Source organism: Streptomyces sp. URMC 124, from assembly GCF_051386455.1.
GTDB lineage: Bacteria > Actinomycetota > Actinomycetes > Streptomycetales > Streptomycetaceae > Streptomyces.
Genome location: NZ_JBPQTS010000053.1, coordinates 1 through 40650, shown reverse-complemented (window position 1 = coordinate 40650; position 40650 = coordinate 1). Strand labels below are relative to the sequence as shown.

The 40650-nt window shown below is 71.9% G+C and carries 35 protein-coding genes and 1 pseudogene; 7 read left to right on the top strand and 29 right to left on the bottom strand.

Annotation, left to right across the window (positions count from 1 at the left end; translation table 11 throughout):
* Both ACSNOG_RS14040 and ACSNOG_RS14035 read right to left on the bottom strand, forming a co-directional pair.
* Positions 1-299 (bottom strand): annotated as a pseudogene (locus ACSNOG_RS14040) (hypothetical protein); the annotation flags it as partial.
* 1057 nt (positions 300-1356) lie between these two features.
* Complete coding sequence (locus ACSNOG_RS14035; protein ID WP_436752960.1) at positions 1357-2748, bottom strand: transcriptional regulator; 1392 nt, start codon at positions 2746-2748, stop codon at positions 1357-1359.
* Positions 2749-3071: 323 nt separating this feature from the next.
* On the opposite strand from ACSNOG_RS14035, the gene ACSNOG_RS14030 reads away from it, so the two are divergent.
* The gene (locus ACSNOG_RS14030) at positions 3072-3746 is read left to right on the top strand and encodes a bifunctional DNA primase/polymerase (protein WP_168095905.1); all 675 of its coding nucleotides are present in this window, start codon (positions 3072-3074) and stop codon (positions 3744-3746) included.
* Positions 3747-3773: 27 nt separating this feature from the next.
* On the opposite strand, the gene ACSNOG_RS14025 is transcribed toward ACSNOG_RS14030, so the two are convergent.
* From ACSNOG_RS14025 to ACSNOG_RS13975, 11 genes are all read right to left on the bottom strand, one after another.
* A complete protein-coding gene (locus tag ACSNOG_RS14025; RefSeq protein WP_436752959.1) occupies positions 3774-5237 on the bottom strand; it encodes an FAD-dependent monooxygenase in 1464 nt (487 codons plus the stop codon).
* A 133-nt stretch (positions 5238-5370) separates the two neighbouring features.
* The gene (locus tag ACSNOG_RS14020) at positions 5371-8301 is read right to left on the bottom strand and encodes a BTAD domain-containing putative transcriptional regulator (protein ID WP_436752958.1); all 2931 of its coding nucleotides are present in this window, start codon (positions 8299-8301) and stop codon (positions 5371-5373) included.
* Positions 8302-8390: 89 nt separating this feature from the next.
* Positions 8391-8897, bottom strand: a complete 507-nt coding sequence (locus ACSNOG_RS14015) for a pilus assembly protein TadG-related protein (RefSeq protein WP_436752957.1) — start codon at positions 8895-8897, stop codon at positions 8391-8393.
* The gene (locus ACSNOG_RS14010) at positions 8894-9313 is read right to left on the bottom strand and encodes a TadE/TadG family type IV pilus assembly protein (RefSeq protein ID WP_436752962.1); all 420 of its coding nucleotides are present in this window, start codon (positions 9311-9313) and stop codon (positions 8894-8896) included. Before ACSNOG_RS14010 ends, ACSNOG_RS14015 begins: the two co-directional genes overlap by 4 nt.
* A 5-nt stretch (positions 9314-9318) precedes the next feature.
* Positions 9319-9696, bottom strand: a complete 378-nt coding sequence (locus ACSNOG_RS14005; protein WP_436752956.1) for a TadE family protein — start codon at positions 9694-9696, stop codon at positions 9319-9321.
* Between the two features lie 156 nt (positions 9697-9852).
* Entirely contained in the window at positions 9853-10110 is a 258-nt protein-coding gene (locus ACSNOG_RS14000; protein WP_168096215.1) for a hypothetical protein, read from the bottom strand.
* Positions 10111-10149: 39 nt separating this feature from the next.
* Positions 10150-11070, bottom strand: a complete 921-nt coding sequence (locus ACSNOG_RS13995; protein WP_436752961.1) for a type II secretion system F family protein — start codon at positions 11068-11070, stop codon at positions 10150-10152.
* 10 nt (positions 11071-11080) lie between these two features.
* The gene (locus ACSNOG_RS13990) at positions 11081-12037 is read right to left on the bottom strand and encodes a type II secretion system F family protein (RefSeq protein WP_436752955.1); all 957 of its coding nucleotides are present in this window, start codon (positions 12035-12037) and stop codon (positions 11081-11083) included.
* A 42-nt stretch (positions 12038-12079) separates the two neighbouring features.
* Complete coding sequence (locus tag ACSNOG_RS13985) at positions 12080-13438, bottom strand: CpaF family protein (RefSeq protein ID WP_436752954.1); 1359 nt, start codon at positions 13436-13438, stop codon at positions 12080-12082.
* Positions 13384-14232: a hypothetical protein gene (locus tag ACSNOG_RS13980; protein ID WP_436752953.1), complete on the bottom strand. Its 849-nt coding sequence runs from the start codon at positions 14230-14232 to the stop codon at positions 13384-13386. Before ACSNOG_RS13980 ends, ACSNOG_RS13985 begins: the two co-directional genes overlap by 55 nt.
* 42 nt (positions 14233-14274) lie before the next feature.
* Complete coding sequence (locus ACSNOG_RS13975; protein WP_436752952.1) at positions 14275-14970, bottom strand: hypothetical protein; 696 nt, start codon at positions 14968-14970, stop codon at positions 14275-14277.
* 390 nt (positions 14971-15360) lie between these two features.
* Here ACSNOG_RS13975 and ACSNOG_RS13970 point away from each other — a divergent pair, with 390 nt between their 5' ends.
* Positions 15361-16041 carry a hypothetical protein gene (locus ACSNOG_RS13970; RefSeq protein WP_436752951.1) on the top strand — a complete coding sequence of 227 codons (681 nt, stop codon included), beginning with the start codon at positions 15361-15363 and terminating at the stop codon, positions 16039-16041.
* A complete protein-coding gene (locus tag ACSNOG_RS13965) occupies positions 16029-17084 on the top strand; it encodes a hypothetical protein (protein ID WP_436752950.1) in 1056 nt (351 codons plus the stop codon). The genes ACSNOG_RS13970 and ACSNOG_RS13965 overlap by 13 nt, the downstream gene beginning before the upstream one ends.
* Before the next feature lie 79 nt (positions 17085-17163).
* On the opposite strand, the gene ACSNOG_RS13960 is transcribed toward ACSNOG_RS13965, so the two are convergent.
* The 3 genes from ACSNOG_RS13960 to ACSNOG_RS13950 are packed head-to-tail and all read right to left on the bottom strand — an operon-like array spanning position 17164 to position 19702.
* Complete coding sequence (locus tag ACSNOG_RS13960) at positions 17164-17943, bottom strand: hypothetical protein (protein WP_436752949.1); 780 nt, start codon at positions 17941-17943, stop codon at positions 17164-17166.
* On the bottom strand, positions 17940-19460 hold the full coding sequence (locus ACSNOG_RS13955) for a C2 family cysteine protease (RefSeq protein WP_436752948.1): 1521 nt from the start codon (positions 19458-19460) through the stop codon (positions 17940-17942). Before ACSNOG_RS13955 ends, ACSNOG_RS13960 begins: the two co-directional genes overlap by 4 nt.
* A complete protein-coding gene (locus ACSNOG_RS13950) occupies positions 19460-19702 on the bottom strand; it encodes a hypothetical protein (protein WP_436752947.1) in 243 nt (80 codons plus the stop codon). Before ACSNOG_RS13950 ends, ACSNOG_RS13955 begins: the two co-directional genes overlap by 1 nt.
* 295 nt (positions 19703-19997) lie before the next feature.
* Here ACSNOG_RS13950 and ACSNOG_RS13945 point away from each other — a divergent pair, with 295 nt between their 5' ends.
* Positions 19998-20666 carry a hypothetical protein gene (locus tag ACSNOG_RS13945; protein ID WP_436752946.1) on the top strand — a complete coding sequence of 223 codons (669 nt, stop codon included), beginning with the start codon at positions 19998-20000 and terminating at the stop codon, positions 20664-20666.
* Between the two features lie 13 nt (positions 20667-20679).
* On the opposite strand, the gene ACSNOG_RS13940 is transcribed toward ACSNOG_RS13945, so the two are convergent.
* The 4 genes from ACSNOG_RS13940 to ACSNOG_RS13925 form a co-directional block, all read right to left on the bottom strand.
* Positions 20680-21306, bottom strand: coding sequence for a hypothetical protein (locus ACSNOG_RS13940; protein WP_436752945.1), 627 nt, complete (start codon positions 21304-21306; stop codon positions 20680-20682).
* A 34-nt stretch (positions 21307-21340) separates the two neighbouring features.
* Positions 21341-22780, bottom strand: coding sequence for a PE-PGRS family protein (locus ACSNOG_RS13935; protein ID WP_436752944.1), 1440 nt, complete (start codon positions 22778-22780; stop codon positions 21341-21343).
* A 154-nt stretch (positions 22781-22934) separates the two neighbouring features.
* Positions 22935-23762: a hypothetical protein gene (locus ACSNOG_RS13930; protein WP_436752943.1), complete on the bottom strand. Its 828-nt coding sequence runs from the start codon at positions 23760-23762 to the stop codon at positions 22935-22937.
* A 37-nt stretch (positions 23763-23799) separates the two neighbouring features.
* Positions 23800-24060 carry a hypothetical protein gene (locus tag ACSNOG_RS13925; RefSeq protein ID WP_436752942.1) on the bottom strand — a complete coding sequence of 87 codons (261 nt, stop codon included), beginning with the start codon at positions 24058-24060 and terminating at the stop codon, positions 23800-23802.
* A gap of 214 nt (positions 24061-24274) precedes the next feature.
* On the opposite strand from ACSNOG_RS13925, the gene ACSNOG_RS13920 reads away from it, so the two are divergent.
* On the top strand, positions 24275-24547 hold the full coding sequence (locus ACSNOG_RS13920) for a WXG100 family type VII secretion target (protein ID WP_436752941.1): 273 nt from the start codon (positions 24275-24277) through the stop codon (positions 24545-24547).
* A 121-nt stretch (positions 24548-24668) separates the two neighbouring features.
* Here ACSNOG_RS13920 and ACSNOG_RS13915 read toward each other — a convergent pair whose 3' ends face one another.
* From ACSNOG_RS13915 to ACSNOG_RS13905, 3 genes are all read right to left on the bottom strand, one after another.
* Positions 24669-29129: an FtsK/SpoIIIE domain-containing protein gene (locus tag ACSNOG_RS13915; RefSeq protein ID WP_436752940.1), complete on the bottom strand. Its 4461-nt coding sequence runs from the start codon at positions 29127-29129 to the stop codon at positions 24669-24671.
* Positions 29130-29241: 112 nt separating this feature from the next.
* Positions 29242-30108 (bottom strand): alpha/beta fold hydrolase, encoded by an 867-nt coding sequence (locus ACSNOG_RS13910; RefSeq protein WP_436752939.1) that lies wholly within the window; start codon positions 30106-30108, stop codon positions 29242-29244.
* A 554-nt stretch (positions 30109-30662) separates the two neighbouring features.
* Positions 30663-31355, bottom strand: coding sequence for a metal-dependent transcriptional regulator (locus tag ACSNOG_RS13905; RefSeq protein WP_030369085.1), 693 nt, complete (start codon positions 31353-31355; stop codon positions 30663-30665).
* Between the two features lie 195 nt (positions 31356-31550).
* Here ACSNOG_RS13905 and ACSNOG_RS13900 point away from each other — a divergent pair, with 195 nt between their 5' ends.
* Complete coding sequence (locus tag ACSNOG_RS13900) at positions 31551-32309, top strand: SIS domain-containing protein (protein WP_436752938.1); 759 nt, start codon at positions 31551-31553, stop codon at positions 32307-32309.
* Between the two features lie 195 nt (positions 32310-32504).
* Here ACSNOG_RS13900 and ACSNOG_RS13895 read toward each other — a convergent pair whose 3' ends face one another.
* Positions 32505-33884 carry a PAS domain-containing protein gene (locus ACSNOG_RS13895; RefSeq protein WP_436752937.1) on the bottom strand — a complete coding sequence of 460 codons (1380 nt, stop codon included), beginning with the start codon at positions 33882-33884 and terminating at the stop codon, positions 32505-32507.
* 436 nt (positions 33885-34320) lie between these two features.
* Complete coding sequence (pdxH, locus tag ACSNOG_RS13890) at positions 34321-35031, bottom strand: pyridoxamine 5'-phosphate oxidase (RefSeq protein WP_436752936.1); 711 nt, start codon at positions 35029-35031, stop codon at positions 34321-34323.
* 362 nt (positions 35032-35393) lie between these two features.
* On the opposite strand from pdxH, the gene ACSNOG_RS13885 reads away from it, so the two are divergent.
* Positions 35394-36512, top strand: a complete 1119-nt coding sequence (locus ACSNOG_RS13885; protein ID WP_436752935.1) for a citrate synthase 2 — start codon at positions 35394-35396, stop codon at positions 36510-36512.
* Between the two features lie 104 nt (positions 36513-36616).
* Here ACSNOG_RS13885 and ACSNOG_RS13880 read toward each other — a convergent pair whose 3' ends face one another.
* From ACSNOG_RS13880 to ACSNOG_RS13865, 4 genes are all read right to left on the bottom strand, one after another.
* Positions 36617-37279 (bottom strand): TetR/AcrR family transcriptional regulator, encoded by a 663-nt coding sequence (locus tag ACSNOG_RS13880; RefSeq protein WP_436752934.1) that lies wholly within the window; start codon positions 37277-37279, stop codon positions 36617-36619.
* On the bottom strand, positions 37267-37995 hold the full coding sequence (locus ACSNOG_RS13875) for an enoyl-CoA hydratase family protein (RefSeq protein ID WP_436752933.1): 729 nt from the start codon (positions 37993-37995) through the stop codon (positions 37267-37269). Before ACSNOG_RS13875 ends, ACSNOG_RS13880 begins: the two co-directional genes overlap by 13 nt.
* A gap of 14 nt (positions 37996-38009) precedes the next feature.
* Complete coding sequence (locus ACSNOG_RS13870) at positions 38010-39167, bottom strand: acyl-CoA dehydrogenase family protein (RefSeq protein ID WP_436752932.1); 1158 nt, start codon at positions 39165-39167, stop codon at positions 38010-38012.
* The coding region (locus ACSNOG_RS13865) for a biotin/lipoyl-containing protein (RefSeq protein WP_436752931.1) at positions 39164-40650 on the bottom strand (1487 nt) is incomplete at its 5' end. The genes ACSNOG_RS13870 and ACSNOG_RS13865, both read right to left, overlap by 4 nt.

Sequence of the window (40650 nt, the reverse complement as noted above, 5' to 3'; positions counted from 1 at the left end):
GCCGCGCCCGGCCCGCCGGCTGCGCCCGCCACGGGGCCGCGGCCGGCCTGCCGGGCGGCGGCGGAACTGGCAGCGGCGTCGGCGGACGCGCGGAAGAGCCCGTCGAACTCGGAGGGGGGCGGGCGCTCCCCCTGCACGGCCGGGCCGCCGCCGAGGCCGAGGGGCGGCGGCGGAACGGGGCCGCCGGAGGAAGGGGAGGAAACCCCACCAGGAGAAGCGTTTCCGCGGACGGGCGGCAGGTACTGGGTCGCGGCCGCGGAGTCCCCGACCGGGGAGGCGTTTCCACCGACCGGCGGCATGTACTGGGTCGCTGCAGCGGCCGCGTCCCCACCGGAGGGCCCGGCCCCCGGGACGGGCGGCAGGTATTGCGTCGCCGCGGCAGAATCCCCGCCCGAAGACGCGCTCCGGCCGGCAGGCGCGTTCCCGCCGACCGGCGGCATGTACTGGGTCGCCGCGGCAGCCGCGTCCCCACCGGAGGACCCGGCTCCCGGGACGGGCGGCAGGTACTGCGTCGCCGCAGCGGAATCCCCGCCGGGGGAAGCGCTCCCGCCGGCAGGCGCGTTCCCGCCGACCGGCGGCATGTACTGGGTCGCTGCAGCGGCCGCGTCCCCGCCGGAAGGCGCAGCCCCCGGCACCGGCGGAAGGTACTGCGTCGCCGCGGCGGAATCCCCACCCGGGGAAGCGTTTCCGCCGACCGGCGGCAAGTACTGCGTGGCCGCCCCGGCCGCATCCCCGCCCGGGGAAGCGCTCCCCCCGACCGGCGGCAAGTACTGCGTGGCCGCAGCCGAGTCGGAAGCCGGCGACAAGTACTGGGGTGCGGAATCCGCGGGCTGCCCGCCCGGTGCGCCCGCCGGCGCGGCGCTCCCGCGGCTCGCAGCACCCCCCTGCGCGTACGGAGCCGGCGGCTGCGGCGCTCCCGGAAGTGGCCCGGCGGCGACCGGCGGCAAGTACTGGGTGGCTTCGGAGCCGGGGTCGGGGGCGGCCGGGGCGGGCCCGGTGCCCAGGACCGGCGGAAGGTACTGCGTGGCTTCGGAGTCACCGGGGCGCGGAGAGGCGCCTGGAGAGGTGCCCGGAGGCCTACCCGTGGACGCACCCGACGACCCGCCCGAAGGCGTACCCGGCGGCATCTCCGGCGGCAGGGGAGCGCGCTGCGCGTCGGGCCCCCACGGCTCGCCCCAGGGTCGGCCCGGGGCCGGCTGAGGCGCGTTGCCCTGTCCGCTCTGCGTCACCGGGACTCCTCAAGCTGTACGGCAACTTATCGATAGCGCGGCCACGCTACCGGGTCGCCGCACGGCGGGGCCATGCGGCCGTCCCCTGCCCGGTAAGGGGCAGGGGACGGTCGTCCCGGCGGTCCCCCTAGGCCGCCTGCACCTCCAGCCGGGCCCCGAATTCCCGTACCACCGGCTCTTCCCGGTACGGCGCGAGCCGCTGCTGGAAGTCGTCCAGGTACTCCGCGCCACGGTTCGACCTCAGCGTGCCCAAGAGGTCCAGCGCCCGCACCCCGGTGGCACACGCCTCGTCGACGTCGCGCTGCTGGACCTGCGCCGTGGCCAGCAGCAGCATGCCGATGGCGCGCCTGCGCACCCGTCCCTCCGCGTGCCCGGCGATGGCGTCCTCCGCGTGCCGCCGGGCCTGTTCGGCCTGCCCGAGGTCCCGGTGGCAGTGGGCGAGTTCGTCGGCCAGGTAGGCGTGGTCGAAGTGCCGGATCCAGGTGGGGTCGTCGCCGGAGTCCGGCGAGGGGTCCCCGGCCTGTTCGAGCCGGGCCATGGCCTTGGCCGCGACGTTCTGGCACGACCGCGCGTCGCCGAGGAGGGCGTGCCCGCGCGCCTCGGCCGCGTAGAACATGGCCTCGGCCCGCGGCGTGACGTGCCCCCGCGCCCCTTCCTGCGCCGCTTTCGCCAACTGGGCGATTTCCCTCGGGTTCCCCAGCGAAGCCGCCAGGTGACTCATGCTGGCGGCCAGGACGTACCCCCCGTACCCACGGTCCCCCGCAGCCTGGGCGAGGCGCAGCGCCTGGATGTAGTACCGCTGGGCGAGCCCGGGCTGGCCGGTGTCGACGGCCATGTAGCCGGCGAGTTCGGTCAACCGCGCTACCGAGGCGAAGAGTTCGCGCCCCACGGACTCGCGGTAGGAGCCGGCGAGCAGCCCGGAGACGACGCTGTTGAGGTAGTGCACGACGACGGGCCGCACGTGCCCGCTGCCGTACCGGTGGTCGAGTTCGACCAGGGCCTCCGTGGTGGCGCGCACGGCGTCGACGTCGGACGGTCCCACGCGCGCCCCGGCGTTGCGGGCGACCTGGGGGTCGGCGCCGGTGATGAGCCAGTCACGGCTCGGCTCGACGAGCGCCGAGGAGGCGACGGACGTCCCGCTGAGGAAGTCCCGCCGGCCGACGTCGCTGCGCCACAGCTCACACACCTGCTCGATCGCGCCGAGCACGGTGGGCGAGAACTGCAGGCCGACGCCGGAGGCGAGGTTCTTGCCGTTCGCCATGCCGATCTCGTCGATGGTGACGGTGCGGCCGAGCTTGCGGCCCAGCGCCTCGGCGATGATGGCGGGGGCCCGTCCCCTCGGCTGCTGGCCGCGCAGCCAGCGCGCTACGGAAGTCTTGTCGTAGCGCAGGTCGAGCCCGTGCTCGGCGCCGCACATATTGACCCGCCGGGCGAGGCCGGCGTTGGAACAGGCGGCTTCTTGGATGAGCGCCTGCAGCCGTTCGTTCGGCTGCCGCGCCACGAGTGGCCGTGCGGCCATGCTGTACCCCCTGAAACTGCTAAGCGTTCGCGGCGTTGCCCGCCGCGGCATGCGGAGAAGCTGAGACAGCTGACTGCGTCTTCCCCTGTGATCTTTGCCCCCTGAATGTCCGGAGAATGCGGACTTAACGGTAATGACAGCAAAGGCGGCATTGGCCAGACAATGACGGTCTCGCCCTGTCGCCGCAGAGGTGGCTACCCAGCCTCGGCGGCCAACCCGCGTCTGCGCCCCCGTACATGCATCCGTGCGCCCCACGTGCATGTCCTGGCACCGCCCACAAGCGTGAGCCTGAGCCGTAACCCCTCGTGACGAGGGGAGTTGTGATGGGCGTGGAAGAGACCATCGCAGTAGGAGCCCCGCACATCCCCCAACAGCGCAGCGAGCAACTGCTGGACGCCGCTGTCAGGTATGCGGAGGAGCGGCACTGGGACGTATTCGGCGGCACGTGGCTGCAGGTGGAGGAGGGGCGGGAGCACTGCTCGTGCGGTGATCCCGGCTGCCCCGCCCCCGGCGCGCACCCGGACCGTCCGGACTGGGCGAACCAGGCCACCGGCAGCGCCGTGGCCGTCCGCCGCATGTGGCAGAAGCAGCCCGCCGCTTCCGTCCTGCTGCCGACGGGCCGCACGTTCGACGCGCTGGACGTTCCGGAGACCGCAGGCTGCCTGGCGCTGGCGCGGATGGAGCGGATGGACATCCAGCTGGGGCCGGTGATGTGCACGCCGTTCCGCCGGATGCAGTTCTTCGTCCTGCCCGGCGGTGCGCTGAAGGTCGCGGACCTCGCCCGGAAGCTGGGCTGGCACCCCACGTCGCTGGATCTCATCGCCCGCGGCGAGGGGGATTACGTGGTCGCGCCGCCCACCCGCATGGGCACGCGCGGTTCGGTGCAGTGGGCGCGCCAGCCCACGGCCGCCAACCGCTGGCTGCCGGACGCGGAGGAGCTGGTGAGCGCCCTGGCCTACGCGTGCGGGCGGGATGCGGCGGACGCCCGCCGCAGGTGAAGCGCGCGGCGGCGGGCGCGCGCGGGGTCAGACGTGGTCGGCGGCCTCCGCCACGTATCCGTCGGGCCGTACGAGGAGCGTCGTGGGGCGGGCGTCGGCACGGGTGACCGTGGTGACGCCCGCCTTCTCGTGGGGCGGTGCGCCCCCGCCGCGCGGCAGGACGCGGACGTACGTCCCGGCGCGCAGCGCCTCGTACAGGCGGGAGGGCTCGCCCGGGCGCTCCACCAGCGGCAGGTCCGGGGCGCGGCGCCCGGCCAGCGGGTGCGCGCCGGGCGGGGCGGGGTAGCCGATGCCGATGCCGGAGATCATGAGCGCGCCCCGGTCGGTGGCGAAGGGCAGGGCGGCCGCGGTCAGGGCGACGGCGTCGCGCAGGCCGCGGGCGACGGGCGAGGCGAGCAGCACGCCCCGCACGATGGCGCCGCTGAGGCGCAGCACCAGCTTGCCCACGGGGTGGCGCTCGTCGTGATAGCTGTCCAGCAGGGAGTCGGGGGCCGTCCCCTTGAGGACGGCGGCGAGCTTCCAGCCGAGATTGGCCGCGTCCTGGAGCCCGGCGTTCATGCCGAGCCCGCCGGCGGGCGAGTGGACGTGGGCGGCGTCCCCGGCGAGGAAGACGCGGCCCTCGCGGTAGCGCGGCACCTGCCGTTCGTCGCTGTGGAAGCGCGAGGTCCAGCGCGCGTCGTGCATGCCGAAGTCGGTGCCGAAGGCGGTGCGGGTGACGGCCTTGAGCTCGTCGAAGTCGACGGGGGCGCTGGAGGGCAGGTCGGAGCCGCGCCGCCAGGCGATGGCCCGGTAGTAGCCGTCACCGAAGGGCACGAGGAAGGCGAAGCCGTCGCCGCGGCTGTTGAAGGCGGGCAGCCCCTCGGGCGCGGTCGCAAGCCGTACGTCGGCGAGCATGACGGAGCGCAGCACGGACTGCCCCGGGAAGGGCATCCCGATCGCCTTGCGCACGGCACTGCGGACCCCGTCGGCCCCGACGACGTAGGCGGCCCGGAGCGTTTCGGTGCCGCCGCCGGAGGTGCCGCCCTCGGTGCGGACGTCCAGGTCGACGCCCTCGCCGTCCTGCCGCAGCCCGACGACCTCGGCCCCGCGCCGCAGCACGGCCCCGGCCTTGAGGGCGCGCTCCTCCAGCACCCGCTCCGTCTCGTACTGCGGCGTCATCAGCACGCCCGGGAACCGGCTGGGCAGCCGGGACAGGTCGATCTTCCCGCGCCCGAAGATCCTCAGGTTGTCGATGAAGGGCCCGGTGGCCAGCAGCGGCTCGGCGATCCCACGGGCGTCGAAGGCCTCCAGCGTGCGCGCGTGCACGGCGAAGGCCCGCGTCAGATTGGACTCCTGCGCCCTCTTCTCCACCACCGTCACCCGCACACCGGCGGCGGCCAGGTCCCCGGCGAGCAGCAGCCCGGTGGGGCCTGCGCCGACGACGATGACGTCGGCGGGGGCGGAGTGGGAGGCGGAGGCGGAGGCGTTCCGGGGGGAGAGCGGGGAGGACATCACGGCTCCTCGGATGGCTCGTAGGGCATGTGGCCGTACTGCCAGTGCACACCCGCGCCCGCAATATGTCAACGCTTGTTGAATTAATGTGGAGGGCGAGGCCGGGAGCAGTCCACTGCTCCCGGCCTCGTCATCAGTTGGCCTGCGCCCCGCGCCAAGTCGGCAGCAGCTCGTCCAGCAGGGCTTCCGTGCGCGGTGGCAGGCCGCGGGCCGCGCCACCCAGTGCGGAGTTCCGGGCGATGAGGGAGTCCGCCGTCTCGGCCAGCAGTGCCATGTCCCCCGAGGCGTGTACCGCACGGAGCAGCTGGTTCCACAGCCGCTCGTCCGCGGGCGCCGTCTCCAGCGCCCCGTTGACGGCCTCGACGGCGGCCTCCACCCGCCCGGCTTCCAGGTGGTGCGCGGACAGGGCGAGCGCGACGCCGGCGACGAGCAACGGCAGCTGCGCCTCGACGATCTCGTGCTCCAGCCAGCCGTACCGGCCGGCGGGCCGGTCCGCGAGCAGCGGCCCGCGGGCGAGCCCCAGGGCGTCGGTCAGCAGGCGCTCCCGGACGGCCGGGCGCTGCGCTCCCTTGCCCTCCGTGGCCTCGTGGTGGAGCGTGCGCAGCACGTCGAGGTCCGACACCACCGACGGTGCCAGCGTCAGCCTGCCCGCCGCGTCGGTGCGGAGCCGGGGCGCGCCGTCCGCTTCCGTCCCCAGCCAGTCCCGCAGCCGGGCGATGAGCGCGTCGCGCACGTCGGTGGTGACGCCGCGGGGCCACAGGCCGGAGGCGAGGACACGCGGGTGCACGCCTTCGCGGTGCAGCAGGAGCATGGCCAGGGCCTCGTGCAGGAGGGGGCTGCGCTCGTCGTCGGGCGCCTCGAGCCCGATGACCTCGTAGGAGCCCACCAGGCGGGCATACACCGCGGGCCTGCCGGCCTCGGTGATATCGACCAGGAAGGGGCTGTCCGCGGGGTCCGGGTCGGGCTCGGGGCCGCCGTCGGCCGTGATGGCCCCGAAGAGCTCGACAACCGCCTCGACCTGCGACTCCGGCAGCTTCTGGGCGTCGAGCTCCAGGCCCAGGAGGGGGGCGAGCAGCCGTCCGGCAGGGGTGATCTCCAACTCCCACGAAACGCCCTGCAGGCCCGTTCCCTCGATGCCGACGAGGTAGCCGATGCCGAGCCGGTCGGAGCCGGCCGCGAGCTCGGCCAGGGCGGCGGCCTCCGCCTCGTCCGGCTCGGCGGCCACGATCACCAGATGGGGCGCCCACTGCGCGTGCCGGGTCCGTCCCGTGCGGCCGGTCAGTACCGAGTCGTGGCCGGCCGTGCTCAGTGCGGCACGGCGCTGCCGGGTCTCGGCCCGCATGGCCTCGAGGAGGGCGTCGACGCCGTCGAGCACGCGGATGCGGGCCGGGGCCAGAGCGCGCAGGTCCTGGTCGAAGCCGACGAGGGTGAGGGTGAGCCGGTCCGACCAGCCGTTGGTGGCGAGTTCGGCGGCCACGGAGGCGAGGACGGCGGCGCGGTCGGCCGCGGCGCCGGTCAAGGACACGATGCCCGGAACAGCCTCCAGGTTCAGCAGCAGTCTGGCGCCGTCGACGGTGCCCAGGCTGGCGAGCCCGGGGTACGGGGCGACGGTGTCCTCGGCGGCGTCCGCGGGAAGGGCGATCTCGGAGCGCGTCACGCTCCACATGGCCGTTCCGGTGCCTTCTCGCCAGGGGGCGGGAGGTTCGCCGGAGTCCTGCGCGAGCTGCAGGTGGAGTTCCGTGTCCGTGAGCCAGGCGGCGTAGACGGCCGGCAGCTGCCGCGAACCGGCGGAGAGGATGGCCGACAGCGAACGCAGCCCCCGGTCGAGGTCGCGCACCGCCGCCGGGTCCGCCCCGACCATCAGCGCGTCCCGGGCGTTCGCGGCGGCACCGGTCGGCGCGGCACCGGAACGGCGGCCGGCCACGGTGGCCGCCGCCTGCCACAGCTCCGTACGGCGGCGGCGCCCCAGGGCGGCGAGCAGGCCCGCAGCAAGCAGGGGCGCTGCGACGAGGGCCTCGGCGAGGCCGAACGACTCCGGACCACCGGCTACGGGGACGGCCGTGGAGGCGCCGGGAGCGGGCTCGGCGGGGTTCTCGGCCGGCGTCCCCGCAGGCTGCTCGGCGTTGATGTCCCGCGCGGGCTGCTGGTGTCCGGCCTGCCGGTCCTCCGCGTGGGGGCCCGTCCGGTCGTAGTCCCGGATCTCCTGGCCGATCCGCTCGGGCACCCGGGGCGCTTCGTCCGGCATTTCGACGAGGTCGCCTCCATGCGCGTCCGCCGGCATCTCCATGATCCAGCCGGGACGGATCAGGCTGGCCTCGGTGAGCTGCTCGCCGTCAGGCTGCACCCGGTCCTTGTTCAGCTCGTAGATCTCCTTGTACCGGCGGCCGTCGTCCAGGTGGCGCTCAGCGATCTCCCACAAGGAGTCGTGGTGGCGGCCTTCGGGCGGCTGGACGCGGTAGAACTTCGTCCCCTTGTGCAGTTCGTCGCCCGTGTCACCGGAGGGCGCAGGACGGGCCCTGTCCGCGGTGCCGCCCCGCTCGCCGTCCGCCCGGGCGCCGACGTGCTGGTCCTGCCCGCCGCCCGGGGTCTGTTCCGCCGCCGCCACCGCCGGCCGGTGGTTGCCGCCGTCCAGGTTGTTCCCCAGCTGGGACAGGCCGGGGGTGAGGCTCGCGCTGGTCGCACCCACCAGCAGCAGGGCCGCCACGAGCTGGCGGGCGAGGAGCTGGCTCGGGCCGGCGCCGGGCACCCGCGGGGGCAGTCCGACCCCGGAGAGCTCCGCCTTCACCTCGACGAGGACGCACGCCGCGAACTGGGCCCAGGCCAGCCAGACGAGGGCCGTCAGCACCTTGATGAAGAGGTCCGCCGTGATCTCCCGCCGGAAGACGTCGGCGGAGGGCACGGAGTGCGGCAGCGGCCAGCCGACGAAGTGCGCGAGCGCGCCGGGCACTCCGACGACGAGCGCCGCGAGAGCCACGAACGCGAGGAACGCCTTGACGAAGTCGCCCGCGGTGCGGCGGTGCCGGGGCAGGCCCGGTCGGGGGGTCCTGGTGGTGTTGCGCGCCATGGCTCTCTGCTCCCGTGGACGACTGTGGCGGCTGGCTGAGGGACTGTTGGGGATGGGGACAGGGACTGCTGGGCGGCGCGTGGCAGAGGTCAGCCGGCGTGAGACTCGGCCTTCGAAGTGCCGTGCACGGTGAGGTCGCCCTGGTAGAACAGGCCGGTCAGCACCGGCCGGTACGTCAGCCGGACCTCGACCTCGACTTGCCGGGAGTCGCTGGCGTCCGTGCAGTGCGATGCCGCGACGTCGGGCCCGGACATCCCGGCCTCGGCCATGTACGTACGCGCCCTGGCCGTGCAGTTCTCGTAGTTGATGGGCGCGGCGCCCCCGCCGTCGCGCAGGGCCGACACGTCGATGTCCTGTGCGGCGTAACGGGCGGCCTGCTCGGCGATGTCGGCCGCGCGCTCCCGCTGGGAGATGGACATCCCCCCGTCGACGACGAAGGCGGCGAGGGCCAGGAAGAGCAGCGCGAAGACCAGCACCGCCGCGGCACCGGACCCGCGGTCGCCGAACCGTTCCGGGCCGCCGGGGCCTCCTCCCCCGCACCGGCGAGGGCCGGCGCACCGCCGGGTCGGACCGTTCCACCGCTTCGGGGCCGTCATGCCGCCCTCCGGTACGGGTCGATGGGCGAACTGGAGTGCCCGGTCATCGTCTTGCCGATGTCCAGACCGAGCATGGCCAGTCCGCGGACCTCGCAGCTCACCTCGACGGTGAAGAAGCCCCCGGGCCGGAAATCCGACGTCATGCGGACGGTCACCGGCCCGGAGCACACGTCCTCCAGATCGGCCTCGGCCGCCTTGCGGGCCTCGTTCATCGCCACCGGATAGGCGTGCTGGATCGATCCGGCACGGGCGGCGTCCCGGGCCGCCCCGTCCACCGCGCCGCGCCCGTCGACCATCTGCCCGAAGGCGACGAGTACCAGGATGAAAAGGATCATCACCGGAGCGAGGATGACGACCTCGATGGTCGACAGGCCCGCGTCGCCCCGTCCGGAGCCGGCCGCGCTCCGCCGCTGCACCGCTCTCACCCCCGGTCCTCCACGAAACGCTCGACCGGGCCCTGCGACTGCGCGTGCACGGTGAGCCGCATGCCCGGAAAGATGGTCGGGACGCCCGCCTCGACCTCGACGCCCACGGTGCCCGGCCCGGGCTGCACCGCCGTGACCTCGGGGTCGACGAGCAGGCTGGGACCGAGCTGCCGAATGTACGAACGGGCCTGCGCGCCGGCCTTCCCGCGCCAGCCGCCGGGGTTCTCGTCCGCCTCGGCGCGGGCCTTGCGGGCACCCGCCTGAGCGGCGGCCTGGGCGACGTGGTCGGCCCAGAAGTACAGGGCGAACTGCACCGTCGCGAAGATCATGAAGAACAGGACGGGGGTGAGCAGCACGAACTCGATGGCGGTCATGCCACGGTCGCTCGTACGGGCACGGCTGTCCGTACGGCCGCGCCTCTCCGTACGAGCGCAGCCGTGCGTACGACGACGGCCGCTGCCGGCGTCACCTCGTACGGCTTCCACACGACGGCGCACAGCGCGCCGCACGGCCCCCCGTCGTCCCATGTCTCACTTACTCGTGCAGGTCTTGTCGGCGTCGGCGCCCTCGATGCAGTGGCTGACCTTGTCGGCACCGCCCTTGAGTGCCTTGCTGATGACGGCGGCGACCACCCCGACGATGGCGACGACCACCGCGGAGATGATCACCCACTCGACGGCCGACGCGCCGCGGTCCGTCTCGGCGGAGCGCGCCTTGGCCACGCGGCCCTGCAGGAAGACGACGAGGAAGTCCACAGCCGGGTGGCTGATGCGGAGTCCGGATTTCACTTAGGTGTCCTTTCGGAGAGAGGAAGGGGCGGCGGCAGGTCATCCCTGCTGGAAGACCCGCATCGCCGCCGGGAAGATCAGGAAGACCAGGAAGCCGGCGCAGAGGAGCAGCTGGGCGACGAGCATCGACTGCGACTTCTCGCCCGCGCTTCCTTCGATCTCGGCCATTTCCCGGTGCCGCATCGTTTCTGCGCGGGAGCCGAGCGACTCGCGCACCTTCGCGCCGTCGTCGGCCACCAATGCCAGCGACGCGGACAGGTCCTTCAGTTCGTCGATGCCGAGTTCCTCGCCGAGGTCACCGAGCGCCTGCCACTGGCTCAGCCCGGTGATGCGGGCGTCGGCCAGCGCGTTGCGCACCCGCCGGATCGCCCAGCCGTCGCTCACCTCTGCGGCCGCCATCAGCGCCTCGGGCAGGCCGCGGCCTCCCGCGAGGTTCATGGCGACCAGGTCCAGATAGGCGCCGACGACCCGGCGCAGATCACGGCGCTTCCCGGCCGCGTCGCGCCGGACCTCCAGGTCCGGCAGCATGAAGAACACCGCCGCGAACACCAGCGCCAGCCAGACGGGGATCACCGGCCCGCTGCCGAAGCCCAGTGTCCAGACGACCACGAAGACGAACGGGCCGAAGACCAGGCCCGCCGCCGCCAGGAGGATCTTCGTCGCCAGGAACGCCTCCCAGCCGCGGTCCAGGACCGCCAGGTCGGCGCGGAGCGAGCGCTGCTCCCAGCCCTGTTGCCGGTAGAACTCCGCAACCCGCAGTCCCACCCGGGCCCGCAGCGAGTCGAACCGTCCGGCCTCCTCGTGGGCTGCCCCGTGGTCGGCGGCCAGGGCGGCCGCACCCCGGGCCCGCAGCGCGTCGATCTGCGCCACCTGCGACAGGGTGCTGCGCCTGCCGGGCACCAAGGCCCGTATCAGCACGAAGACCCCGAGGCCGAGGACCGCTCCGACGAGCACGGGCATGGTCAACGCGTCATTCACGCGGGCCCACCTCCTCCTCGGCCGAGCGCGGCCGTACGAACTGCACCGGCGGCTCGTCGCGGACGAGGAAGCGGTCGGGCGTCTCGATGCGCGACAGCTTCCGCAGCCACCAGAAGCCCAGGCCGAACAGGCCGCACACACAGGCCAGGACGAGCTGACCCAGCGGCGAACCGTAAGGGGAGACGAACTCCCGGTTGAAGACGGACAGACCGAGCACGAAGGCCACCGACACCCCGACCACGATCTGCACGCTGCGCCGCGTCGACGCGCGCTGCGCCATCACCCGCCGACGCATGTCCACCTCTTCGCGGGCGGACTTCGCCAGGGCCCCGAGCACTTCGCGCAGCCCCGGCCCGCGCAGCCGTGCGTTGAGGATGAGGGCGGCGACGACGATGTCGGCCGAAGCGTCGTCGATCTCGTCCGCGAGCATCTGGAGCGCGTCGGGCAGGGGCGTGCGGGCGCGCAGCCGGTCCACCAGCGCGTCCAGGTGGGGGCGCAGCGCCGGGGCAGCGCCGCGGGCGGACGCGGGGATGGCCTGCTCCAGGCCGACGGCGCCCGCGATGGTGTCGCGCAGCGACTCGGTCCACGAGGCGAGTGCCTCGATGCGGCGCATGGCGAGACGCTCCTCACCGGCCCCGCCGAAGAGGCGGTCCCAGACGAAGACGAGCAGGCCCGCGGCGGCACCCGCGACCAGCCAGCGGGTCAGCAGCAGGACGGCCAGTCCCACGGCGACGGCCAGCGATCCGCGGCGGCCGGCGAACCGGGCCAGCTCGGCGAGACGATCCTGCGCCCTGGCCTTCTCGTGGGCGGGCTTCGCCGGCAGCCCCCGCACCGCAACGATCAGCAGCGCGAGCCCGCCGCCGGCGACGACACCGCAGAGCAGCGCGTACAGCACGGGCAAGGAGAAGAAGCCCCCCGCGCCCCCCGGGGCCGGGAGGCCCGAAGCCACGTGCGAAACCGCTTCCGAAGCCGGTGAGGTGATGCCCACGCGCTACCTCCAGTGCCCGGTCGGCCGGTATCCCTGCGCGACCAGTTCGTCGAGACAAGCGATGGGTGCGTGCGGCAGCACCCGGCCGTCCGGCCCCTCCGCGAACACCTCGCTGGAGAGCACCCGCCCGTCGACGCCGTTGACCTCCCGCACGGAAGTGACCACGCGGCTCAGGCGCCCACCGTCCTGGTACAGATTGCGACGCTCCACGAAGACGACGAAGTTGACGGCGCCCGCGATCAGCATCTGGCTCGCCTCGATGGGAAGCCTCTCGGCGGCCTGGAGTGCGTACGTCGAGATGCGGTTGAAGACCTCGCTGGAGCTGTTGGCGTGGATCGTGGAGAGCGAACCGTCGTTGCCCTGGGACATCGCGTTGAGCATCGTCACGATCTCGTCACCGAGCACCTCGCCGACGATCACCCGGGAGGGGTTCATGCGGAGGGACCGCCGCACCAGCTCCGCCATGGAGATGGAACCGAGACCCTCGGAGTTGGGGAGCCGCTCCTCGAACGCGACCACGTTGGGGTGCAGCTCGGGGAACTGGTCCAGACCGAGCTCCAGCGCCCGCTCGACGGTGATCAGGCGCTCGTGCGCCGGTATCTCGTTGGCGAGGGCGCGCAGCAGGGTCGTCTTTCCCGCATTCGTCGCCCCGGCGATCATGATGTTCTTACGGGCCCGGACCGCGCAGGTCAGGAAGTCACCGAGCTCCGGGGTGAGGGTGCCGTTCCCCACGAGATCGGTCAGGAACACCTTGCCCAGGCGGGCCCGGCGGATCGACAGTGCCGGCCTGCGCGTGACGTCCATGACGGCCGAGAGCCGGGAGCCGTCCGGAAGCCGCAGGTCGAGCTGGGGGTTCGCGGAATCGAACGGACGTGACGACAGGCCGGAGTAGGCGCCCAGGATCTGAATGAGCTCGATCAGCTCCTCATCACTCTCGGCGACCGGCTCCCCCCGCTGTTCCCGTCCGTCGGCGTAGCCGACGAAGACCTGGTCACAGCCGTTGATGTCGATGTTCTCGACGTCCGGGTCGTCCAGCAGGGGCTGCAGGCGCCCGACGCCGAAGAGGGCCGCGTGCACGGCGTTCGCGTACTGCTCCTCGGTCACCGCGTCCAGCGGGGTACGGCCGGCGCTGATCTCGGCGCGCGCGTACTCCTCCAGGATCTGCGCGATGACCGCGCGGGCGTACTGCCGCTCGTCCTCGCCCGACATCGGGGCCAGGCCCGAGGCCTGGTCGAGGCGGCGCTGCTCGGCGATGCGGTCGCCGGCCTCCTGCCGGAACTGCTTGACCAGGTGGTGGTTGACGGAGCTCACCGCAGACCACTCGTCCCGTCCGGCATGCGGGTGCCGGCCCCGGTCGCCCATGCGGCCCCGAACTGCTGATGGAGATCGGCGGCCACCTTGCGCACCGAGCGCACCAGCAGCGACTTCGCCGCGCTGCCGCGCCTGCGCCCGACCAGCTGCTCGGCGCCCGCGGGATCGTGCGCGACCACGCCGACGACCCTGGCCACCGACTGGGAGGCGACGAGCATGTCGTTCATCTGACCCGCGATCTTGGCCCCGTCCCTCGCGCCCACGACGAGCACCACCCCGATGAGGGGCGTGACGATGTGGGCGGTACCGCGCTGGGAACCGTGCAACCTGGCGGAGAGCGCGGCCGCCCGGTCCCGTACGCGAGCGAGCTGCTCGGGCTCCGTGCGGGACACCAGGAGGACGAGCGAGGCCTGGGCGAAGAGGCCCGTGACCACCGGGTCCACACCGATGCGGCCGCAGTCGGCGATCACGTCTGCGGCACCGTGCTGGGAGCCCGCGAGCCCGGCGAAGGCACTGCCCAGGACGGGCCACACCCCGGCGAGGCCGACGGACTGCTCGGCGTTCCCGAGACCGACGAGCACCTCCAGGCCGCCGGAGACGGGCTGGGCGTGGTCCCAGACCTGCTCGGCGACGAGCCCGCGGCGCGCCGTCGCCGCCAGGGACAGCATCCCGGTGTTCGGGTCGAGCGGGCCGCCGTGCGCCGCCGCGCACCGGTACACCAGGTCACCGCCTGCGGGGTCGGCCTCCGCGAGCAGGGCGCGCCGGGGCCAGACCGCGGCGAGGGCAACGGCGGTGGTGGTCACGCCTGGAGAGCCTTTGTCGGCGGCTATGGCAATGAGGGCCATCTGTTGTCTACGTCTCCGCCGTATCCGCTGTGATCGATGACATCAACTTGCGCTCGCTGTGCTCGCCGGCACCTTGACGACCGCAACCTGGCCGGCTGCCGCGGCCTGGGTCAGCGCGGCGCTCTCCGCTTCGGTCACGATGACGGTGACGGGCAGGCCACCACCGCCGAATCCGTCCTTGGCGCCGGAGGGTACGGACTGGACCTTGGCCGTCCGGGCCAGGAGGTTGCCGTTCCCGCCCGGGCTCGCGGAGCCGGAAGCTCCCGAGGAGCCGGAGGAACCGGAGCCGGAGGAACCGCCGGAACCGGAAGCTCCGGAAGACTTGTCTCCCGAGCTCTTCTGCGCGTCGGATCCAACCCGGTACACGGAGACCGTGTCACCTTCCGCGAGCCCCTGCGGGTACTGCCCCTCCTTGAGCGAAAGGCCGACGACGACCTTTCCTTCGGCGAGCCCTTCCTTGCCGGTCAGCATCGAACCGACAAGCAGCGTGCCGGGGACGATATCCGTGACGGCCCGGTACTTGGTCAGCAGATTCCGGTCGCTCCAGCGCACGTACTTGATGGCCGAGTCCTCGGCCACCATGACGGGCTCGATGACATCACGGGTATCCGGAATCTTTTTCCCCGCGGTAACCCGCTGCTTGACCTTCACGACCTCAATGCGTTCACCGGCGCGCATTACCAGCACGGTGGCTCCGAGAGCCCCCACGAGAATCAGCAGAACCGCGAGTGCGGCCAATGCGGGCTTACGCTCCCGCGGCGCAGAAGGAAGCCTCTCCCCCACGGCGGCGCCGGCTCCCTTGAGACCCGCAGTCGCACGCTCCTGGACCTTCACGTCCAATGCCCCCGCAACTTTTGTCCGGATTAACGCTCTTGATCCACCGACACCCCATGTGGACCGGCACACCCCGGACAGGCGCTTCCTCATGGTCGACGGGGTGTCAGCTGTCACGGCACGGTATCAGCCGCCCATAACCACCTCAAGGCGCACCGGTCGCCGCTGCCGCACCAGGCCAACCCTTATCGCCGGGAACTGAAGTCACATGGTTGCCGTCTTGTGCCACGTGCATCCATGCCATCATCACCTAAGCACGCCGAATGGACCGGAACGCCCTGGGAGATGGGGAAGTTGACTATCCACGCACGAAGCCGGGCCGGTATCGCCTTTGTCACAGCAGCCGCCGCACTCGCCCTGACCGCGTGCGGCAGCGACGCGAAGCCCAAGGATGACGGCAAGATCGACGGCGCGGAGAGCGCGCCCGCGGCCTCCTCCGCATCTCCGGGCAAGGGTGCGCCTTCGGCGGGTGCGGGCGGGGGCGGAGCGGAGCGACCCAAGATCGCTTTGCCTGGGGACGTGCATAACGTCTTCGAGGGCGGCAAGACAGGGGATGCGCAGAAGGACGCGATCCTGGCGGACAACGAGCAGCGCATCAACTCGGTTGACGAGGCGGTCACCAGCGGTGATCTGAACCGACCCGGATTCAAGTACTACTCGGCAGAAAGCGCCCTCGCCTCCGCAACCCAGTACGTCAAGGACTTCCAGGCATCCGGCGAGACCTTCACCGGCACTACTCGCTACTTCAACAGGAGCGTCACGCTGCTGAAGACGGAAGGCCTGGCCGTGGTGTCGTACTGCACGGACGAGACCAAGGCGTACAGCAAGAACCGGAAAACCGGAGAGGTGAAGTCGGAGCCGGGATCCGACAAGGATTACGCCTTTTACAACACGCGCGTGAAGAAGAACGACGCCGGAGTCTGGCAGACCGTCAGCGTTCTGAGCGAGGAGGGCTCCGCACGATGCAAGCCCTGAGTCGCAAGCTGACCTGCCGCTCGATGGCGATAATGGTGACCCTCGCCTTGGCGTCGACTCCCACGGCCGCCTACGCAGGTGGCAAGGGGCGCGGCCACCGGGAATCCCAAAGCAGCGGATCGAGCAATGGGCAGAACGTCGCCGCCGAGGTCCGGGTGTCCGGCGTCCAGACGACGGTCAACGGCGGTTCGGGAAACGGCAAAACCCGGTCCCTCACCCCCTCCGACAGCAACTGGACCCCGCCCGCCTGCTGGTACGAGCCGACCATCTCTCCCAAGGAACTCAAAGAGACGATCGAGACGCTGGAGAAGGACAAGGGCGTCTTCGGCATGGGTGGGTTCGGGCAGATGTTCGCCGGCCTCTTCAAGACGATCTACCAGACCGATAAATACGACGACTACAACATGGCCAAGCAGGGGAAGGGCATGTTCTGGGGCGCGGTCATCAACCCGGCCCGCAAGGACGACCCCGCGGCCATGTCGTGTGACCGGCTGCCGTTCTGGGTGGACGACAACAAGACACCCGACGTTCCCCTCGCCGTGTCGCCGAAGATCCTCGCCGAATACGCCTACGACGAGCTGCCCATCCCGTCCACGGACTTCTCCATGAGCCCGGACGGCAAGCAGACCGTCAACCTCTCCACCTGGATCTGGGCCGATCAGGCGCGCTTCAAGCCCGTCTCCGTCACGGCCTCGCTCCCCCACACCAGCCTCTCGGCAACCACCACCGCCACGCCGGTCTCCTTGAAGCTCGAGCCGGGCACCGGCGAAGCGACGATGCACCCCGCGTCCGGCGAGTGCCCCATCAACGCCGACGGCAGCATCGGCGCGCCGTACACGGACGCGAAGAAGAAGGACACGCCGCCCTGCGGCCTGACCTACCTCCGCTCCAGCGCCAAGGCCGGCTCGTATCCGCTGAAGGCCACCATCACCTGGAAGATCTCCTGGAAGAGCTCCACGGGTGAGGGTGGGGACCTTCCGACGGGCACGTTCGGCAAGACGACGAACGTCACCGTCCAGGAAATCCAGTCCGTCAACCGCTGACCTTCCCGGCAGCCTCGGCGAAGGACAGGCGGCCCCGCCTGTGGGTGGGCCCCCGGAAAGGGGAGCCCACCCGGCCGGTTCACGGCAGCAGGCGGAGATCCACGTAGCCGGCCGTGAAGCCCGAATTCGCCGGGACGTCCATGTTCCCCAGGTCGATGTGCTCGACCTTCCAGAGGCGTCCGGCGATCTCCAGCGTGTCTCCCTCGCGCGCGTCTTTATAGCTCGCCCTGTTGCCGCGGATAGCCCTGACGCTGATGTCAGCGCGCTTCGGGTCGTTTGAAACATCCGAGAGGATGACGCTGTACCCGTCACCCCCGTACTGGGTGTGCGGTACGTGCCAGCGCAGCCGCCAACGGCCGTCGACGGTCGTGGGCCAGTCGTTCATTGTGCTTCCCTGTTCGCTGGGGGACGGGGTGGGTGCGGCGTCGTCCGGGCTCTTGGGGGTAAGCACGACGCGGTACGTACAAATCTGCCGGACGGTGTATACGTGCCCCTTGACGGTCAGGTCGTCCCCCGGCGCAACGGTCCATTGCTGTCCGTCGACGCGAGCGGCGGGCGTCTCCCCTACTGCGAGCCCGGCCTTGCGGTGCCTGCCGTCCGCCGTGGCCTCCGCGTACGCCACCGGTACACCGCCCGCAAGCCGGGTGAAGCCGCCCCTGAGGATGCGGGTGCCCTCGATTCCCGGCCCACCGTCCTTGTCCCCGTCGCAGAGCGGGCCCTTGTCGAGCGGCGGCGGTGGGACTGCGTCCGCCGTGGTGGCGGTGGCCTGGGGGCTCTCGGTCCGGCCGCCGCCGAACGTCCCGCATCCGGTCACGAGCAGCGCCAGGCCCGCGGCCGCTGCGACGCGTAGGGCCCTCACCGGGGCACCTGCAGTGCTTGCGGATCCTCGAAGAATTTCTTGTACTGCTCCGGCGTGGCCCGGATGTCGGGGACGTCCGGGTCCGGACCCCAGGGATTACCCAGCACGATCTTTCCGTTTTCGAAACCCTTGACGAAGTAGACGTGCCGGGTCGTGAAATTATCGCCCCACAGCTTCTGGCCGTCCTTCTTCAGCTGATCACCGCTCGGGGTACTCACCACGACGGGCCGGTGTTCCTTCTGGAACACCTCCTTCACCGAGTCGAAGTCATGGTCGACCGATTCAGAGTCCTTGCCGGTCACGTACGGCGCGCCCTTCTTGGAAAAGTCCCACTCCGTTGCCCCGTAGTTCCCCTGCTCGGCACGGTCGTAGCGTTTGTCATGCAGGTGCTCGTCGGGTGCACCGCCGTCGTCTTCGCCGTACATGAGGGCGAAGGCTTTTTCGTAATACGCCGGCCACCGCTCGTGGCTCACGCGGTTGTAGGCGGTCATGGGCTCACCGTTGTTGTCCAGGGGCAGGTCCGGCGTGACGGTCACCCAGCGCTTGTTGCCGTCCTTGTCCCAGATACGCACGTCAATGGTTCCGTTGGGGTTCTCCTTGATGCCCTCGCGGATGAACTGGGGGTTCTGCTGGGCGGTGGCGGTGAGCTGCGAGATGTACCAGCAGTCGCCGAAGCGACCCTGGGATATTTCTCCCGCGCTCAGTTCGCGCCCCGGAGCGAACAACGGGTCATTGGGCGTGCCCCAGTGCATTCCCTTGGCCGGCTGGCGGCTTTGGGGGTTCTGGCCGTCGAGGTAGGCATCAGTGGTTTCGAAGCCCGGCTGGATCTCGGGAAACGCTCCCTTCATCTTCTCCCAGTTAGAGGGCCCGATGCGTGCCAGGATGCGGCTGAGGTGGTCGCGCCGGGCCGATGCCGGGATGCCGTTGTGATCCCACCACTTCATCCAGCTGCCGTCGTTCGCGTTCGACGCCAGCTTTCCGTACAGGCGGAAGTCGGCGTCCGGGACCTTGGCGAAGAACGCGTCGAGCTCGGCGCTCGTCATGCCGTCCAGCTGCTTCTGGATCTTTTCCAGGTCGTCCCGGTTGCCGTTGCTGCCGAAGTCCTTGCCCTTCAGCTCGCGCATGGAGCGCAGGGCGTCCTCGATCTTCTTGGCATCCGGGGGGTTCTCGTCGGAGAAGGCGATAACGGGATCGATGCGATAGCCCTGCTCCGCCAGCTTGCTGCAAGCCTCCAACTGCGTGCAGCGCCGCTCAATCGACTTGGACATGTCTCCGAGCTCGCTGCTCAGGCTCCCTGGCAGGTTCCCCCCGCCGAAGAACGGCATGGGGCCGAGCAGATCGCCAACCAGTGGCGAGAGGAGCGGGTCGGTCGTGGCGGGCTTGTTACCCATCAAGGCGTTGGCCTGTGTCAGCACCACGGCGACGGAGGTGTGCAGGCCCTGGGCCCCTTCACCCTGGCGTCCCAGGTCCTTGGCCAGGGAACGGATCTTTGCCACGTCGAAGCCGTCGAATCCCATCAGCGGCCGCCCTTGTCGTTCTTCTTTTCCTCGTCCGCGGCCTGCTCGTCCAGACGCCGCGCCTCGGCCTCCCAGCGTCCGGCGTCGCTCATGAGGGCACTGGCCATCTGGTTGAGCTTGCTCTTGCGGTCGGATATCTGGGCCGTCGCGCTGGTCGCGTAGGGCCCCTTCCAGATGGCCGGTGCGGATTGCTGGGCCTGCTTGGCCGAGGAGTCGAGGTACGGCCCCAGCTTCTGCGCCAACGACCGGGCTTGGCGTGCGCACTCCCGCAGATCGCCGGCCCGTTTCTTCCTCTGTGCAGGTGTCTCACCTGTCGCCTCACCAGGCGGCACGGTTCCCCCTCTATGCTTCATGAACCTCGCGCGCCGAACGGCGCCCGGTGCTGTAGGCGCATGCTAGAGGGTGACAGGGGGTGTCGTGACCTTGACAAACACGCGGCGTGTCGAAGCGCCGGCGACCGCCTTTGCGCAGGTCCGGTGAGGGGCCTCGCCCCGTCCGCGTCCCGGCCTCCGTGCAGCGCATCAGTAGGGTTGGCGCATGGCTTTCGGAAGAACCAGGAACAGCGAACCCCCGGTCCCGGCCGTCGACTGGCGCGATGTCGAGCAATTCAGAATAGGCACCGTGGAACGGGATATCGGTGCAGGCCGCAAGCGTCCCGTCATCGGGCAGAACGCCGTACGTGTCCCCCGGATCGAGGGTCAGGAGCGCATCAACGCGCCTTGCGCATTCTTCGGCTCCCAGGCGGCCCGCTTGGGCGCCCACGTGCTGTACGAGGACGAGCGGGCGCAACAAGTCCTCTGCTCGATCGGCGAGCCTCAGTCCGTCGGCGACGAGCGCCATTACCCGGTGCGCGACGGCCAAGGGCAGGTCATTGGTGGCATCAGGCGGATTCCGCCGTCAGGTGAGCTCTCGCGGCCCACATGGCGCATCGAACAACCGGGCCGTCCCGAGATCACGGGACTCAACAAGTGGTCCACGCTGAACCCCCTGAGCATGGCGGCGCACGCCGCGGGCAAGGTTCTCGGCGGACTGGCGATGGCCGTGTTCCTGTCCGAGCCCGCCGGTGGTGACCAAAGGGGCCGCACCCTGCTGTGGTCCGCGGGACGCGAGAAGGTGATGGAGTCGGACGACTACACCTTCACCGTCTTGACGCCGTGGCTGGATCGCAGGCTGGCCTTCGCCGTCGCGGTCATCGGCGACCGCTGACCGGCTGCGGCCCTCAGCGCGGCCGACGGCGTGTCCTGCCGTAGAGAATGAACGCCTCCATGGCCGCCAGCAGCCCACCGCAGGTCCAGGCCATCCCGGACGACAGGCCGTGGACAGCATTGTCCAGCCTTGTCGGCAGCCAGCCGCCCGGATCGACCACGAGGGTGACGCTCCGTCCCGGCGCGAAGCCCTCGTCGCAGCCGGCCGTGTCGTTCACCTCATAAGTGCGCTTCCGCCCGGAGCCCGTGCGCGCTACGGAACAGGTACGGCCGTCACCGTGCTTCTTGTAGTAGCCCTCGACATCAGTGATCACACCTTCGTACCGGTCACCGCGCCGGTCGAGCACGAAGTCGTTCATGGCCGGACCGACGAAGAGGCAGAAGGCGAAGCCGAGGACGACCACGCATGTGCCGGGCCCCGCCCCGGGCCCGCACAGTGCGCCGGCGACGAGCAAGGCGGCCAGCACGACGCACGTGGCCACGGCTATCCAGAGCAAACTGTCACTCTGAACGAGCCATGCGCCTCCCATCACAACCGCCGGCGTGGCGACCATCACGCCGACGGTGCCCGGCCACCGGCGCTCCCCTGGCGTCGCCCGAGGCTTGACCGGCTGTACGCGCCGACCCGTCTCTGCGCTCACCGGCTTCCCTTCTTCCTCATCCTGCTCACCCCGGTTAGAACCAATTCATCGGATTCGCCTTCTTGGCCAGGCTCTTCGCCTTGCTGCCGGTCCATTTGAGGGCCTTGCCGCCCTTGTCCTTGATGTCGTCCCAGTGCTCCACGGCCTTGGCGCCGACATAGACGGCACCCGTCACCGCAACGGCTCCGAGCGTGACCGGGTTTGGCGCGACCGTCGCCGCGGTCAGCGAGGCGTTGAAGCCAACCTCGGCCACGTCCGCCACATACTTGGCCCCGTGCTCCCGGTCCGTGAAATGATTGGCCGGGTTGCCCTGCGCCACCACGTTGGCGACGCTGTAGCCGGTCGAATAGACGCCGCCCACGACACCGAGGCCGCGAAGGGCGCCTCCGGTCTTTCCGGCGACCTTGAGGCCTTCGCCCCATGCGGCAAGCCGTCCCTTGCCCTCGAGCATCCGGGCGTCCATGGAGACGTTCCTGCTGACTTTCCACAGGCTCGCGTGTGCTGCGCGGGTGGGGACCTGACCGGCGTGCGTCCGGGCACCGTGCAGTGCGGCGAGTTCATCGTTGCCCACCAGCCCACGGACGATCTGGTTTCCGGAATACCCCCTGAATATCGGGCGGTCCATGGCTCCGGACCCGAGGAAGGTGTTCCACCGGGCGCCGATCTGATCGCTGATGAACATGCCGACGACCGGCCACTGCCTGGCGCGCTGGAAGAGCTGGCTTCCCGAGGCCAGCGAACCGAGTTCTCCGGGAAGCCAGGTTCCCGGAGCCGCTAGGTTCCGGATGACGGGATCCGTCCGGGCCCATGCCGCCCCCCAGGCGCCGACCCGGCCCGGCACCCACCAGCGCCCGTTGGGCAGCCTCTGCATGAGACCGGCAATCTGGAGCTTCTTGGTCTGCAGATAGCCCTGTGCCAGGGAATTTTGCAGAAGGGTCTTCGGCACGTACACGCTGTAGAAGGCAGCGCGGCTGCCGTGGCCGATGGAGTTCTTGATGTCGCCCCAGGCGCCGAGCGCTTCCTTGATCTCAGCCTCGTAGGGTTCGAGGCCCGGGATCCGCGCGATCTCGTGCGCCCGCATGCGGTCGACCCAGTCGTCGAGGGATTCACCCTTCTCACGGCGGAAGGCGTGCCCTCGCACGCTGTCGCTGGTCGCCATCGCGTTAGCGATCAGAAGGATGTCCGGGGCGAAGTAGGCGATGCCGGCCTTCGAGATGTCCTCGGCGCTGAATCCGGCCCACTTGAGGCCCGCTGTGGAGTCCCCGTTCTCGAGCCGGGCCACCGCCGCTCGTTTCCGGAGGTCCGGAGCCGTGTCCGTGGTCCAGCTCCGCATCGGTTTGAGGGACGACAGTTTGTCGCTCACGCCCAGGCCCTGGGCCCGGGTGAAGGCCTCGTCGAGCTTGTCCCGGACGCCGCCTCGTTCATCGAAGAGCTTGGCGAGCCCGTCCAGGTGATCCGGGTTGACGTTCCTCATGTTCATCCCCCCTGACGCGTTGCGCGTCTCGTGCACGGCCGCTTCGAACTCGGTGCCGTGCGTTCCGGGCGTACGCCGAAGCCGTCGTCAGTGGCCGGTACGAGCGGCGGCGGCAAGGTCCGCCGCTCGGGCCCCGCGGACGACGGCCCCGGGCTCACGCCCCGTCGGTCAGGTCTTCCGTGTCGGGCAGCAGGTCAGTGATCTTGTCCCAGACCTCGCCGGGGCTCGTCGCGACCAGGTGCAGGGCGCTGTCCGGACCCACCTGGCCCGGCTCGATCGGCTCCTCCGGCTTTTCCCGTATCCAGTAGCCGCGGGGGCCGCCGTCCCACACCGCCAGAGCGCGTGCCATGGGCTCCTGCTCGCCCTCGCCCTTGCCGCCCCAGGCCACGGTGACGCGCCAGTGGGCATCGAGCGCCAGGACGAGATCGGTGAACTCGTCCAGTTCCGGTCCTTCGAGCGCGGACGCCCCTGCGACCGCCGTCCGTGCCAGCCGGACGGCCTTCTCCTCGTCACCCCCGGACTCGTCCAGCGCGACGAAGGCGGCGTCCAGGGCGGCCATGGTCGTCTCGATGCGGTCGATCACCGGCTTCTTCGTATCGCGGTTGCGCAGGCCGACCATCCGGGCCAGCTCCCACACCAGGGTGCGCAGCTCGACGGGGACGTACTCCGACTCCTCCTCGCCTGGCCATCCCTCGTGAGCGAAGACGCAGCCACGCCCGACGACGAGCCCGTGGTTCACCGGGCCGAACTGGCCGTTGACTTCCACATGAATCACGACCAGCGGCTCGGCCAGTGTCGTGAGGAGATCACGCAGGAGGGGAGCGAACTCTCCTTCCGGTCCCACCAGACCGATCTGCTGGAGCTCGCCCAGGGAAGGGTGGAGCTCCTCCGGCGGTATCTCACCGTCCACGAGGTGGCCGAAGACGGCGATGTGGCGGTCGGCCAGCCTGAAGCGGCCGCGTGAACTGTCGAAAGAAGGCATGTTCCGTCTCTCCGAGTGAGCCGGCCGGCGACCCGGATCACTTCTTCTGCTGCTGCAGATCCTTAGCGTCCTGGGTGCATTTGCTCGCTTCGGCCCTCAGCTGCCCCGCCACCGTCCGGCAGGTGGTGTTCCAGGAGTTCAGCTTGCCGCGCGTGTCGTCGGCATGCGGGCCGGCCCAGGTCTTCATCGTGGTGGTGGCGTACGTGCGCGGCTTGTCGACCAGCGATTCGATGTGGTCGGCCAGTGAATTCAGCTTTCCTGCACGCTCGTTGAGCTCTTTGGCGTCCGGTTCAGCCATCCCTCAGTACCCCCCTGACCCACGAGTCGTCAGCATAACCCCACGTCATGACCGTTCGGTGGAGCACCCTCGGGACTACGTTCGAGCAGTGTACGGAATCTCTTGTTCCGGATCGACGCGCAGGACGTCCGGACGGGAACGGAACACAGGTGCGATAGCGTCCCTTCGAACACACGGGCAGACCGCTTGCCCATGACTACGGGGAGGGATTTCCATGAGCGTGGACCACGGTGCCGATCTCAAGGCGCTGGAGCAGCTCTCCAAGGACTTCCACAAGAAGGCCGGCGACCTGGCCTCGATGATCAAGTTCCTGCAGACCCGCACCACCGGCAGCAAGGACTTCTGGAAGGGCCCTGGCGCCGACCACTTCCGTGAGGAGTGGGCCAACATCAAGCCGACCTTTGACAAGTTCGTGGAGACGCTGAACGCCGCGAGCAAGTCGGCGAAGACGAGCCACGACAACATTCAGCGCGCAACCGCCCGCTGACGCGCCATAGTCGCGACATCGCCGCAACGGCGATGACGACGGAATGCCCCCGCCCTGCACCGGGCGCGGGGCATTCCGTCGTTCTGTCGCTGCGGTCCCCGGCCGGTCGGCCGGTCCGCGCTCAGCCTTCCAGTACCCCCTGCACCGGCATCGACTGACCGGCCCGTACGAGCAGACCGTTTCCGGCGGTGGCGCCCCCTCCGCTGTTGGCGGCGAGGCGGACGCCGAACAGGTCGCCTTCGGACGGGCTCTGCGGCATTAGCAGCACGCCGTTGCGGGACTTGCGGGCCTCGACGACGAAGCCGCGGTACTGGCTCGCCAGGGAGTCGGTCGTACCGGCGGCCAGGATGGCGTGGCCACCGTCCATGCCACTGCGGACGACCTCCTCCAGTGCCTCGTCCATTGAGGTGTCGTAGAGCAGTTCGGCGTCGTCGACCACCACGACGTACGGGCGGCCCTCGGCCTTCTCCGTCAGTTCCTCCAGGTCACTACTGGAGTCGTCCGCGCCCAGGAGGCCCAGGACTCCGGCCTCGTCCGCCAAGTCGCGCAGCGGGGACCGGCGCGGGGTGACGAGGACGAGGGGCGTGCCGATGCTCAGGAGAAGACGGGCCGCCCCGAGCAGCATGGTGGAGCGCCCGGACTTCGGCGGGCCTGCGATGACGAAGCCGGGGCCCAGTTCCTCGAGGTCCACGCCGACCGGCTGCAGTTCGTCGCCGCCGACGCCGACCAGGGCCCACAGCGGGGACGGGGTGAAGTCGGGTGCGAGGGCGAACGCCTGGGAGGCGGTGATGCGGGCCGGGAGGGCGTCGACACGCAGGGGACGCAGCTCCGGGGACGGCCGCGACCGGCCGCGGGCCGCTTCTTCACCGATGCTGCGCAGCGCGGCGACCTGCGCCTGACCGGAGGGGTCGTCGGCCAGGAGCGCGAGCTGGGTCTCCTGTACGCCGTCGTCCGTCAGGCGCAGCGCCCGGCCGGCGGGCATTTCACTGGGCACGTCCCGGGAGCGGAAGCCCGCCGAGGCGTAGTCGCCGGGGTCAGCGAGCCGCAGGATCAGCTTGTCCCCGAAGGCCGACGACACGTGGCCGCCGAAGCCCGAGCGGTCCGCCGTCATGACGACCTTGAGGCCGACGGCGGAGCCTTCGCGGAAGATGCGCAGCATGGCTTCGATGAGGCGGCCGTAGTCGTAATTCTCGAAGGCCGAGGTGAAGCCCTCCCAGCCGTCCAGGACGACCACCATCCACGGCAGCCGGTCCTCGGGCCGTGCCGCCGTGGCCCGCTGCTCGGCGGCGCTGGATATGCCGTCGGCGGCCAGCATCTGCTGACGCCGCGAGATCTCGGCCAGGAGCCGGTCGATCAGGCGGCGGACGCGGTCGGGCTGGTCGCGGGTGACGACGGCGCCGACGTGCGGCAGCCCCACCAGGGGCAGCAGGGCGTTGGAGCCGCAGTCGACCGCGTAGATGTGGACGTCAGTGGGTGCCGCAGTCCGGGCGATGGAGCCCGCCAGGGTGCGCAGGGCCGTCGAGCGGCCGGAGCGGGGTCCGCCGATGATCATCGTGTGTTCGCCGTGGACGAGGTCGAGGGCGAGGGGCGCGCGGCTCTGCTGGGCCGGCAGGTCGGTGAGGCCGTACGGCGCGGGCGCGACGTCCTGGTGGGTGTGCGCGGGCGGCGGCAGTTCGGCCAGGGACACCTGCTGCGGCAGCGGCGGCAGCCAGGGGCTGCGGGGCTCGCCGAAACCCATCTTGGCCGCGCCGTCACGCACGGCGTCGACCAGAACGGCCAGGTCGGTGACCATCGTGCCGTCGTCGTCCGGGCCGGCCGACCGGAGCAGGGGGCGGCCGTACGCGCTGCCGGCCAGGAGCGCCAGCGTCGCTTTCGGCCCCGAGCGCCCGTCGCTCGGCCGCCTGCCTCCGATCCGCGCCGACTGCACGCCCACCAGCGACTGTGCTCCCGAGCGGACGTACGCCCGGCCCGGAGTGGCCTTCGAGATGGCTCCGGCGTCCGGGGCGTCGATGACGTCGAGGGACTCGGAGGCGTCGGTGACGCGGAGGGCGATCCTCAGGTTGGTGTTGGCACGGATGTCGGCGCTGACCACGCCCGCCGGGCGCTGGGTGGCGAGCACCAGGTGGACGCCGAGCGAGCGGCCTCGGCGGGCGATGTCGACGAGGCCGGCGATGAAGTCGGGGAGCTCGGCGACGAGGGAGGCGAACTCGTCGATGACGAGGACGAGCCGGGGCATGGGCTCCAGCTCGGGCCGGAGCGCGCGGGTGTCGTTGTAGTCCTCGATGTCCTTGGTGCCCGTGTCGAAGAGGATCTCCTCACGGCGCTTGAGCTCGGCGGCGAGCGAGGCGAGGGCGCGTTCGGTGAGGTGGGCGTCGAGGTCGCTGACCATGCCGACGGTGTGCGGGAGGCGGGCGCAGTCCATGAAGGCGCTGCCGCCCTTGTAGTCGATGAGGACGAAGTTGAGGGCGTCCGGACGGTTGGCGACGGCCAGGGAGGCGATCAGGGTCTGGAGGAGCTCGGACTTGCCCGCGCCGGTGGTGCCCGCGACGAGCGCGTGGGGGCCGTCGCGGCGGATGTCGAGGACGAAGGGACCATCAGCGGCGAGACCGATCGGTGCCGCGGTCGTGGCTCCTCCGGCGCGCCAGACGCGCTCGATGTCGGTGCCGGTCGGGTCCGGCATGCCGAGGAGGGTGAGCAGGCGGGCGGCGGTGGGCAGGGCGCTGTCGGCGTCGTCACGGCTGACGTCGCGCACGGGGGCGAGCGAGCGGGCGACGAGTTCGCACCAGTCGGCGCCGACCTGGTCGACGAGGACCTCGCCCAGGGACTCCAGGCCGGAGCCGCGCAGGCGGGCGCGGCCTCCGGGGTGGGGCGGCCAGCAGACCGCGGCCCGGCACTCCTCGGGCAGCAGGCGCTCGTCCTCGTCGAGGCAGAGCGCGAAGATTCCGTGGCGGGGTCCTTCCTGGAGCAGCTGGGGTACGCCGGGGACGCGGCGCAGCAGGCGGGCACCGTCGAGGACGACGAGGACGAACGGGTCCGGGCGCAGGGCGCCGCCCGCGTGGATGCGTTCCGCCGTGGCCTTGCGCCGCTCCAGTTCGTTCAGCAGCTCGTTGACGCGGCGCGCGATGGTCTCGGCGTCGGTACCGAGGAGCGCGACGCAGTCCTGTCCCAGCTGGGGGGCGGTGTGCGGGAGCCAGTGGGCCCAGGTCCAGGCGGCGGCCGCCTCGGGGGTGGCCGAGAGCAGGACGAGGGAGAGGTCGCGGGGGCTGTGCAGGGCGGCGGCCTGGGCGGCCAGCCAGCGGGCGGTGGCGAGCGTACGGGCACGGTCGCCGGCGATGCCGACGACGCCGAGCTCCACGTAGGCAAGCGTCGCGGGGACGTCGGGCACCACGGGCGGGGCCGGGGGCTCGTCCCCGTACAAGCCGCCCTGGGCGGGGAGGATCTCGATGTCGGCGGGGAGGTCGCTCACGCCCAGGCGCAGCTGCATCGCGTCGGGGTCGGTGTTCCTGCGCTCCCACAGCCGGCGGCGCGGGCCGGTGGCGAAGAGGAGGGTCTCCGCGGGGTCGGGAAAGGCGTTCCTGCGGGCGCGCTGGTCCTCGGCGCAGAGCGCGGCCAGCTCCGCCTCGTAGGCCGCTTTCTCCTTCTTGTACTGCTTCATCGACTTGCGGTGCTTCTTACGGCCCTCACGCAGGTCGCTGAGCCACTGGCCGAGCATCATCAGCGGGCTCATCAGACAGAACAGCAGGGTGTAGAGCTGCTTGGTGACGAAGTACATCCCCAGGCCGAAGAGCAGGGGGACGAGCGAGGCGATGAGGTGGAGGCGGGCGCGCTCGCCACGGGTCGGCTCGCCCGGCACGGCGATCCGGGGGCGGGGACGCAGCGGGGAGAGGCGGGGCGGCCGGTTGTAGGCGAGTCCGCCCTCGCCGGTGGGCGCGAGGTGGGCATCGGGTTCGCCGGGCAGGTCGAGGACGAAGAGGGACTCGCCGGCCTTCAGGAGCGCGCCCTTCGGCCAGTCCTGCTGTCCGGCCACGGGCTTTCCGGCCAGGAGGGCCTGAACGCCTTCCTGGGGCGCGACGGTGACCTTTCCCGTCACGTCGGTGGCGACGCGGAAGGCGAGGGGCGGCAAGTACGGGTCGGCGACGACCAGCCCGCATGTGGGGGCCGAGCCGACTGTCAGTGCCCCGGCACCGAGCCGGATCACGCGTCCGGCCCCCGGCCCGCCCGCGACGCGCAGTTCGACACGGCCGACGGGCTCACCGGCGCGCAGGAACGGGCCGAGGGCGTCGTCGACGGTCAGCCGCATGCCGTCGCGCAGGAGCCCGGCGGCCGGCGCGTGCGGCTCGCAGCGCATGCCGTCAGCCCACAGGCTGGGCGCGCTCCCGCCCGCCCCGGGCTTGCCGAAGGGGCCGTGGAGAGGGATGACCACCCCGGATCCGGGCCCGGCGGGCGCAGGAGGTGCGGGACGCGAGCCGAGTGCCTCGGCCAGTGCCTCCGCCACATCGGCGGCGGTGGCCGCGTCGTCCACGTCCACCATCACATCCTGTGGCTCGGCCCCCTCCCGCACCGCCGTCACCAGGACTCGCATGACTGGCTTCCTCCCCCTCGTCCCCGGACGCCGGCCCGAACAGATTTTCTGGCGCGTCGAGGCTATCTCGCCGGGGACGGGGCAGTACGAGGACGGTGCCGTCCGCGGCTCCTCACCGCAGCACCGTCTCCAGGAACCCCTCCACCGCCTGCCGCCAGCCCTCCGGCTGGTCGTAGTGGACCAGGTGGCCCGCGTCCTGGATCTCGGCGTAGGTGCCGCGGGGCAGGACGCGGACCATTTCCTGGGCCTCGGCGCGGCCCAGTTCGCCGTCGGGGCCGCGGACGACGAGGGTGGGGCAGCGGACGAGGGCGAGCTCTTCCCAGTGGGCGTCGTGGGCGTAGGTCTCGCGGGCCTGGAACATCTGGCGGCGGGAGAAGCCCGGGCGCCAGCCGTCGGCGCGCTCGGCCATGATCTCGGCGTAGTAGTCCCCGCGGGCCGGGCGGGGGCGCTCCAGGGTGGGGTCGCCCTCGGCGAACCACTTGCGGACGTCCGCGAGCGTGGCGAAGGGGACCGGCCAGGAGCGGAACCACTCGCCCCACTCGCGCTGGGTGGCGGCGCCCATCGCCGAGGCCCGCATGTCGCAGATGACGAGCGCGCGGACCAGATCGGGGCGGCGGGCCGCGAGCTGCCAGGCCGTCAGGGCGCCCATGGCGTGGCCGATCAGGACGGCCGGGGCCAGCTCCAGGCTTTCGATGACGGCCTGGGCATCGGCGATGTAGGCCTCGCGCGTATACGGTCCGTCGGCGGGGCGCTCGCTGCGGCCGTGCCCCCGCTGGTCGAGGGCGATCACGCGGTGACGGCCGGACAGCCAGCGGGCGGTCTCGGCCCAGTGCGCGGCGCGGCCCATCAGGCCGTGGAGCAGCAGCACCGCCGGGGGGCCGTCCGCCCCCTCCCGGCAGGAACGCTTGGGCGGATCGGCGAACTCCCAGGCCGCGAGCCGCACTCCGCCGCTCCCACTCACGTCGATACGCCGAACCATGAGCCCTGGCACCCCCTACTCTCCCCCGAGCAGTTTCACGACGACGATATAGAACTTACATTCGAATGCATGCTCATCGCGCGCAACACCCCTCGTTCGAGTGACCTCGGGGAAGGGTTGGCCGGCGGCACCCAGGGGATTAATCGACCTGGGCGCGGACCGCTCGGGGAAGAAGGTCCGCGGGGCGGACCCTGAGAGCTCGGGGCTCCGGGTCGCCACGGGGGTATATGGGGAGGCAGGGCCCCGGCTGCCCGTAAGGGCGCCGGGGCCCTTGTCACCCCCCACGGGCCTCATCGCGCTCTCCCTCCCCGGGACGGCGGCGTGCCGCGCATATGCGCGCCAGCGCCAGCGTGGCACGGCCGGGCCTCCCGCGGGCCCGTTACGCGGACTCCAGCCAGATTCAAGGGAGTTGACCCAGCCCAAGGCTTCAGCCCAGGGATTCGACCCAAGGACTCGGCCAAGGATTCCGGGACAGCACGACGCCCCGCTGCGGGCTGCTCGGGCAGCCGTGCGCAGCGGGGCGCGGGCGAAGCGGGGTCCCGGGCCGGAAGGCCTCAGCGCTTGGCGACGAAGACGTGCGCCGCGATGTCCGGCTCCAGCTCGGTGGCCTCGCCGCTGCTGCCGACGATCACACCGCCCGCCGAATCCGTCACGCTGACCACCGCGCCGGGCTGAACGCCCGCGCGCCGCAGCGAATACATCAGCTGGGCGTCCGTCTGGATCGGCTCGCCGATCCGGCGTACGACCACCGTCTTGCCGTCGGACCCGGCGTCCAGGTCCATCAGGCTGACCATGTCCTCATTGAGCAGCGGGTCCGGCTCGGCCTTCTCGCCCAGCTCCTCCAGGCCCGGAATGGGATTGCCGTAAGGCGACTCGGTGGGGTGGCGCAGCAGCTCCAGCACGCGGCGCTCCACGGCCTCGCTCATCACGTGCTCCCAGCGGCAGGCCTCGGCGTGGACCTGCTCCCACTCCAGACCGATCACGTCGACCAGGAGGCACTCGGCGAGGCGGTGCTTGCGCATCACGCGCGTGGCCAGCCGGCGGCCCTCCTCGGTGAGCTCCAAGTGCCGGTCGCCCGCGACGGACACCAGGCCGTCGCGCTCCATACGGGCCACGGTCTGGCTGACCGTCGGCCCGCTCTGGTCGAGCCGCTCGGCGATGCGGGCACGCATGGGGACCACACCCTCCTCCTCCAGCTCGAGAATGGTGCGGAGATACATCTCCGTGGTGTCGATCAGTCCGGACATGCGTGCCCCTCGATAAGTCGTGCGCTGGCCCCTGGACCCAATTCTGACGCATACCGCCGACAACGGTGCCGCGTACGGCCCCTGCCCGCCCGCCGTATTGACAGGGCCCTGGTCCAGACCGCAACGTGATCCGCGCCACGAGCGTACGCCAGACCGTACGCGCCACCGGATCTCGATCTAAGGAGCCCCGCAGCGATGAGCGAGAACAAGCTGGCCGGGCAGTTCTTCGACGCCGCGATCGGGCTGCTGCAGCGGGTGCGCGACGAGGAGGCCGGGCACATCACCGCCGCCGGGGCCATGCTCGCCGACACCGTTGCGGACGGCGGACGGCTCTTCGTCTTCGGCGCCGGCCACTCCTCGCTCCCCGCCCAGGACGTCGTCTACCGCGCGGGCGGCCTGGCCCTGATCAACCTCCTCGCCGTCCCCGGCGTCGTCGGCCTCGACGTCACGCCCGCCACGCTCGGCAGCGCCCTGGAGCGCGTCAACGGCCTGGCGGGCGCGGTCCTCGACACGAGCCCCGTGCAGTCCGGCGACGTCCTGATCGTCATCTCCCTCTCCGGACGCAACCCCCTGCCCGTGGAGATGGCCATGAACGCCCGCGCCCTGGGCGTCCGCGTCATCGGCGTCACCTCGCTCGCCTACGCCGAGCGCACCCGCTCCCGCCACGCCTCCGGCACGTTCCTGAAGGACCACTGCGACCTCGTCATCGACAGCAAGATCGACATCGGGGACGCGGAGCTCACGGCGGACGGCATCGCCGCCCCCTTCGCCCCCGCGTCGACGGTCGTCACCAGCGCCCTGATGCAGGCCGTCGTCGCGGCCGCCGCGGGGGAGCTGGCCGCCCGGGGCATCGACCCGCCGATGCTGCGGTCCGGCAACGTCGATGGCGGGCACGAGTGGAACGGGCGGGTGCTGAGCGAGTACGGGGACCGGATCTTCTTCCGGCACCGCTAGCGGTCCGGCAGCGCTAGCGGTCCGGCAGCGCCGGTCGTCCGGCACCGCCAGCGGTCCGCCGGTGCCCGCGGTCGGCACGACGCCGTGCCATGCAGCGCGATCACGTCGCCTGCGGGCCGTCCGTGGCTCGTCGCGCAGTTCCCCGCGCCCCTCTCGGGGCGCGGTACACCGCAGCCCGCAGCGGTGGCATCCCCGCTAGGGCGTCGGGCCGCCCGCCAGGTCGATCGACGCCGCCACCCTGCACGCGATGTCCTCCGCGTACGTGGCGTCCGAGCGGTCGAAGGGGCGGCGGGACGGGCCGCGCAGGAACGTCACCACGCCGAGCGTCCGCCCGCGGCTGCGCAGCGCCGTGGCGAGGGCGTGCACGGTGCCCTCGGGCCACTTGCGCGCCGTGGCCCAGGTCTCCGTGCAGTCCGAGGCCGCGCGGACGGAGCCGCAGCGCTCGACGGCCTGCAGGGCCGGGTGCCCGTCCGGATAGGACACCGGCAGGCCGCCGCGGCCCATGGCCGGGCAGGGCCCCGGCGTGCCGGCCGGCGTGGCGGTGGCTCTGACCAGCCGGACGGGGGACTCGGGCGCCGGGTGCGGCTCGGGGAGCAGGTCGATCAGGGCGTGGTCGGCGAAGCCCGCGAGGGCGAAGTCCATGTAGAGGGACGCCGCTTCCATGGGGTCCTCGCACTCGGCGACGGCCCGGCCGGCCCGGTGCAGCTGGCTGGCGCGGAAGCGCAGCCGGGCGCTGTCCTGTTCGGTGAGCCGGGCGGCCGTGACGTCCAGGAACAGCCAGGCGACCCCCAGCGGCACCGGCTCCTCGGCCAGCGGTGACGCCAGCCGCAGGAAGCCGCTGCGCCAGCAGCGGCGCTCGGGCGGGGCGCCGCCCTGGTCCCGCAGGGTGACCCACAGGTCGGTGGGGGCGGGCGGCGCGCCCGCCGCGAGGACGTGCTGGAGGGCGCCTTCGACCTCCTCCACCCCCTGGTCCAGCAGCTCGCCGAGCGGCCGCCCGAGGAGGGCGGTGCGGCCGGTGCGCAGGGCGCGCGCGGCATGGGCGTTGGCGAGTGCCGGGCGCAGGTCGGCGTCGACGAGGACGACGCCCCAGGACGCGTCCCCGAAGAGGGCTTCGCTGAGCGCGATGGAGCGCTCCAGGTCGATCTGCGTGTGCACTTCGCTGAACGCGCAGTAGACCCCGGCGGGCCGGTCGCCCGGGCCGGGCAGGGCCGACAGCTGGGTGCGCACCAGCACCCGCCCGCCGTCCTTGGTGAGCAGCGCGAACTCGTGCACGTGGCGGCCGGGGGACGCCATGGCCGCGTCCAGCCGGGCCGCGACCTCCGCGGCGTCGGCGGGCCGCACCGCCCAGCCGGCCAGGCCCTGCCGCCCGACGGCCTCGGCGGCGCTCCAGCCCAGTATCCGTTCGGCCTCGCGGTTCCAGTGGGTGACCGTGCCCTCGGCGTCGAAGGCGCACAGCGCGGTGTCCATGCCGTCGAGGAGCGCCGCGAGGAGGCCGGAGCCGTCGTGGTCGGCGGCTTCCACCGAACCGGGCGCGGCGGCCGGGCGGGCCGGGCCTGACGTGTGTGGTGCGGTCACGAGGTACCCCCAGCTGGACGCGTCTGCATGTCCTGCACGACGGGTCATTCAACTCGACCGTGATGGGCACCACACCGTCTTCGGGGAAATCGTTGCCCACCGGAAATTCGGTTGTCGCTCACCCGGGCGCTTCCTAGGGTGGTGCGCACACGAGAAGGGAGGTGGTTCGGGACATGGTTTCATTCCGGACGCGTGAGGTGACTGCGGGCTAGCGCCCGTCGTCGCGCCAAGCGCAACGCCGGGGTCTCCCAGCTGCAGATGAGGGGATCCGCCGGCCAATCCCAAGCAGTCACCCGATCCGTGGGCCGCCGAGTCGTCCGCTCGGCACCGCCGCGCCGCAGGGCGCGGCGGTAGCCGGCCCACGGATCGCCTGCGTTTTCCGGGCCTCGCTCACGGCCCCGCTCACGAGCTCCCGCCGACGGGCCCCGCGCACCGCTTACGGAGCGAGGCGCTCCACCCGCCAGGCGGCGGCCTCTTCCCCGGGCGCTTCGCGCACGTACCGCAGCCGGTCGTGCAGCCGGTTCTCGCGCCCCTGCCAGAACTCCACGCTCTCCGCGGTCACGCGGAATCCGCCCCAGCCCGTCGGCACGGGCACCGGCTCCCCCTCGGGATAGCGGGCGAGCAGCCGCTCGTAGGCGGCGTCGATCTCCTCCCGCGACGCGACGACCGCCGACTGCGCGCTCGCCCAGGCGCCCAGTTGCGAGCCGCGCGGCCGCGAGTGGAAGTAGACGGCCGTCTCCGAGGGGTCCACGCGCTCGGCCCGGCCGGAGACGATGACCTGACGGCCGATCGGGTGCCAGGGGAAGAGCAGCGAGACGTACGGATTGCCCGACAGGTCCGCGGCCTTGCGCGAGCCGTAGTTGGTGTAGAACACGAAGCCCCGGTGGTCGTAGCCCTTGAGCAGCACGGTCCGCGAGCCGGGCCGGCCCGCGGCGTCGACCGTGGAGACGACCATGGCGTTGGGCTCCCGCAGCCCCGCCGCGAACACCTCCGCGAACCAGATCGCGAACTGCTCGTACGGATCGGGGGCGAGGTCCGCTTCCAGGAGGCCCTCGGAGCGGTACTGCTCGCGCATGGCGGCGGCGTCCAGCGCGCCGCCGTGGAATTCGGGAGCGGGGAACTCGTCGGCGTGGGTCACGCGGCCCATCCTGTCAGCAAGGGCCCGCGACAAGCCCCGGGGCAGCAGGTGAGCCTGCCCGGGGCCGGCCCTCCGTAACCCTTCCGCGGGCAAAACCCCTACTGTGCCGGACATCACCTTTCGCCGCATGTGGCGAACCCCCCAAAATCGCAGGGCGGGAAGCTGTGGTACCCGCACATCACCGGCTATCGTTTCCGGCCGGTATCCGGAACGAGCCCGCCGCTGAGCGGTCCGGGCGCGGAACCGGGTGAAGGCCCGCCGCTCGGGGCATGACCCGGTTGACCGGTGACGGACCACGAGTCGCACCGATGCGGCCGCGCCCGACCGGGCCCGGCGCCCCAGCTGTCGCACACATCATGAGGAGCCGCCTGATGTCCGACTTCGTACCCGGACTCGAAGGAGTCGTCGCGTTCGAGACGGAGATCGCCGAACCCGACAAGGAAGGCGGCTCCCTCCGCTACCGAGGCGTCGACATCGAGGACCTGGTCGGCCAGGTGTCCTTCGGCAACGTCTGGGGCCTGCTGGTCGACGGCTCGTTCAACCCCGGTCTCCCGCCCGCCGAGCCGTTCCCCATCCCCGTGCACTCGGGTGACATCCGCGTCGACGTGCAGTCCGCGCTCGCGATGCTCGCCCCCGTGTGGGGCCTGAAGCCGCTCCTCGACATCGACGAGGCGACGGCCCGCGACAATCTGGCCCGCGCCGCCGTCATGGCCCTGTCCTACGTCGCCCAGTCGGCGCGCGGCCAGGGCCTGCCGATGGTCCCCCAGCGCGAGATCGACAAGGCGGAGACCGTGGTCGAGCGCTTCATGAAGCGCTGGCGCGGTGAGCCCGACCCCAAGCACGTCAAGGCCGTCGACGCGTACTGGACGTCCGCCGCCGAGCACGGTATGAACGCCTCCACCTTCACGGCCCGCGTCATCGCCTCGACCGGCGCCGACGTGGCCGCGGCGCTCTCGGGCGCGGTCGGCGCCATGTCCGGCCCGCTGCACGGCGGCGCGCCCTCCCGCGTCCTCGGCATGATCGAGGAGATCGAGCGCACGGGCGACGCCACGGCCTACGTCAAGCAGGCCCTGGACCGCGGCGAGCGCCTCATGGGCTTCGGCCACCGCGTCTACCGCGCGGAGGACCCCCGCGCCCGCGTCCTGCGCCGCACGGCCCGCGAGCTGGCCGCGCCGCGCTACGAGGTCGCGGAGGCCCTGGAGAAGGCGGCCCTGGAGGAGCTCCACAACCGCCGCCCCGACCGGGTGCTCGCCACGAACGTCGAGTTCTGGGCCGCCATCGTCCTGGACTTCGCGGAGGTCCCGGCGCACATGTTCACGTCGATGTTCACCTGTGCCCGCACGGCGGGCTGGAGCGCGCACATCCTGGAGCAGAAGCGCACGGGCCGCCTGGTGCGCCCGTCCGCCCGCTACATCGGCCCCGGCCCGCGCGACCCGCGCGAGATCGACGGCTTCGCGGACATCACGGGCACGGCGGCCCTGGCGCGCTGACCCGACGGGGCCGGGCCCGGGCGCGGCCGCCCCGCCCGGCCTCAGGCGCCGCCGCCTCCCGTCTCAGGCGCCGCCGCCTCCCGTCTCAGGCCGCCGCCCCGGCCTCACGCGCCGCCGCCCCGCGCGGCGGCGCACTCGCCCTGCGCGGCGGCGCACGCGCCCTGCGGCGACAGCTGGTCGCCGAGGACGCCGGTCCAGTGCCGGACCACGCGGTCGCGCCGGGCGCTGTCGTCCGTCAGCAGGTGCGCGAGGCCGAGGCCGCGGCACATGTCCAAGAAGCCCTGGACGGTCTCGCGGACGCCCGGGCGGCGTTCGTCGGCGCCGAAGAGTTCCAGCGCCATCCGGTGCACCTCCCGGCCGACCCGCGCCTCCAGTTCGACGACGCGCGTGCGCAGCGCCTCGTCGTTCGCGGCGGCGACCCACAGCTGCAGGGCGGCGCGGAAGAGCGGTCCGGTGCAGAGGTCCACGAGCTGGCCGACGGCCAGGTGCGTACGGGCCGGGCCGATGAGCAGCTGCACCTGCGGCAGCAGCCCGCGCACGGCGGCCGACCGCTGCTCGGCCACGTACTCCACCGCGGCCGTGAACAGCTCCTCCCGGGTGCGGAAGTGGTGCTGGGCGGCTCCTCGCGAGACACCGGCGCGCTCGGCGACGACGGAGACGGTCGAGCCCGCCCAGCCGTGCTCGGCGAGGCAGGCGATGGCCGCTTCGAGGAGTCTTTGCCGGGTGGCGCGGCTGCGGTCCTGCTTGGGGAGGCTCAACGCTCCCACACCGGCTCCCGGCGCTCGAGGAAGGCGGTCATGCCCTCGCGGGCCTCGGCGGAGCCGAAGAGCCGGGCGGACAGTTCGGTCAGGCGGCCGGTGTCGCGCTCGAAGGCTGCTCGCACGTCCGCCGTGACCAGGGCCTTGGACTCGGCGAGCCCCTGGGGCGAGCCGCGCCGCAGCCCGTCCAGGACCGCTTCGAGCTCTTCCTCCCTCGCGGTGACCAGCCCGATGCGTACGGCCTCCGCCGCCCCGAACCGTTCACCGGTCATGTAGTAGCGAGCCGCCGCCCGCGGGTCGAGGCGCGGCAGCAGCGGCAGGGATATGACGGCGGGTGCGAGCCCGAGCCGGGCCTCGGTGAAGGCGAACGAGGACGCTTCCCCCGCCACGGAGATGTCACAGGCCCCCAGCAGTCCCAGCCCGCCGGCGCGCACGTGGCCGTTCACCCGGGCCACCACCGGCTTGGGGAGCTCCACCACGGCCCGCATGAGCCGGACAAGGGCCTGCGGGCCGTCCGTGCCCGTCTCTCTCAGGTCGGCGCCGGAGCAGAAGGTGGTGCCGGCGTGGGTCAGCAGCACGGCGCGCGTGCCGTCGTCCTCCGAGGCCCGGGTCAGGCCGTCGAGCAGTTCGGCGACGAGCCGGGACGACAGGGCGTTGCGATTGTGCGGGGAGTCCAGGGTCAGCGTGGTGACGCCGTGCTCCGAGGAAAGGTGAACCAGCTTCACGAATGCCGCCTTTCTCAGTACGACTTGGGCAGGCCGAGCGTGTGGTGCGACACGTAGTTGAGGATCATCTCGCGGCTGACCGGCGCGATCCGCGCGACCCTCGACGCCGTCAGCAGCTGGGCGAGCCCGTACTCACTGGCGAGGCCATTGCCGCCGAGGGTGTGCACGGCCTGGTCGACGGCGCGGACGGCGGCTTCGGCGGCGGCGTACTTGGCCATGTTGGCGGCCTCGCCCGCACCCGTGTCGTCGCCGGAGTCGTAGAGATGGGCCGCCTTGAGCATCATCAGCCGGGCGAGCTCGATCTCGATGCGCGACTGGGCCAGCGGGTGCGCGACGGCCTGGTGCGCGCCGATGGGCTCGCGCCAGACCCGCCGGGTGCGGGCGTAGTCGACGGCGCGGCCCAGGGCGTAGCGGCCCATGCCGATGGCGAAGGCGGCGGTCATGATGCGCTCGGGGTTGAGGCCGGCGAAGAGTTGCAGCAGTCCGGCGTCCTCGTCGCCGACGAGGGCCTCCGCGGGCAGCCGCACGTCGTCGAGCGTGAGCTCGAACTGCTTCTCCGGGGAGGCCAGTTCCATGGGGATGAGGTCTCTGCGGAACCCGGGGGCGTCCCTGTCCACGATGAACAGGCAAGGCTTGAGCTTTCCCGTGCGCTCGTCCTCCGTGCGGCCCACGATGAGCGTGGCGTCGGCGACGTCGACGCCGGAGATGAAGACTTTGCGCCCGCTGAGGACCCAGTCCCCGCCCTCCCGTCGCGCCGTGGTCGTGATCCGGTGGGAGTTGGAACCGGCGTCGGGCTCGGTGATGCCGAAGGCCATCTTCGTCGTCCCGGCGGCGATCCCGGGCAGCCAGCGCCGCTTCTGCTCCTCCGTGCCGAAACGGGCGATCACCGTGCCGCAGATGGCGGGCGAGACGACCATGAGCAGCAGCGGGCAGCCGGCGGCGCCGAGCTCCTCCAGCACGATGGAGAGCTCCACCATGCCGCGGCCGCCGCCCCCGTACTCCTCCGGCAGGTTGACGCCCAGGTAGCCGAGCTTCCCGGCCTCCTCCCACAGCTCGTCGGTGTGCTTGCCGTCACGGACCGCCGCGGTGACGTACGCGCGCCCGTAGCGGCTGCCGAGTGCGGTGACGGCGGCGCGCAGGTCCTGGTGTTCCCGGGTCTCCACGAGACTCATGACGACGGCTCCTTCGGCTCCTCGGTGACGACGGCGAGCAGGGTGCCGACCTCGACCTGGCGGCCGGGAGCGGCGTGCAGTGCGGTGAGCGTGCCGGTGGACGGAGCGACGACGCGGTGCTCCATCTTCATGGCCTCCAGCCAGAGCAGGGGCTGCCCCGCCTCGACCGGGCACCCCTCGGCGACCCCGTCGGCGAGGCGCACGACGGTGCCGGGCATGGGGGCCAGGAGGGAACCGGGGGCCGCGGGGACGGCCGCGGGGTCGGGGAAGCGGGGCAGGAGGGTGAAGGCGTGGGCGCCCAGGGGTGAGTCCACGTGGACGCGGTCGCCGTACACGGCGACGTCATAGGCGGTACGGACCCGGTTGCCCGCTTCCAGCACCACGCGCTCGCGGCAGGCCTCCACGAGCCGGATGCCGGAGGCCCCTTCGGTCTCCAGCCCGTTCCGGGTGAGGCGGTAGCGGACGGTGTGCTCGGTGCCGTCCGGTTCGGAGCGGTAGCGCTTCTCCTGCGGCTGGGAAGCGAGGTTGCGCCAGCCGCCGAACCGCGAGCGGCCTTGTGCGTCCGCGACGGCTGCGGCCAGGGCGGCGGTTGCGGCGCCGTCGTCCTGCGGGGCGGTCGCGGTCAGGGCGGCCACGTGCCGTTCGTAGAAGGCGGTGTCCATGCGTCCCGTGGCGAACTCCTCGTGCCGCAGCGAACGGACGAGGAGTTCGCGGTTGGTGACCGGCCCGTGGATGCGGGCGCGCTCCAGTGCGCGGGCGAGGAGCCGGACGGCCTCCGGCCGGGTGGGAGCCCAGGCGATCACCTTCGCCAGGAGGGGGTCGTAGTACGGGGTGACCGTGTCCCCGGGCGCGACGCCCGCGTCGACCCGCACCCGTCCGAGCCGAGCGGTTCGGTGCGGGTGGGGCATGGCCACCGACAGCTCCCGTACCGTCCCCACCTGCGGTCGCCACCCCGCCGCCGGGTCCTCCGCGTACAGCCGGGCCTCCACGGCGTGCCCGGACCCCACGGGCGGCTCCGGCTCCAGTGCCGCGCCCTCCGCCACCCGTAACTGCAGGGCCACCAGGTCCAGTCCGTACACCGCCTCCGTCACCGGATGCTCCACCTGCAGCCGCGTGTTCATCTCCAGGAAGTACGCCCGCCCGTCCTTCACCAGGAACTCCACGGTCCCGGCCCCCACGTAGCCGACGGCCCGCGCCGCCGCCACCGCCGACTCCGCGAGCCCCGCCCGCAGCTCCTCCGAAAGGCCCGGCGCCGGCGACTCCTCGATCACCTTCTGGTGCCGCCGCTGCAGCGAGCAGTCACGCGTCCCCAGCTCCCACACGGTCCCGTGCGCATCGGCGAGGATCTGCACCTCCACGTGCCGCCCGCCCTCCACGTACGGCTCGACGAAGACCTCGTCGTCACCGAAGGCGGCCATGGCTTCCGCCCGCGCGGAGGCCATCGCGGCCTCCAGCAGCGCCGCGTCGCGGACGATCCGCATCC

Excerpts from the sequence above, each read along its gene's own strand:
- ACSNOG_RS14035 (WP_436752960.1), bottom strand. The coding sequence starts at position 2,748 with ATGGCCGCACGGCCACTCGTGGCGCGGCAGCCGAACGAACGGCTGCAG.
- ACSNOG_RS14030 (WP_168095905.1), top strand. The coding sequence starts at position 3,072 with ATGGGCGTGGAAGAGACCATCGCAGTAGGAGCCCCGCACATCCCCCAA.
- ACSNOG_RS14025 (WP_436752959.1), bottom strand. The coding sequence starts at position 5,237 with ATGTCCTCCCCGCTCTCCCCCCGGAACGCCTCCGCCTCCGCCTCCCAC.
- ACSNOG_RS14020 (WP_436752958.1), bottom strand. The coding sequence starts at position 8,301 with ATGGCGCGCAACACCACCAGGACCCCCCGACCGGGCCTGCCCCGGCAC.
- ACSNOG_RS14015 (WP_436752957.1), bottom strand. The coding sequence starts at position 8,897 with ATGACGGCCCCGAAGCGGTGGAACGGTCCGACCCGGCGGTGCGCCGGC.
- ACSNOG_RS14005 (WP_436752956.1), bottom strand. The coding sequence starts at position 9,696 with ATGACCGCCATCGAGTTCGTGCTGCTCACCCCCGTCCTGTTCTTCATG.
- ACSNOG_RS13995 (WP_436752961.1), bottom strand. The coding sequence starts at position 11,070 with ATGCCCGTGCTCGTCGGAGCGGTCCTCGGCCTCGGGGTCTTCGTGCTG.
- ACSNOG_RS13985 (WP_436752954.1), bottom strand. The coding sequence starts at position 13,438 with ATGGGCGACCGGGGCCGGCACCCGCATGCCGGACGGGACGAGTGGTCT.
- ACSNOG_RS13980 (WP_436752953.1), bottom strand. The coding sequence starts at position 14,232 with ATGGCCCTCATTGCCATAGCCGCCGACAAAGGCTCTCCAGGCGTGACC.
- ACSNOG_RS13965 (WP_436752950.1), top strand. The coding sequence starts at position 16,029 with ATGCAAGCCCTGAGTCGCAAGCTGACCTGCCGCTCGATGGCGATAATG.
- ACSNOG_RS13955 (WP_436752948.1), bottom strand. The coding sequence starts at position 19,460 with ATGGGATTCGACGGCTTCGACGTGGCAAAGATCCGTTCCCTGGCCAAG.
- ACSNOG_RS13945 (WP_436752946.1), top strand. The coding sequence starts at position 19,998 with ATGGCTTTCGGAAGAACCAGGAACAGCGAACCCCCGGTCCCGGCCGTC.
- ACSNOG_RS13935 (WP_436752944.1), bottom strand. The coding sequence starts at position 22,780 with ATGAGGAACGTCAACCCGGATCACCTGGACGGGCTCGCCAAGCTCTTC.
- ACSNOG_RS13930 (WP_436752943.1), bottom strand. The coding sequence starts at position 23,762 with ATGCCTTCTTTCGACAGTTCACGCGGCCGCTTCAGGCTGGCCGACCGC.
- ACSNOG_RS13925 (WP_436752942.1), bottom strand. The coding sequence starts at position 24,060 with ATGGCTGAACCGGACGCCAAAGAGCTCAACGAGCGTGCAGGAAAGCTG.
- ACSNOG_RS13920 (WP_436752941.1), top strand. The coding sequence starts at position 24,275 with ATGAGCGTGGACCACGGTGCCGATCTCAAGGCGCTGGAGCAGCTCTCC.
- ACSNOG_RS13915 (WP_436752940.1), bottom strand. The coding sequence starts at position 29,129 with ATGCGAGTCCTGGTGACGGCGGTGCGGGAGGGGGCCGAGCCACAGGAT.
- ACSNOG_RS13910 (WP_436752939.1), bottom strand. The coding sequence starts at position 30,108 with ATGGTTCGGCGTATCGACGTGAGTGGGAGCGGCGGAGTGCGGCTCGCG.
- ACSNOG_RS13905 (WP_030369085.1), bottom strand. The coding sequence starts at position 31,355 with ATGTCCGGACTGATCGACACCACGGAGATGTATCTCCGCACCATTCTC.
- ACSNOG_RS13900 (WP_436752938.1), top strand. The coding sequence starts at position 31,551 with ATGAGCGAGAACAAGCTGGCCGGGCAGTTCTTCGACGCCGCGATCGGG.
- pdxH (WP_436752936.1), bottom strand. The coding sequence starts at position 35,031 with ATGGGCCGCGTGACCCACGCCGACGAGTTCCCCGCTCCCGAATTCCAC.
- ACSNOG_RS13885 (WP_436752935.1), top strand. The coding sequence starts at position 35,394 with ATGTCCGACTTCGTACCCGGACTCGAAGGAGTCGTCGCGTTCGAGACG.
- ACSNOG_RS13870 (WP_436752932.1), bottom strand. The coding sequence starts at position 39,167 with ATGAGTCTCGTGGAGACCCGGGAACACCAGGACCTGCGCGCCGCCGTC.